A 57,273-nucleotide genomic window follows, 5' to 3' on the forward strand; every position below is an offset into this window, starting at 1 on the left:
GCCTGGAATAAAATGTTAAATTACATTGTGGTTTGGTTTTTGACCTTAATCTAGCGAAAAAAGAGTACATCTAAACGACTAACAATGTTTTACCTTTAACAAAAAAGCTAATTTTGCAAAAGGCTCAAATAATTATCTTATATCTATATTATATCTTTTGTTATATCTTTGCGGTTAGAAATTTAATAATATAAGTATTATAGTTTCGCAAACCTTTGGAATAAGGAGGGAAACTGGATGAATCAACCTGAACGTTGGATAAATGTCCTGCAGACAATCGAGACAGCGATTACAACCGAAATCAAGCTGGGCTGTACTGATGCAGCGGTTTTTGGTGGATTCTCCAGCTTTCTCGTTAAGCACATTGCTGACCTGTTGCGCAACGGTAATTCCATATCAGCGACGGAGCGAACTGAACTCGAACATTTATTACGCCTGGCCCAAACTTATCCAAATCAGCCGCTAAGCGGTCGCCGGCGATTAATTGAGCTGGTGAAAAAATCGATTGAGCGCTTGCTAGGGGCGGAAGATACTTATCGGGTTCAGGTACAGCAGAACATGAAAACGCAACAAACCAAGAAAAAACGACAGCAGGTGTCTACTAGTCAGGAGAAGGTTGAAGGGCCACTGGCACCAGTTCAATACGTTCCCCACGTTGGTCCGCAGAGAGCAAAAATTTTAAGGCGGCTGGGGATTCAAACCGTGACCGACTTGTTGTACCACTTCCCGCGCCGTTACGATGACCGGCGTGAGCTGAAAAAAATCAATGCCCTGACGCCGGGTGAGTCGCAAACGGTTGTGGGCTCAATTCGGGCTGTTCAGGAAAATCGTCCTCGCGCCCAATTGCTGGTGACGAAAGCCCTGATTACCGATGAAACTGGAGGGGTTAACGGGGTTTGGTTTAATCAACCGCATATCAAGAAACAGCTGGCACCCGGGAAGCTGATCATGGTGTCGGGGCGGGTTACGGTCAATCTTTACGGTCGGGAAATTCAGGTGACTGATTTTGAACTGCTAGACCCTGATGAGGAGATCAACGGACAGATACTGCCAGTTTACCCGACGACCGAAAAATTTTCCCAAAAAGCTTGGCGGACGATCCAGCGAGCGGCGCTGGAAAAATACGGACACCTGTTTCCCGATGTCTTACCACCGCCGTTGTGTGAGCGACACGGGTTGATTTCTTTACGGGAAGCGCTGGTCAATATTCATTTTCCAACCGATCAAGAGAGCCTCCTTGCTGCCAGGCGCCGGTTGGTCTTTGAAGAACTGTTTATTATTCAACTGGGGCTGGCTATGCTGCGGCAAGGGCGGAGGTATCAAACGGTTGGTAAGCAACATCTGGCGCGGGATGGAGTGTATGCCCGATTTCTGGAACAACTGCCTTTTGAGCTGACCGGGGCGCAAAAGCGAGTGGTGAATGAGATCATTCAGGACATGGAAAGCCCCCAGCCGATGAGCCGCCTGCTCCAGGGCGATGTTGGTTCAGGTAAAACCATGGTGGCCATGATCGCCCTGGTTAAGTGCGTGGCCAGTGGTCACCAAGGGGCAATTATGGTTCCCACGGAAATTCTGGCGGAACAGCACTACCTTGCGCTGCAGGAAGTGGTAGCGCCAGTTGGGGTGCGCATCGGGCTTTTAACCGGCAGCATCTCCCGTAAAGGCCGGGAACAACTGTTGGAGGATCTTAAGCGCGGGGCAATTGATATAGTTGTTGGGACCCACACCCTGATTCAGGAGAGCGTAGAGTTCAAGTCACTGGGATTGGTAGTAATCGATGAACAACATCGGTTCGGTGTCCGCCAACGCGCGCAGCTTCAGCAAAAGGGGCAGTACCCCGACGTCCTGGTGATGACGGCGACGCCGATACCCCGGACGCTGGCGCTAACTATATACGGCGATCTGGATCTCTCGATCATTGATGAGCTGCCCCCGGGACGGAAAGAGATTCAGACTTTTCATATCACTGACCGTGCTAGGCCGAAGATGTACCGGTTTTTACACGAACAGGTCAAAGCAGGGCGGCAGATATACGTTGTCTGCCCACTGGTTGAGGAATCCGAGGCAGTTGACCTCAAAGCCGCGAGTGATCTGGCTGAAATATTGCAGAGCAAGATTTTTCCCCAGTTTCGAGTGGGTCTGCTGCATGGGCGGTTGAAGCAGGAGGAAAAAGAAACCGTTACGCGGGCTTTCCGCGATGGGGAGATCGATATTCTGGTTGCGACGACCGTCGTGGAAGTAGGTATTAACGTCCCAAATGCGACCGTTATGGTGATTGAGCATGCCGAGAGGTTTGGGCTGGCCCAATTGCACCAACTTCGGGGGCGGGTTGGCAGAGGTATTCACCAAAGCTACTGCTTACTGGTGGGGAACCCGAAAAGCGAGGAGGGCAAAAGACGGCTCCAGGTGATGACCGAAAGCAGCGATGGCTTTGCGATTGCTGAAGAGGATTTACGCCTGCGGGGGCCAGGTGAATTTTTTGGCCCTCGCCAGCACGGTTTGCCGGATTTGAAGATCAGCAATATTTTAAAAGACGTGGATATTTTGCACCTGGCCCGTCAAGAGGCGTGGCAACTGGTGAACGAGGATCCGTTGTTGGTCAGACCTGAATACCAAACCCTGTACACTCTAGTGCGTGGCCGGTTTAAACATCTCGACTTGACGATTTGAATAAAAAATTGCATCAGATCGCGAGTATAATGACCGGTCAAGGAACACACAATAAATCGTAAGGGAGGTGTTGTGCAAAGAATGGTGAGAAAAAGCAGAAATGGAGAACTGGACCCTGGTTCTCAGGTGGAGAAGTTTAAATATGAAGTGGCGCAGGAAATGGGTCTGAGTGCGCGGAGTGCCCGACGACAGGTGAAAAAAGCTAAAAAAGAGGATTAAGATTAAAAGCGCCGCAGGGCGCTTTTGCTGTCGGAAACAATTAATAATACTTTTTGCTGTTTACGTGCTCATATACCAAATTCAGGGTTTCACCAAAACGTTGGAAATGCACGACTTCCCGTTCGCGCAGGAAACGCAGGACATCTGTGGCGAGGGGGTCATCGGAGAGATTAATTAACCATTCGTAGGTTGAACGGGCTTTTTCTTCGGCAGCCATATTCTCGTACAAATCGGTAATGGGATCGCCTTTTGATTGAATGTAGCTGGCCGTCCAGGGGACTCCTTCACCGTTAACGAAATACAGGGCTCGATCGTGATCGGCATAGTAGCCATCCAGACCGGCTTCTTTAATTTTTTCTAGTGATGCGTCTTTTAGCAGGTTGTATACCAGAGCGGCTACAATTTCCATGTGGGCCAGTTCTTCTGTCCCGATATCGGTTAGCACGCCCTTGGCTTGTGGGATGGGCATGGTGTAGCGCTGGGTTAAATAGCGGAGAGAAGCGGCTAATTCGCCGTCCGGTCCACCATACTGGGTAATAATGGCTTTGGCTAAACGCGGATTTGGTCCGGAAACCTTAACCGGACACTCCAGCTTTTTTTCATAAATCCACATGGGGTTTTCCTCCTTTTGCTTGCTAATCAGACTTCCCAGGGCCAGGGATCGTCAATCCATTTCCAGGCGCGGGGACTTGGTGAGTGACCATAGTTGGTGAGCGGGCCGTAACGGGTTTCGTAATCCCGTTTTGCGGCGTTTAATTGGGACACGATAACATTGAAGTCGAGCAAAGCTTGGTGGTCGTCCGGATGGGTGTCGAGGTAAAGGTTAAGATCCAGAGCGGTAAACTCAAGCGCCTGGATTAACTCCAGCAGCTTCATTTGTTCTTGGGACATCCAGGTGTCACTCCTTTCTTCCAGTAGATTAACCATGGTCAATTCTTTTCCCGGTGCTGACGGTAGCCGTTCTTCCCCTTTTTTACATAGGGACGGACGAGTTCTGGAAAAATTGTTCCTCGGCGCAGGCCCTCGATTGGCTCAAATCTGTTGGTATAGACTTGAAAAGGGACGTAAGCCCGGGCTAACTCGTGATCTTTGACGGACATTTGTTTCATATTTTTCAAAAACCCTCCTTTCCATGATTCTTATTTAAAATAAATTTCGAGTTTAGTGTATTGTATTCATTTGGTCACTTAAGGGTTCATTCTTTGCTCTGTTCGAAGTAGTGAAACAATAGAAGAGAAAAAATAAAAAAAGAGCGGCATGAAACCACTCTCGGATTGAATTCATTAGATTTAGGGATGAGATTTAGGGATGACCCCCAAAACAGGTAGCAAGTTCATAACATATCAAAGCTTTTTAAGGCCAATACTAAGAACACCAAAGGAAAGGAGGTGACAACGTAAAAATGGCAAGAAATCGAAACGCTGCTGCTTTCCCAGGAGCTCAACAGGTTCTGGATAAGTTCAAGTATGAAGTTGCGAACGAACTTGGCATCGGTGCTCAATGGGCAAATGGAGACCGAGGAAGCCTCCCATCCAGAGTTAATGGAGCTGTCGGTGGCTACATGACCAAGAAGATGATTGAGTTTGCCGAGGCGCAAATGGCGCAAAACCCGGCATTGACTCAACAATTCTCTGCTTCGGCTGGTCAAGACCACCGACAAGGTGCAACTCTGAGTTCACAGTAACTTCTCAAAAACCTGGCTTAGTCTATCTAAGTCAGGTTTTAAACTTTACTGTAGATAAAGGGCGAAGTTATTAGGATTAACCTGAGGATGTAAAGCCATTGAGATTCCACCAGCGATTGTCTTTGATACTGTCTGGATCATGGAATCGATTTCTTTCGGCGTGACTGTCAGGTTACCGCCAAAGGGTTCGAGGACTTGACGAATAGTATCATCGACAGCTAACGGGCGCAGTCCCTGATACATTTTTAGCTCCCGGAAGAGGGTTTGAATGGCTTCTTCGATAATTACCGCCGCATGAACAACGGTTGGTACCCCGATGGCAATCACCGGCACCCCCATGGTTGCTTGGTTGATCCCCGTGCGCTTATTACCTACCCCTGAACCCGGATGAATTCCCGTATCGGCGAGCTGGATAGTTGTCCCGATCCGGTTAACGCTTTTGGCTGCTAGGGCGTCAATAACAATAATAGCGTTTGGTTGAACTTTCTCGACCACACCCTTAATGATTTCAGCTGTTTCAATCCCGGTTATTCCCAATACGCCCGGTGCCAGAGCGCAAACTGGCCGCATGCCGGGTACTAACGCCTCAGGCGCATATTTGAACAAGTGACGGGTTATAATGCTTTGATCAACTACCTTGGGGCCAAGAGCATCCGGGGTAGCATTCCAGTTGCCGAGTCCGATGATCAGCACAGTCGCGTTATTATCGAGCCGGAGCAGGTTTTTTAACTTGGCACTGAGCAACTGGCTGATTTTTGTCTGTATATCTGGATCACTGTGACTGAGTCCTGGGGCTTCAATGGTAATGTAGTTTCCTCTGGGTTTTCCCATGGCTTGCTCGCCCTCAGGGGTCATAATCACTACCGTAGTGATAGTGGCGAAATCGTATTGTTCCTTGTCTTCGCGGACGCCGGGAATCTCCTGACCCGTCTGACCGCGAAGAAGTTCATGGGCTTCAATTGCTAGATCAAGATTAATGCCGAAATGACGATAGAATTGGTTTAAGACCATGGTTCCACCTTTTTCGAGATTTTTCTTTAGGTCTCTTAATACATTAAGGTTTCCTGATATGTAAAAATTATTCATTAAATAACAAGAAAATCGCCGGCGGCGATTTTCTTGGGAGAGGAGGGTCATCAGAAGAGAGCATAGGGGAGACGTCTTTTTTTAGTCTCCAAATTTATTTTACCCAATAACGGTTCGAGCATATTCGAGTTATTCCTGTTATTTCAGGTAAGGGTTGGTAATTACATCTCGTGATTTTTCGGATTTTATGATATAATGGCAAATAATATCGAGAACCACAGTTTTTTAACATGCCATAAGAGAGATGGTCTTTATTGCGGATAATTACTGGCACAGCGAAAGGTCATCGTTTAAAGTCTTTGAAAGGGCAACAGACTAGACCAACTGCTGACCGGGTTAAGGAAGCAGTGTTTAACGTGCTCAATCCGGTAATCGCCGGCAGCCATTTTCTGGATCTTTTTGCAGGTACGGGTAACGTTGGGATTGAGGCGTTAAGCCGTGGTGCTGAATACGCCATCTTTATCGATGAGAACCCGGCCGCTTGCCAGGTAATTAAGGAAAATCTTGAGAAAACTCGCCTCCTGGACCGAGCTGAGGTATATAGACAAGACGCCCGGCGGGCGATAGAAATTTTGAGCCGACGTGGGAAGCAATTTACTCTGATCTTTGTTGACCCGCCCTACCGACAGGGACTGGTTGAGCCAGTTTTGCGCTTAATCGATCAAAACAATCTCTTAGTCCAGGCAGGGTGGATAATTGTTGAAAGCGGGGCAAACGAACAGCTGCCGGAAACAGTTGGCCGCTTGTCTCTATTTCGTAGAGCAACTTATGGTGATACCAGGATCAGTTATTATCAATTGGGTGGTGTTTCACCACTGGCAAATCAGCGTGGGGAAGATAGGAGGATGATTTAGTGGAAGTGCTGGCGATTATTGATGAGTTGGAGGAGTTGATCGAGACCAGTAAAAGGATTCCGATGACTAATAAGGTGCTGATTGATGCCGACGTATTTTTGGATCAGCTGGATCGGCTTCGTTCAATTTTACCAGAAGAAATTCGACAAGCTAAGTGGCTAGTGAGAGAACGCGAACGCTTTCTTGAAGAGGCCCGGGCTGAGGCCGAACGAGTGAAAGAGGAAGCCAAAGTATACCTGGCCAAAATGGTTGATGACAGCGAAGTGACCAGACAGGCTCAATCAGTAGCTAAGGAAATCGTTACCCACGCGCAGAAAGTAGCCAGGGAAATTCGTCTGGGTGCAGCCGACTATGCTGATGAACTGTTAAGCCGCATCGAAGAGTTACTGGGGAGAAGTCTGGAGTCAGTGCAAAAAGGACGAGAAGAATTGAAAAAAAACAGACCAATAGATGATTAAGTTAAACTTAGAACTCCCTATGGGGGGTTATTTTTTTTGTAGACTTCGGCATGCTCCAGCTCCAACTAGCATCAAACCCATAACCAGTGTAGTAAGTAATAGATTCCATTTCAGCAGACCGCCCAGAGATATGCATCCACGCGTAACTGATGCTGGGGCTAAAACCGGAGTAATCGGATTAAGGACAGACCAGTGGTTTAGGATGAAGTAGAGGAGCAGGCCAGAAAAGAAAGCGTGGAGGAGCCGAGTGAGCACAAAGGCACGCAGGCGAATGTCAGTGTGGCTGATCATGGCCGCGATCTGGGCATGGATCGCCAGACCACTCCAACCTAGAATTGCCCCGGCGATCGCGGCATTAACCAGGGGTGGCGGAGTTTCACTGGCCAGTTTTGTCCCCAGGGTCATTTCAAAGAAGCCAGTAGCCAAAGCGTTGCCCAACTCAGCTGGAATACCAAACTGAATTAATCCCCAGGCGAAGCTCTGGCTGAACAGATGAAGCAGGCCAATTACAGCAAGCAACCGGATCAGGACAGCGAAAACAATAATAAAGCCACCAATGGCCAGAAGGTTGTTGACAGCGGTGCGGATGGCGTCTCCCAGCAACTGGCCGATTGCTCGACCATCGGCTCGACGCGCTTCTAGCATCACCTTTATCGCTGTCTGCAGGGAAAAATTTTCGGACGGTTGACATTGTTTAACCTCAATCTCTCGGGAGCGGTAAAATCGAAGAGCGATCCCCAAAAGAAGGTTGATCCCATAATGCACGATGGCTAGCCATATCCCCAGGGCTGGTTGGTGGAACATGCCTACAGCCACGGCGACAAAGATAAAGAGGGGGCTGGCATTATTGGTGAACGAAACCAGGCGTTCTCCCTCAGCCTGGGTGCAGAGCCTGGCCGTGCGGAGACGGGCCGTCAGCATGGCTCCAACGGGAAAACCTGAGGTATAGCCCATGGCCACTACAAACCCTCCTGAACCAGGCAAGTTGAATACGGGGCGCATCAGGGGTTCCAGCAGTACCCCCAGAAAATGCACGAATCCCAGCCCCACCATTAATTCAGACATGACGAAAAAGGGAAGGAGAGCGGGAAAAACAATGGTCAACCAGGTATTTAACCCGCCAACTGCGGCAGTAAAGACCTCCTGGGGATAAATGATCATCGTCCCCGTAAGGATCAGCACGTTTAAGATCCAGAACCAGAGTACCCAGGTAGAAGACATTTTAATAAACCTCCAGGTGGCCAGGATGACACCAATAGATTCTCTGGCTTAGTTTTACGTTATAAATATATTGGTTAGAATAAAATGGTAGACCAACGAATTTTTGGTTTGCCCTAATATCATCACGGGCAGGAAATAAACGCCGTAACCGCGAAAAATCCTAAAAGTACAAGGCTTTGCTCAGCGAGGTGATGGTTATGGGCCGACGCCCACGGGTAGGTCTGGCACTAGGTGCAGGCAGTGCCCGCGGATTAGCTCATCTAGGCGTTTTGCAGGTATTGGAAGAAGAACAGATCCCTATAGATATGATTGCCGGTTCAAGTATTGGCAGTATGGTGGGAGCTTTTTATGCCATTGGCCATGACCTCAAACTGCTAAGCAAAATGGCTGTCCAGCTCAACGCGAACTCGCTGCTCGATCTTGGTGTGCCCCGTCTGGGGTTTGTGGCGGGAAGAAGAATCAGTGAGTTCCTGTATTTGTTGACTAAGGGCATGACATTTGCTGATTTAAAGGTCCCACTGGGTGTGGTAGCGACTGACCTCGAATTGGGGGAAATGGTAGTCATTCGAGAGGGATCGGTGGCTGAAGCCGTTCGGGCAAGCATCTCTATTCCTGGGGTGTTTCAGCCAGTTGAGCTTAATGGCCGTTTATTGGTGGATGGGGCGGTGACCGAAAGCTTGCCGGCTGGCGTGGTTCGAGAGATGGGAGCTGATATTGTTATCGGTGTGGATGTTTCGTTTGGGACGAAAGAGGTTAGGATCAGGTCGATCTTAGACGTCTTCTGGCAATCGATTGAGATTTTAGAGCGCCAAGTTTTTACCAGCCGGGTAAGTCAGGCAGATGTACTGATACAGCCGGCGGTTTGCCATATCGGGTCGAGTAAGTTTGACCGGGCAGAAGAATGTATTAAACTGGGGATTGAGGCAGCTCGCCAGGTGATACCTCAGATTAAGGAAATGATTGAGACTTGGCGCGATTAACTGTCAGAAATAATCACTGGCGAGTGTCGCAGGTCGGGATGCCCAAGCCGCTGTTCTTGTTTGGGGTAGAGAACAGTGTACAGATCACTGGCTAGAATATCAAGGGAAAGCATTGCCAACTCACGCGAGCCATCTCGCGGTGGCCAGGGGCGGGGAACTTGGGTGATAATCGGCAACGTAGCCCGGGTCTTCATCGCCTGCAGGATGGTCCGTCCATGCTGGTTCAAGCCCAAGACCCGCAGATAGGTGGGGCCGGTAGCGGTAAAAGAACTGGCCAGTTCCTTAGATAACCCGAGCAGGGAGTGGAGTAACAGTCTTTTCAGCCGCGTATAACTGTATCGCTTAGTTTTGATCTTCTGCAACAGGTCCTCGAGGGAAAATGACTGTTGGGCCTGGTTGACCAGGCGGTTTTCTATGCCCTCGCTGGCTTCTACAATGTGGCGTAGTTCTGTGGGTGAACTACGCCTTAAAAAAGCCAAAACAATGGGTGCCAGTGCTTCGTCCAGCACAGGTCCTCTTCCAGCCGCAAACTCAACCTGGAGAATGTTAATCGTTGAAGGGGGAAGAAGTGATTCCAGCTGGCTCCAGACAGCAGGATTAATTTGTCGCCCGTCCCAATGCTGACTGATCAGGTGGCGAATAGCGGTAGCACTGGCAAACTGGCTATCCTTCTGAACGGAGAGCTGATGGAATTCTGCACCCCGCCGCGGGATGGTCAGAGGAATCACCGGGCTATTTTGGCTGATAATCTCTTTCAAGTATTCAATGGCTAGAATGTTGTTGGGTTGGCGTAAAATCTTCTCTAAATCTGTGGGCCGGATGCCGGTTGGTGGATGATGTTCAATAAACTCTTTCAGGGCCAAACTACGCGCCAGGGGAAAAGCAAGTCCCTCAGCAAGGCGTGCTTGAAGCAGTTGTTTAAAAATTCGTGGTTCCTCAACGAGGATTTGAGCAATTGTATGTAGTGGTTCCAGTCGGCCGAGTTCACTGCCGAATGCCAGGTGGGTGATAACACCGGTGGCAGTGAGCAAACGGATCGCTCCGTGGGCAAACCAGTTGGCACTGCGAGTAGCGTAAGCCACTGGTAATTCAAAAACCAGGTCGGCACCTGCCTGCAGGGCCATTTTGGCGCGGGCCCACTTGTTGACCAGGGCCGGCTCACCACGTTGTAAAAAATTACCGCTCAGGACACAAATGACTCCATCCGCGTTAACGAGGTTTCTAGCGGCGTGAAGGTGGTACTGGTGTCCGTTATGTAAGGGATTGTACTCGGCGATGATTCCTATATTCCGCATATTTCTCTCCTTATAACATCCCAGTTAAAATATTAACTGTTCCATTTTGTACCATAATCAGCTATAATATTTGTGTTAAAAGTATTACCATTTCAGGGTAAATAATCAAAAAGGAGGGCATGAAATGAGTTTACTTGAGCAAATGAGAGAGAAAGCTCGCCAAAACAAAAAAGTGATCGTTCTTCCCGAAGGTACTGAAGAACGAACCGTCAAAGCGACCGAGATCATTATCCAAGAAGGCATTGCTGATCCCATCTTGTTAGGGTCCCCTGAGGAAATTAAAGCGGTTGCGGCTAAGGTTGGGGCAGACATCAGTGGTGTGAAGATTATTAACCCAGCGACGGCTCCGGAGTATGAAAGCTATGTCAATACCCTGTACGAAATGCGGAAGAGCAAGGGAATGACCGAAGATAAAGCCAAGCAACTGCTCCTTGATCCGCTGTACTTTGGCGCGATGATGGTTCAGCAAGGGGCAGCCGCAGGTGAAGTAGCTGGTGCCCGCAACACAACTGGTGACGTCCTTCGCCCGGCCCTGCAGATCATCAAAACCGCTCCAGGAATTAGCTCGGTCTGTGGTGCGTTTATTATGATTGTACCTAATTGTGAATTCGGTGACAATGGCATATTTGTCTTTGCAGACTGTGCGGTTACACCGAACCCGACAGCGGAGCAACTGGCAGAGTTTGCCTATCTATCTGCTCAGTTTGCCAAGAATATTGTAGGGATTAAAGAGCCTAAAGTGGGGATGCTGTCTTTCTCAACGAAAGGTAGTGCTGACCATGAGCTGGTTGACAAAGTTGTCAAAGCAACTGAGGTGGCGAAAGAAAGATTCCCCGAGATGGAAGTGGACGGCGAGTTCCAGGCTGACGCCGCACTGGTGCCGAAAGTTGGGGCTTCCAAGGCACCTGGAAGTATGGTCGCTGGTAAGGTTAATGTTCTTATCTTCCCAGATCTGCAAGCGGGGAATATTGGCTACAAATTAGTGCAGCGTCTGGCGAAAGCGGAAGCCATTGGCCCTATTCTCCTGGGTATGGCTAAACCAGTCAATGACCTATCCCGCGGCTGCAGTGTAGATGATATTGTTAACGTGGTGGCGATCACCGCTGCTAGGGCCTAAAAAGATTCAGGAGGTGGGTTCAGGAGAGTAGAAAGTGAGTGAACAGAAAGACTGATAGAAAGCCAACTGAATTGTGGGGAGGGTAATTAATCAATGAGTTTTAATGTACTGGTTGTTAACTGTGGTAGTTCGTCCATTAAATATCAAGTTTTCGATATGACCGACGAGAAAGTTCTCGCCAAGGGATTAATGGATCGGGTTGGCATCCCGGGAACTGTTTTGACTCATAAGCCGGAAGGTAAGGCGGACGTTGTAATCAACAAAGACATGCCAGACCATACTGAGGGGATGAAACTCGTCCTTGAAACCCTGGTTCATCCTGAATACGGGGTAATTAAGGATATGTCTGAGATTAAAGCCGTAGGTCACCGGGTGGTCCACGGGGGTGAAGCTTTCGCGAAATCGGTACTCATCACCGATGAGGTGAAGAAAGTTATCCGGGATTGCTTTGACATCGCACCCCTGCATAACCCGCCGAACTTGATGGGTATTGAGGCATGTCAAGCATTAATGCCGAACGTTCCTCACGTCGCAGTATTCGATACGGCATTCCATCAAACCATGCCGAAAGAAAACTTTATGTATGCTCTGCCTTATGAACTGTACGAGAAATACAGGGTTCGCCGGTATGGTTTCCACGGGACCTCGCACTATTATGTCAGCCAGCGGGCTGCCGCTCTGCTGAATAAACCCATTGAACAGACCAAGATCATTACTCTTCACTTGGGCAATGGCGCAAGTATGGCAGCAATTAACGGCGGCAAGGTCATTGATACCTCGATGGGCTTCACTCCGCTGGAAGGGTTGGTTATGGGGACCCGTTGCGGAGATATCGACCCCGCGATCGTATTTTTCATTATGGAAAAGTTGAACATGGGTCCAGCGGAAATCAATAACTACTTGAACAAAAAATCAGGTGCTCTTGGACTTTCAGGTGTAAGCAATGATTTCCGGGATATCACAGAAGCGGCCCAAGCCGGCAACGAGAGAGCCAAACTGACCCTTGATGTTTACTGTACTCGGGTCAAGTCCTATATCGGTGCCTATACGGCCCTGCTCAATGGTTTAGACGCTATTGTTTTCACGGCTGGTCTGGGCGAGAACGCGATCGATATCCGCGAACAAATCGCCAGCAATCTTGAGTACCTAGGGATCAAAATCGATAAAGAAAAGAATAAGGTCCGGGGAAAAGAGGTCGATGTGGCCACTGATGACTCGAAAGTGCGGATTTTCGTTATCCCGACCAACGAAGAACTGGTTATTGCCCGCGACACCTATGCAATTGCCCGAAATTTAAGCTAATCTAGCGACCATAAAATCGGTATGATATTCCTTTTTTAAGCGAAGAAAACCGACCCAACGAAAAGTGGGTCGGTTTTCTTCGCTGAATCAGAGGAGTTCAAAATGGCCACATTAAAAATGGTGATGAAGACGTGTTTGGAAAATCAAGAAACCGTAAAAGGATGATAAAACAAAATGCTATTAATTGGGTTAACTTGACAAACCTCCGGCCTATTTGTATAATGAATTTGGCAATTATGGGGTGAAAAAAATGAAAATCAATGTGGCCGCCCTAAAGAATAATCCCGGCTATAGCCTTGAACAAACTTTTCAGGAAGAATATCCTGACTTCGATCTGGGCGGGGAACAGGTCCAGTTTAAACAGCCAGTGAAAGTCAAGGTGAAGCTGACCAGTATTGGCAAAGTATTGCTTCTCAAGGGCTCGATTGAGAGCCTACTTGCGTTCAAGTGCAGCTGCTGCCTCAAGCCGATTACGCATGATATTCAGACGATATTTGAGGAAGAGTGTTGTCACGTGGAAGACCTGGATGAGCTGGGCCTAAATCAGGGTGACGAGGGTCTGGAAGACCGATACCTGATTTATGAAGGAGACGTTATTGATCTCCAACCGATAGTGATGGAAAACATTATTTGGTCGTTACCGATGAAGCCGGTGTGCCAGGTTGATTGCCGGGGCTTGTGCCCACAGTGCGGGCGGGATCTGAATTTAGAGCCTTGTCAGTGCCAGGAAATAAAAATCGACCCCAGGTTGGAGGTCCTGCGCAAATTGCTGACTGAGTAGCCTACCAATACCAAATAGCTAGAAAATTCCAGGGAGAGAGCCTGGTCGGTGCCCTATGAAAAGGAGGTGTCAGGCATGGGAGTACCCAAGAGGAAACGGTCAAAAGCACGGAATAATGCGCGTCGGGCGATGATAAAGATTAGCGCTCCGGGGTTGGTTGAGTGTCCGCAGTGTCACGAACTGAGAATGTCCCATTATGTATGTGCATCGTGTGGTTACTACAAAACCAAAGAGGTAATTAAAGCTAAAAAACCAAGTAAATAAAAAGAAATCGAAACAAGAAAGTAAGTGAGGTTATTAACCGAGCTTACTTTCTTTGTGCTTTTATTTGTAATGGAAAAAATTTTGTTTTATGGGTGGTATTGATTCCTTCTGGATGAATATAATATACTAGTACCAGGTAATAAAACCAGCTAATAGGATGATGTGATATGGCTGACCGCCATAAAGCCAAAGAGAAAAGACAAGCTGAACTAACGGCGTGTCTGGAAGACAACCCGTTTCTTACCGACGAAGAATTGGCTAAACTCTTTGGCGTAAGTGTTTCCACTATTCGTCTCGACCGACTGGAGCTTGGTATTCCAGAACTGCGTGAGCGGATGAGGCTTATGGCTGAACGCCAGTTTCCCCCAATCCGTTCTTTAAGCGGTGGGGAACTGGTGGGCGAACTCATTACCCTGGAAATGGGCCGGCAAGCCATCTCTTTAATGGAGATCACAGACCAAATGGTTCTGGCTAAGACCAGGATCGCTCGCGGCCACCACCTGTTTGCGCAGGCTAATTCACTGGCGGTAGCAGTGATTGACGCCGAGGTTGTCTTAACTGGTTACGCGCGGATACGTTTTAAAAGACCGGTCTATATTCATGATAAAGTGGTTGCTAAGGCTGAAGTAGTAAACCGTAAGCACCGGGTTTATCACGTCGAAGTTACTTCACGGGTTGGCTTGCAGGAGGTTTTCCGTGGTAAATTTATCCTATTCACCAAGGAGGTCTAACCATGAAAATTGCTCTCGATGCCATGGGTGGTGACTATGCACCGGCGGAGATCGTTAAGGGAGCTGTCGAAGCTGTGCAGAATTACGAGCTTGAAGTAATCCTGGTTGGGGTGGTGGAAACTATTCAGGCAGAACTGGCTAAATACCCACCTACCGATCGGATTGAGATCTTCCCCGCCAGTCAGGTCATTGGTATGAATGAGCACCCGGCTGCAGCAATTCGGAAAAAGAAAGATGCTTCGATTGTGGTCGCAACCAGGCTGGTCAAAGAAAATGTCGCTCAGGCGGTCGTCTCGGCCGGTAGCACGGGGGCTCAGATGGCGGCAGCTTTGTTCGGACTGGGTCGGCTGGAGGGAGTTGACCGCCCAGCCATCGCGACGGTTGTGCCGACACCCCGGGGGCCAAAAATTATCCTGGATATGGGAGCCAACGTGGATTGTCGGGCCAAACATCTGGTTCAGTTTGCCTTCTTGGGCAGCATTTACGCTGAACAGGTACTAAAGATCACCAGGCCGCAGGTGGCATTACTCAACATTGGAGAGGAAGAAACCAAGGGCAATGAGGCAGTGGTGACAGCCTATCAAATCCTCAAGGGAAGCAGCCTGAACTTTATCGGAAATGTTGAGGGACGAGAGTTGTTCAACACTCCGGCAGATGTAATTGTTTGCGATGGTTTTGTAGGCAATGTTGTGCTGAAATTAACTGAAGGGTTAGCCTCCACATTATTTGGTTTGCTGAAGGAGCAATTTAGCCGGACCTGGTTGACAAAGTTAGGTGCTGCTCTGGTTCTCCCAGGACTGAAAGAACTGAAGCGCCAATTGGATTATACTGAGTACGGAGGTGCTCCGCTGTTGGGGGTGGATGGGGTCAGTATAATTTGTCACGGAAGTTCGCAAGCTAAGGCGATCCGTCATGCTCTACGCGTGGCGCGGGAGTGTGTGGAGAGCAGTTTTGTAAGCGTGCTCAAGGAGCAAACTCCACAAATTATGAATACAGGAGAGGAAACAGCGAATGACCATTAGTTTACGGTCAGTGGGTATAGTTGGAACTGGCTCATATTTGCCTGAACGGATATTAACCAACCAGGATTTGGAGAGAATGGTTGATACCAGTGATGAATGGATTGTTACGCGTAGTGGTATTCGCCAACGGCGGATCGCCGCAGATGACGAGGCTACTTCTGATCTATGTGTGAAAGCGGCGGAGCGAGCGATGCAAGCTGCCGGTGTGACCGCTAGGGAACTTGACCTGATCATTGTAGCGACTGCCACGCCGGATATGTTGTTTCCCTCAACCGCTTGTCTGGTTCAAGAGCGATTAGCGGCCTGTCAGGCGGCGGCCTTTGATCTTGCCGCTGGCTGCAGCGGGTTTGTCTACGCAGTATCGGTAGCGACCCAGTTTATTGCTACTGGGGTGTATAATACCATCCTGGTTGTCGGAGGAGAGACCCTCAGTCGGATCGTCAACTGGCAGGACCGGAATACGTGTGTCCTGTTTGGCGATGGCGCAGGGGCGGTTGTCTTGCGCCCTGTTGAAGCCGGACGGGGAGTGCTTTCCTTGCACCTGGGGGCCGATGGGCAAGGAGGGGGACTCTTAAAACAACCGGCCGGTGGTTCGCGCCTGCCAGCTTCGATTGAAACAGTTCAGGCGAATTTACACTACATTCACATGCAGGGGACAGAGGTCTTTAAGCACGCGGTGCGGGCAATGGGTGATTCAGCGATAGTCTGCTTGAACAAGGCGGGAGTAACGGTGGCGGAAGTAGATTGGTGTATCCCGCATCAGGCCAACCAGCGCATTATTGACGCCACGGTCAAAAGGTTAGGGATTCCGCCAGAGCGGGTTTATGTTAATCTGGACCGCTATGGTAACGTCTCCGCAGCTTCGATCCCGATCGCCCTGGATGAGGTGAACAGCCAGGGGTGGATTAAACCAGATGATTTGGTCTTGCTGGTGGCCTTTGGTGCCGGTTTAACCTGGGGGTCAGTACTGCTGCGTTGGTAAGGTTATATTCTTTTGTGGGTTAGGCGAGGCATAAGGAGGATAAGGTAAAATGTTAAAAACGGTTTTATGCGACCTGGTAGGAATTCAGTACCCGATTTTTCAAGGAGGAATGGCCTGGGCGGCCACCGCGGAACTGGCGGCGGCGGTTTCCCAAGCCGGTGGACTGGGGATTATTGGTGCGGGACACGCTTCCGCGGATGTTGTTCGAAAGGAGATCAGGAAGGTTAAAGCAGTGACGAGTAAACCCTTCGGGGTTAATATAATGTATCTTTCACCCCACCTGGAAGCTGTAGTAGATGCTGTGATCGAGGAACGGGTCCCGGTGGTTACCACCGGGGCGGGAAATCCTGGCAAGCACATTCAACGGTTTAAAGAGGCCGGGATCAAGGTTTTTCCAGTTGTTTCTTCAGTAGCCCTAGCCAAACGGCTGGAAAGAATCGGGGTGGATGGGCTCATTGCGGAGGGCATGGAGTCCGGTGGCCACATTGGCGATATCACCACCATGGCCTTGGTCCCTCAAATTGTGGATGCCGTGCAGATCCCGGTGGTCGCGGCGGGGGGAATCGCTGATGGTCGTGGGGTGGCGGCGGCGCTAGCTTTAGGAGCGGTTGGGGTCCAACTGGGTACCCGCTTTGTCTGCGCGACGGAGTGTATTGCGCACCCTAATTATAAGCAGGCCATTATTAAAGCCAAAGACCGGGATACGGTTGTAACCGGGGCGGCGGGACACTACGTCCGGGCGATCCGCAATAAGCTGTCGAGGGAATACCTGGACCTGGCGGCTGCGGGAGCTTCGCTCGAAGAACTGCTCAAGTTAGGTGAAGGCAAATTGAGACAAGCGGTGATCGACGGAGATGTTGAATACGGCACGGTGGCGGCCGGCCAGGTGGCGGCTCTGGTGACCAAGGTTCAGCCAGCGGCGGAGATTATTGCCGAGCTGGTTAACGGAGCCGAAGAGGTCATGCGGAGACTGGAAGGATATATCGTTAAGAAATAAAATAATGATTTGCCGGAGGTGTCGAATTTACAGCGTGAGTAAAATTGCTTTTGTTTTTCCCGGACAGGGTTCCCAGTACCCCGGAATGGGTAAAGAACTGGCGGAATATTATCCAGTGGTCAGGGAGATATATCAGCAGGCTGATGCGACATTGGGCTACGCCCTATCCCAGCTGTGCTTTGCTGGGCCGGAAGATGAACTGCGCCAGACGGCCAACACCCAACCGGCCATTTTTACTACCAGTTACGCCTGCTGGCGGCTGCTGGATGAGGCGGGTGTTAAACCGGCAGTGATGGCGGGGCATAGCCTTGGTGAATACACAGCCCTTACGGCGGCGCAAGCTCTTGATTTTACGGCAGGGGTGGCCCTGGTGCGCAAGCGTGGGCAGTATATGCAGGAGGCGGTTCCGCCGGGCCAGGGAACGATGGCGGCGATTATGGGTCTGGAACGGGACCGAGTTGCTGATATCTGTGCTCAGGCCAGTTCAGTTGGGGTGGTAACGGTGGCCAACATCAACAGCCCTGGTCAAATCGTCATCGCGGGCACAACGGCCGCTGTTGAAGAGGCCGTCCGCCTGGCGAAATTGGCGGGGGCAAAGAAGGCGGTCACTTTACCGGTAAGCGGACCATTCCACTGCCCGTTAATGCACCCGGCGGCGGAGCGGCTTAAGTCCGATCTGGAACAGGCAGTAATTAGACCACCCCAGATCCCTGTGCTTGTGAATATAAACGCCGATTATGTTCAAACTAGTGATCAAATTCGCCAGGCTCTCGTCTGCCAGATGGAAGGGGCGGTGCAGTGGGAGGCCATTGTCCAGCGAATGGTTGCGGCGGGGGTTGAAGTCTTCGTTGAAGTTGGTCCGGGAAAGGTGTTAAGCGGATTGATCCGTAAGATCAGTCGGCAGGCCAAAGTCCTGAATGTTGAAGACAGGGCGTCCCTGGAAAATACTCTTGCATATTTAGGGGAGTGTGGCTAAAATGATTTTAGAAGCGCGGGTGGCCTTGATAACAGGCGCTTCACAAGGGATTGGGCGGGCAATCGCTCTTGAACTGGCGAAAGCCGGTGCCCGGGTAGTCGTGAACTATTACCCGACCGAACAAGCGGCTGCCGAAGAGGTAGTCGCGGAGATCCACGCTAATCAAGGTGAAGCGATGGCCTTCGGGGCTGATGTTAGTAAGAGTGAAGATGTCGAGACAATGATCAATGAGGTGGTCAAACGATTTGGTAGAATCGATATCCTGGTTAATAATGCGGGGATTACCAGGGATCAACTTTTATTGCGGATGAAAGAGGCTGACTGGGATGCGGTGTTGAACACCAATCTCAAGGGAGTTTTCAATTGCACCCGGGCGGTGGCCAGACCGATGATGAAGCAGCGGAGTGGGGTGATCGTGAATATTTCCTCCGTGGTTGGTCTCAAAGGGAATGCCGGCCAGGCCAACTATGCCGCAGCTAAGGCGGGCGTGATTGGGTTCACTAAATCGGTGGCGCAGGAACTGGGTTCGCGAGGAATCCGGGTCAACGCGGTGGCCCCAGGCTACATCATAACGGCGATGACAGAAAAGTTATCTGATGAAGTCCGGACGGCCATGCTTCAGCAGATCCCGCTGCAACGGTTAGGTCATCCAGAGGATGTCGCGCGGGTGGTCTTATTTTTAGTCTCTGATGCGGCGGGATATATTACTGGGCAGGTCATAAACGTAGACGGTGGCATGGTTATGTAAGAGCAGTGTTGGAAGGAGGTGATGATGTGCAAATCTTTGAAAAAGTTAAGGCGATCATCGTTGAACAATTAGGTGTAGAAGAAGATGAAGTAACGATGGATACATCGTTTGAGGAACTGAATGCGGATTCCCTGGATATAGTAGAGCTAATAATGGCATTAGAGGAAGAGTTTGATCTCGAGATTCCTGATGAAGAGGCAGAGAAGATCAAGACGGTGGGGCAAGCAGTAGAATACATAAAGAATGCATTGGCAGAGTAGAGAAGTGGTCCCGTGGAATTGCCTACGGGACCCTCTTTAGATACCCGGGAAAACAATGGAGGATATAATAGTATGAAATTACCTGCGTTAAATATCGGTAATCTGGTAGCGAGAATTCCGATCATCCAGGGAGGAATGGCTGTTCGTATTTCTACCTCTTCACTGGCGGCGGCAGTGGCTGAAGAAGGTGGAATTGGCTTGATTGCGGCGACCGGCATGGCCGCCGACGAATTGCGGCACGAAATCAGGCGGGCTCGTGAATTGACATCCGGCATTATTGGTATTAATGTCATGTTTGCTATTCGGGATTTTGCTTTGTTAGTTAAGACAGCCATCGAGGAAAAGATTGACCTGGTGGTGACAGGGGCTGGTTTTTCCCGGGATATCTATGATTGGGGTAAACAAACGAAAACACCGATTGTTTCGATTGTTTCCTCGGCAAAGTTGGCTAAGTTGGCTGAGAAACTGGGTGCGGCGGCGGTCGTGGTGGAAGGCAAAGAAGCCGGTGGCCATCTAGGTACTGACCGTTCGATGAAGGAGATTGTGCCAGAGGTTAGGGAAGCAGTCAATATTCCAGTGATCGCTGCCGGTGGTATTATTGATGGGCAAGACATTGTTGAAGCTTTTCGCCTTGGGGCCAATGGAGTACAGATGGGGACTCGTTTTGCGGCAAGCGTAGAGTCCGGCGCTTCACTAGAGTTTAAACAATTATATCTCAACGCTAATGGTACGGTACTGATCAAAAGCCCAGTCGGGTTGCCAGGGCGGGCGATTATGAATAGTTTTGTCGAACGCATCCTGGGTGGTGATCTACCCAAGCCGACTAAATGTGATCATTGCCTAAAGCAATGTTCTTATACTTTCTGTATCTTGAAAGCACTTAATAATGCGCAGAAAGGTAATTTGCTTGAGGGGTTGGTCTTTTCAGGAGAGAACGTTCACCGGATTAAGGAAATTCTGTCGGTCAAAGAGATTTTTGCCCGACTTAAACAAGAGATTAACAGTATTCTTGGAGAATGAGGTGCGATATGACAAATCGAGTGGTAATAACCGGGCTGGGAGTTGTCTCGCCGGTTGGGATCGGCAAAGACCAGTACTGGGAAGCTCTGAGCCAGGGACGTTCCGGGATCGACCGGGTAACAGCCTTTAATGTCGACGACCTGCCGACCAAAATTGCCGGCGAGGTACGCGATTTCGATCCCAGTTTGTATTTGGATAAAAAAGAAGCTAAGCGCATGGACCGCTTTACCCAATTTGCGGTGGTGGCGGCGCAAATGGCGATTAACGACGCCGGGTTGAATATGGCTGATGAGGACCCGTACCAGGTTGGCGTGATCCTGGGGTGCGGCATTGGCGGTATCGCCACAATAGAGGACCAGGCCAGAGTCTTGCGGGAGCGTGGCCCGGGCCGGATTAGTCCGTTCTTTGTGCCAATGATTATCAGCAATATGGCAGCCGGCCAGATCTCAATAAATCTTGGAGCCAAGGGGCCAAACACCACGATTGTGACCGCCTGTGCCTCTTCAACCAACAGTGTGGGTGAGGCCTTTAAATGGCTGCAGCGAGGTGGTGCCCAGGTGATGATCGCGGGCGGGACTGAGGCCTCAGTTACCCCGCTGGCTTTTTCCGGTTTTTGCGCCATGAAGGCGATGTCCACCAATAACGAGCACCCGACAAAGGCCTGCCGGCCGTTTGATCTCAAGCGTGATGGTTTTGTGATGGGGGAAGGAGCGGGCATCCTGATCCTGGAGACTTTAGAGCATGCGCAGAGACGTGGCGCGACTATTCTGGCGGAAGTAGTCGGGTACGGTGCTACGGCTGATGCTCACCATATCACGGCCCCAGCACCGGGTGGCGAAGGCGCGGCGATGGCGATGGCGCTGGCTTTGGCTGATGCTGGGCTTAAACCTGAAGAGGTTGATTATATTAATGCTCACGGTACAGGGACGGATTTAAATGACCGTTTTGAAACAGAAGCAATTAAGCGAGTTTTTGGTGAACATGCTTATAAAGTCGCGATTAGTTCAACCAAATCCATGACCGGTCACCTTCTAGGGGCAGCGGGGGCAGTTGAACTGATTGCTTCTGTCCTGGCCATCCAAAATAGACTGGTACCGCCAACAATCAACTACGAGACTCCGGACCCCGATTGCGATCTGGACTATGTTCCAAACACTGCCCGGGCGATGCCGGTGAAGGTAGCCATTTCAAATTCGTTTGGTTTTGGGGGACATAACGCCACGGTAGCGATCAAAAAATATGAGGCTTAATGAAGATTACATTTAGATAATATCACAAAGCCCGTTAAATCGGGCTTTGTCACTCTGCTAAAGGTGAGAAAACAGTGGACCAAAAACGACTGCTTCAACTCCGTGAATTTCAAAAGACCTGTGGTTTATTAGATGCCCGGCCAACTCTACTGAATATTGCTCTGACCCACCCGTCCTATGCTTATGAGAACGCCCATTTGGGCTGGGAGCATAATCAGCGGCTGGAGTTTCTCGGGGATGCAGTGCTCGGTTTGGTCGTCGGCGCGTATCTTTACCTCACCTATCCACACAAGCCAGAAGGTGATTTAACCAAGATTAGAGCAGCAGTTGTCTGTGAACCAACTCTGGCCAAAGTCGGGCGAGAACTAGGGATCGGGAAATATCTGCTGTTGGGCCGGGGAGAAGAAATGAACGGAGGGCGCGAGCGGCCATCAATTCTGGCTGATGCGGTCGAGGCGGTCATCGGGGCCTTCTATCTATCGGTGGGGTTGGCGCCGGTCCAAGCATTTATTTTAGGTCATCTGGAAAAAGATATTGCTAAAGTAGCGGAGGGCAATTACGGCGACTACAAAACTGCTTTGCAGGAGCTGGTGCAAAAACAAACAGATGAAACGGTAAATTACCGGATTATTGATGAGTATGGCCCCGATCACGACAAACGGTTTGTCGCCGGCGTGGTATTTCGCCAGCAAGTGTTAGGCCAGGGTGTCGGACGAACCAAGAAAGAGGCTGAACAAAAAGCGGCACGGGCAGTTCTGGAACGGGAGGATCTGGTGTTGTGGTTACGTGCCCAGCCGAAGAACAATGAGTAAGCAGTACTACATTATTCCGATTTTTGTGCCCCACCTGGGCTGCCCTCACGCCTGTGTTTTTTGCAACCAGCGCAAGATTACTGGCCAGACCACTTTGCCAACGCCGGCAGAGATAAAACAGACGATTTATTCATACCTGCAGACTATCCCAGTGAAAAGTAACAAGACGATTGAAGTGGCTTTCTACGGAGGGAGTTTTACCGCCCTACCCGTGGAACAGCAGCTTGAATTGTTAGAGCCAGCTACTCAAGTCTGGCGAAGTGGTCAGATCGACGGGATCCGCATTTCGACCCGACCAGACTGCGTGAGCGGGGAACTGCTGGCCTTACTTCATCGCCAAGGAGTACTTACCGTAGAGTTAGGAGCGCAGTCATTAGACCCGTCAGTGCTGCTTGAGTCAAAAAGAGGACATACCCCGGCGGACATCATTCGCGCCAGTCAGTTGGTGCGGCAGGCTGGATGTCGGTTGGGTATTCAGATGATGATCGGATTACCTGGGGATACCCGAGATAAAATGTTAATGACTGTCCGGGGAGTAATCCGGCTGGCCGCCAATTTTGTCCGAATTTACCCTGCTTTGGTATTAAAAGATACGGTTCTTCATAAACTTTACATGACCGGAAACTACCAGCCGCTGTCCTTGAGTGAGGCGGTAAACTGGTCTAAGGATGCGTTGATCTTGTTCAGCCAGATGGGGATCCCGGTCGTTCGGCTAGGACTCCAGCCAACAGAAACCTTGATGGCTGAGGGCGAGGTGGTTGCGGGTCCCTTTCATCCAGCTTTTGGCGAACTGGTGTATTCGGCGTTGGTCGGAGAACAGGCTGCGGAACTGCTTAGACGATGGTTAACTAAGCTTGATCCCAGACCGAGTGGGGTGGTTTTATTCACTCCGCCCCAGCAAGTTTCACCGCTGGTCGGACATTACCGTGGAAATATTAAACGAATTCAAGCAGCTTGGGGACTCCAGGAGATCAAGATTGAACCATTAAAGGAGTTACCGGCTCTAGCGATCGGGGTAGCCGCAGCGGGACAAAAAATTCCGCACATGATTTTAACTAGAGAGGAATTTTTATCCAGTTATCGAATAAAATAATTTTATAAGGGAAGATGTTGTACTACATTCAATTCAAGATAGGGAGGAATCACCTGTGGAAGTACTAAAGGTGTCAGCTCATTCCAACCCAAAGTCTGTAGCTGGGGCGCTTACGGCGGTATTGCGAGAAAAAGGCCGGGCGGAGATCCAGGCCGTGGGAGCCGGCGCAGTTAATCAAGCCATTAAGGCCATAGCCATTACCCGGGGGTTTATCGCCCCGAACGGAATCGATCTGGTTACGATACCGGCGTTCGTGGAGATCGCGATTGACGGTGAAGAACGGACAGCCATTAAATTCATTGTTGAACCCCGTTGATTCGGCCAGTAGACAAATATAATTAATTTCATTTAAACTGCCGTAAACAACAGCAGTTTTTTCTTTGCAGACCCCGTGCCGCTGATGCGGCGCCAACAAGAAATGAAAATATTGCGCTACTGTTTGAGGTCAAGCGATGTGGGACGTGGCTAACGTTATTTAAGGTGGGAATTGAGCATGAGGGATACAATACTGCAATTAATGAGCCAGCGACAAGGAGAATACATTTCTGGTGAGGAACTAAGCCGCCGGCTGGGTGTTAGTCGGACCGCCGTCTGGAAGCATATTCAGGCCTTGCGGGAGGAAGGATATGTGATTGACTCGCAACCACGTTCAGGCTATCGATTGCTTGAAAGGCCGGATTTGTTGTTACCGGGTGAAGTCCAGGCGGGCTTGCAGACGCATGTCTTTGGCCGGCAGTTTCATCACTACGCTGAAGTGGGTTCAACCAATGATGTGGCCAGAGAACTGGCCAATGAGGGGGCGCCGGAAGGAACCGTCGTGGTGGCGGAAAAGCAAACCAGGGGGCGAGGGCGGCTGGGGCGGAACTGGTTTTCTCCGTCAGGTCAGGGAATCTGGTTTTCGGTTATCCTGCGGCCACCTCTGGCACCGTCGGAGGTAACCAAGATCACGCTGGTGGCCGCGGTGGCCGTGGCCAGAGCGCTGCGCGGCCTCACGGGGCTGGACGTTCGCATCAAGTGGCCGAATGACCTGCTGGTAGGTGGGAAAAAGCTGGTCGGGATCCTGACGCAGCTTAACGCCGAAGTGGAGAAGATCAACTACGTGGTGATCGGTATCGGTGTCAACGCTAATGTAGACATGACCGCGTTTCCCCCGGAAGTGCGCACCATCGCCACCTCGATCCGGGTTGAACTGGGTCAACCCTTCTCCAGGGTAAAGATACTGCAACGGATCCTGGAGGAACTGGAAACGGCTTATCAGAGTTTTATCCACGGCGGTTTTCCATCGCTGCTCCAGGAGTGGAAACAACTGTCTTATACCCTGGGCCGGTGGGTCAAAGTCACCCAGCCGACGGAAGAGGTTGAGGGACTGGCGACTGATGTCGATGAGGACGGATGTTTGGTGTTGCGTTTGGCGGACGGCTCGTGCCGCCGGGTCATCGCGGGGGACGTTTCGTTTTAGGTGTTGCGTTTAGAACGAAGGAGAAAAAGGACATGTTTTACGGGCGGGGTTCCATGAATCCCGCCCTTTATGCGATTGCCAGCGAGTGAGTGGCCAATTCCAAACAAGGGGCCGAATTCCTTATTCTCCAATTCTTTAATTCTTTACGGCCCCTCAAAAATCCTTTTTTGAGGTGGTCATGATGCTAAAAATTCAAGATAATCAAATAAACATTTGGGAGAGTATCCTTCCCGAGTCGGTAAAATCATTACCAGATGAGTTGGCCAAAGTGGATAAAATGCTTGACGATCCCCGTTTTATGCAACCGTTTATAGAAAAATTCAATACCAAAAGAGGCAGGCCAACTCTGGCTATTGAAACCTTTTTGCGGTTAATGTATTTGAAACAGCGCTATAAACTGGGTTACGAAAGTCTGATGAAAGAAGTCGGTGACAGTATCACCTGTCGGCTGTTCTGCCGAATCGCCCTCGATGAGGAAATGCCAGATTCCTCAACGCTCATTAAGGCCCGTCAACGGTATGGAGATGAAGTAGTCGAACAACTGAACGAAATTTTAGTACTCAAACTGAAAGAAGACAAAATCCTTAAAACCCGCGAACTGCGGGTGGATACAACCGTAGTTGAATTCGACATCCATCATCCAACGGACGCTGTTCTATTACAGGATGGCGTTAAGGTGATTACCCGAATGGTCAGCAAGGTCTGCAAAGTTGCTTCCCATGCTGCTCAAAACTTTGTTGACCGAACTGGGGAAGTTAAACAAAATATTTTATCCATTGCCAAGTTATTGCGACGCCGGACCCAGGAGTCCTGGGAAGATCTTAATGCAATTACCCAACAAGTAACTGGGATTACAGAAAAAGTTTGTAACGAAGCCCTTGATGTCATTAACCTGAAACGAAAAGTACGGTTTGAGTCGCAGCCGGTACAGGGGACTTATCGGCTCAAGGACCTGGGTTGGCTTCGGTATTTGGGCTTATAACCTAACAAGAGCGGCTCAAATTGCCAAGTAAGGATCAAACAGAGCCGAAACTGATATTAAAACCAAGCGCTGAGTTCATTAGATGAATACAAGTTGTATTAAAAAAGTTACTTTTTTAGGAGAAACTAATTAGTGAGTGCAAAGATTTTTTTGTATAGCCAATTTTCTTGTCTAACATCATGGTACATGTTACCATTAAGACAGGCCGTAGTTCCAAAATATTGACGGGGTTACGGTAGTTTCAAACGGGCCTGCCCACAGGGTCTGAAATCGCTTGGACAACGCTGCACGTTGCCTATATATCCACTAGCCCCGGCTACTACGGTCCGTCGAAGGCTCCCTCAAGGACATTGTAGACAGGTTGCCAGTACATGCCGATGCTTTCCATAGCAACGTGACGGCAATTTCCCGACTCAAGCCAGACCCGCAATTCATCCAAACCTGGCAGCAAAGTGGAAAATGTCCTGATTTCTTTTTTTGATCGGGGGATGAATGGCGGCTTAGTTTTTCTCTTTGGTCGTGCTATAATTTAAGCAGATCGGAGGAGATGTTGAATGCAGACGGTAACACTCAAAATAAAGCTCCTGCCACCCAACAAAGAAAAGCTGGAGAAGATGGCCCGCATGCTGGAAACCTACCGCCAGGCGTGCTCCTGGTTCCTGGAGCAGGCCGAAATCTTGAACACTACCAGCCGGGCACATTTAAACCACCAAACCTACCGGCAGGCAGGTAAGCTGTTCGACCTCAACCGGGGCACACTCCAGTGCGCCATGCTTAAAGCCCTGTCCGCTAGGCGCTCCTACCTTTCCCGCAAGCAGAGAGGCAAGAAAGCCAGTCTGCCCAAATTTGAGAAAACAGTCCCGGTAATGGTGCGGCAGGACTGCTACTCCCTTCACCAGCTCCCTTCTGGAACGTGGGTTATCAAATTTCCTGTCTCCTCCGGCCGGAGCCAGATAGCCGTACCCCTTGCTGCCTCTGCATACCACGCCAGAAGACTCCAGGACCTGGCAGGAGGTTCCTGCCGTCAGGGGTCAATGGAGATATGGCGAGGTAAAGATGGCAAGTGGTACGTTAGTATATCCATTGTTTATCAAACTGGTTTCAACGAGCCAGGCAGTATAATTGGGGTCGATTTTGGTATCGTCAAACTAGCTGTTCTGTCCAATAATGTATTCTTTGACGGCCGCCAGGTAAGATGGCGCAAAGAACGCTGGGCAGAGCGACGCAAAGCACTTCAGCGTGCAGGTTGGCTTTCCCGTGTCAAAAAAGAAGCCGGTCGTGAACGCCGTTGGATGCGGTATATCAACCACTGTATATCAAAGCGTATTATTGAAATAGCAAAGGCTGAAGGGAAAGCTATTGCTTTAGAAAACCTTCTGGGCATCCGTGAGCGTGTCAAGGGCTCCAAGAAGTTCAACCGGATGATGTCCGGGTGGAACTTCCGGGAGCTGGCCTCGTTCATTGAGTACAAGGCCGCTCTTGCTGAAGTGCCTGTAATCTATGTCGACCCCAAAGAGACTTCCAAAACCTGTCCGCGGTGCGGGAATGTTTCCCACTACAACCGTAAAACTCAGGGTTGGTTCAGGTGTACCAAATGCGGCTACCAGTCCGATGCGGACAGGGTTGGGGCTTTGAACATTGCCGCCAGAGCGCTCGATGCTCTCGGGGCATGACCCTGGGAGAAAGGGGAGCGTGACACCCCTTAAGGCCAAGGTGATGATCCGGATCATCCGGGGAATGCTGGCTAACCTGCGGCGAAAGCCGTCATCCCGCGATGGAATGCCCCTCAATTCATTGAGGGGAGGATGTCACTTAGAACATGTGTTTGGAGTTGATAGCATGCGCGCCATCCTGCTCTGCGACCTGAACGCTTTTTTGCCTCTGGGCACCAGTCTCTGGAGCCGGACCTGAAAGGGAAACCGGTGATCATCACCGGTGACCCGGACAAACGCCGGGGAATTGTCATTGCGGCTTCATATGAAGCGAAGAAATTCGGCGTGAAAACGGGATGCTGGTTTCCGAGGCGAAGGGAATCTGTCCCCAGGGGATATTCCGCGTCTCCGATTACCCCAAATATATCCGGTATTCCACCCGGGTCCTGGCGATTTTCCGTGAATTCATCCCGCTGGTTGAACCGTTTTCCATCGATGAAGCGTTTCTGGATGTAACGGGCTGCGAGAAACTATTCGGCCCGCCGGTGGAGATCGCCAGGAAAATCAAACAGCGCATCCGCGTGCCGCTCCTGGAGCTGTCCGAGTACGTGGCTGCCCGGGCCCGGGAACACGGCTACAAGGGAAGGACGCTGGCAATAACCATGCGCGACTCCAACCTGACCTTTCTGCACCGGGTCAAAACCCTGCCACATTATACCGACCTGGCGGCAGACATATACAAGGCCGCGGTCTTTTTGTGGCGAAAGCACTGCTCAACCGGTTGGCGGGTGCGGCTGGTCGGGGTAGGCTTAGGGCACTTGAAAAGAGGTGCGCCCGAACAGTTGCAGTTTTTTATTGACCGGGAGAAGGTCCACCAGGCAGAAGAAGTCTGCGATCGGCTCAGGAACCGCTGGGGAAAAATGCGATTTTCAGGGGAGTTTCGCTAACCGGGGCCGGTGTGGTAAATGGGCAGTAACAGGCTCTGGGAAAGTCATCGCTTGATTCTGCCCGAGATGCGCGAAAAAGCCCTCCACACCTGCGGCGAGTGCCGGTTTTTCGTCGAGATCCAGGGCCGCGAAGAAACCCGGTTCGGGTGCGTGGTTAGCATATCCCGGTATGGGGATTTAAAACGAAGAGTGCCGCGGCGCCTTCACGCCGCAGAAATTCTGAGGCAAGTTGGGAAAGAAGGTTTGCAAAGGATCATCAGATGTCATGATCCAGAGGCGCAGTCCTGCGCTTTGTTTCAGAAAAGATTATGACTTCCAGGATTTTTGGGGTAAAATGTCCCGCATCAATCAGCTTCAGGTTTTCGTCGATCGAGAAAAACTACGGCCGAATGGAAGAAAAGTCTGCACCCAGATCAACACGACAGCGAAAGGGATTCTAGCTTATTCAAAGCCCGTATTTTTTCATTTTCCGCCAGAGGGTGCTCCGGTCAATTCCTAAGGCAGCGGCGGTTTTACCCTTGTGCCCGCCGTTTAGCATGAGTGCCTGGCGAATTACCTCTGCCTCGCTGGAACGGTTAATTACGAGGGGGAGAATAGCGGAATTTGAGGGAGCGGAGGGTTGCTTTTGCCAGATCTCTTTTGGGAGATGTTCAGGACCGATCGTATGTCCTTGACAGACCACAAAAGCGTATTCAATGATGTTTTCCAGTTCCCGGATGTTGCCAGGGAAATGATATTCCATTAAGCAGCGCAGAGCCGCTGGGGATATACCGGTGATGTTTCTTCCCCGGCGCAGGTTGAAGCGCCGGATAAAGTGGTCGATTAAAAGGGGGATGTCCTCCCGCCGCTCAGCCAGCGACGGCAGTTCAATCTTAACCACGTTCAGCCGGTAATACAGGTCCTCGCGAAAACTGTTTTGGCGGACCAACTGGAGCAGATCCCTGTTCGTCGCTGCAATTACCCGCACGTTCATTTTGACTGTTTTGGTTGCTCCCAGAGGGGTATACTCTCGCTCTTGGATCGTCCGCAGCAGCTTAACTTGAAAAGCCGGGGAGATTTCTCCGACTTCATCCAGAAAGATGGTTCCCCCTTCAGCGAGGGTAAAACGCCCTGGTTTGTCTTTATCAGCGCCAGTGAAAGCGCCTTTAGCGTATCCAAACAGCTCGGACTCAAGCAAAGTATCCGGCAGCGCACCGCAGTTTACGGCCACGTAAGGGAAGGATTTTCGTGGACTCAGGTTGTGGATCGCCCTGGCGATTAGTTCTTTGCCTGAGCCACTGGGTCCTTGAATCAATACATTGCTATCACTTTCAGCTATTAGAGGAAGCAGGTTAAAAATCTGGATCATTTCGTGGTTTTTACTGACGATGTCCTCAAAAGTATATTTCTGCAATAATTGCTTGCGTAGTTCCTCGATAGTTGAAAGATCTCTAAAGGTTTCTACTCCACCAACTACCATGCCGTTTTCATCCCTTAAAACCGCGGTGCTGATGCTGATTGGCACGATATTGCCAGCTCGATCGATTATATTTACATGTTGATCAATGATTTCTCGGCCGGTGGCCAGTGTTTCTTTGAGCGCACAGTTTGCCTGACAGATATTGGCGTGAAAAACCTCGAAGCACATCTTACCAACTGCTTCTTCGCGTGACATACCAGTAATTCTTTCTGCCGCCCGGTTAAACGAGGTAATGCGCCAATCCAGATCGACCGTGAAAATTCCGTCCGCGATGCTGTCTAATATTGTCTCCAGGTGTGAAGGCTGATTGTTTAACGTCATTGCTTCTTCTCCTTTATATAATATAATGCAATATGCAATATTATTGTAGCATCCTATGTTGCGATATGCAATTATTATTGGGTTTAGGGGAAGCAACTGTAGTCTCGGGCTGTGGAAAAGCACCTTTAGTAAGGGTATTTATCGTGAGGTTGACGCATGATGAGGGTATTGATATTCTATGAATAGCATGAGGGGCGACTTGGTTTGCATTAAAAACTTGCTTAAGATTTTAAGTGTTCAGGAGGAATGGGGTTAGGTCGAACAAATGGCTTTATTAAAGCGGTTAGAGATTCAAGGGTTTAAATCATTCGCCGATAAGCTGGACCTGGAGTTTGGTCCTGGGGTGACCGTGGTTGTTGGGCCGAATGGTTGTGGCAAGAGCAATATTACTGATGCCATCCGTTGGGTGCTGGGGGAGCAAAATGCCCGCAGCCTAAGAGGCGAGCGTATGGAGGATATTATTTTTTCCGGCAGTGATAGGAGGCGCCCAGTTGGGATGGCCGAGGTGTCGCTCACGATTGATAACGCGACTGGTTTTTTACCCGTGGAGTTCAGTGAGGTCCGGGTCACCCGACGGCTGTACCGGTCGGGGGAAAGTGAATTCCTGATCAATAAGACCCCCTGTCGCCTGCGAGACATCCAGGAACTGTTTATGGATACTGGTCTGGGCCGGGGAGCGCTGGCGATAATTGGCCAGGGAAAGATCGAAGAAGTCTTAAATTCTAAGCCGGAAGATAAGAGGCTGATGCTCGAAGAGGTCGCCGGGATTACCAAATACCGATTCCGGAAAAAAGAAGCGATGCGCAAGTTGGAGGAGACGGAAAGGAGTCTGCTACGCATTGGCGATATCATTCGAGAATTAGAAAATCAGCTTGAACCGCTTCGGATTCAGGCTGAGCAAGCCAGAAGGTACAAACAATGCCGTGAGCGCATCAAAGAACTGGAAATTAATTTATGGACCCATGATCTGGAGAAACTACAGCGTGACTGGGAAATGGTCGAGGCCCAACTTGTGGCCTGGAGGAAGGAAGCGGCTGAACAGGAAAAACTGGTGACAGGTTTGGAATCCAGTGTATCTGAATACCGTCGGGATCTGCAAGCACAGGATCAGCAGATCAGCGAACAGCAACAAAAAGTTCACCAGTTGAGTCAGCAGCGGGAAAGATGCGAGGCCTCGATCCGTCTGGCCGAGGAACGCTGGCAGAATATTACTGACCAGGCCTATGCACTGACGGAAGAGATAGAGGAACTCACAAACCGGTTGGCTCAGCTAAAGGAAGAATACGGGCTGGAAGAAGGAAAGGTTGCTCGATTGAAGGAGGAGTTGGCGAAATGGGAGAGGGAACTCACCTGTTTGGAGGTAGATTTGAGACAAGCTGAAGCGGAAGTGGTGGCCGGTGAGGCTTCTCTAGAGGATGGAAAAAGTGAGTTGATTGAAATATTAAACGCTTTAGGCAGCTGTCGTCACGAATTGAAGCAGGTGGCGTTCAATCGGGAGAATCGCGTCCGAAAACTGGCGGAATTACAAAAAGCCAGAGATAACTTTTTCTTCCAGAAACAGGAATGGGAAAAACGTATTGCCCAGGAAGAAGCCAGATTAAACCAGGGACAAACACAAGTAGCGGCATTAGAGCGACAGCGAACAGCCCTTGAGGGGCGTAAGGCCGAAGTTACCAAACGGGGCCAGGCAGAACAACAGGTAATGCGCAAACTAAAAGAACAACTGCAGTCGACCAGGTCAAGACTGCGTGTTTTACAAGAAATGGAGCAGGATTTTGAGGGTTATAACCGCTCTGTCCGGGAGGTTCTGCGTTCACAAAAAAGAGGTGAACCACTGACCCAAGGAGTATGTGGTGCGGTAGCGGAACTGATTAAAGTCCCAGCGGGACTGGAAAAAGCCATCGAGGTTGCCCTGGGAGGAGCGCTGCAGTACCTGGTAACGGAAAACGATCAGGTGGCGAACCGGGTGATACAGTTACTCAAGGCTAGAAACTGGGGCCGTGCCACCTTTCTGCCGCTCAATACACTAACGGTCAAACCATCTATTATTAACTTAAAACAGACCGGCGCAGGGTTTCTGGGCCGGGCTGCTGACCTGGTCGCGTTTGAGTCACGCTACCAAATAGTAGCCGAATTTTTGCTGGGGCGGGTTCTGGTCGTGGAGAACCTGGAGCAGGCTCTTGAACTGGCTCGTCAGACTAAATTCACCTGGAAAGTTGTCACAACGGCCGGGGAAGTGGTACACCCAGGTGGTTCAATCACTGGCGGAAGCCAGCCGCTGCGTGATTCAACCTTGCTTGGACGAAAGCAGGAACTGGCCGAACTCAAGAAGCTGGTTGACAACCTTGAGCTGGAAGTTCTGGCAGGCCAGGAACGGGAGAAAAAAACGGAACACGAGTTAAATGAACTGGATGAACAGTTGAACCGTATTCAGGAGCGGATTCACACCTGGCAGATCGAACTGGCTGAACGGCAGAGAGACGTGCTCTACCAGCGGGAAGAGCTGCGTAAACTTATGCAACGCGGCGATGTTTTAACCTATGAGGAATACGATATTAAGGAGCAGGTGCAGAAAGATGACCAGCATCAGAAGGAATTAAGCCAGAAAATCACAGAATTGGAATATCAACAGGTACAACTGGAGCACCAGATCGCATCGACTCAGCAGTATTTAAAGGACAAACGTCGGTTAGTTCAGGAACTTCAGGCGCGGATTATGGCGGCTAAGGTAGACATGACGGCATTAGACAGAGAATTGCAGGGTTTGCTCAGGAGTTTGGAGCGGTACTGGCAGACACAAAAAGAATATGAACAGGATCATCTGGTTAAACAGCGGCGTTTGCTTGAGTTGAAACAAAAACAGGTCAGCCTGCAAGAAGTGATCACTCAAGAACAGGTTCGCTTAGCCCAGATCATGGAGGCAGAACAGAACGCCCGGGAGAAGTTAAGGTTTTTCCACACCCAGCGGACTGAACTGGCCAGTCAACTTGCTCAGGCGGAAGAAGAATGGCGGGATGGGCAGAAGCACCTGACTGATTTGCGCAGTCAGATTCATCAGGCCGAACTAAAAGCCGGTCGCTTAGAAATGGAGATCCAGAGCAATTTGCAGCGGATAATGGAAAATTATGGATTAACCTTTGAACAGGCTCTGGCCAATCAGACGGAGCTGGTGAACCGTCGAGAAACGGTTGAAGAGATCGCGACCAGACGAGATGAGTTGGCAGCGATGGGTGAGGTATATCTGGGGGCGATCGAAGAATATCAGCGCCTCAATGAGCGTTTGGATTTCTTGAGGAATCAGCGCGTGGATCTGGAAGAGGCCAAGCAGGCTCTTTATCAAGTGATTAGCGAAATGGATAGTTTAATGATTAAGAAATTTACTGAAACCTTTAATGAGGTTAATGCTCACTTTAACGATGTTTTTCAGGAGTTGTTTGGGGGTGGTCGAGCTGAACTACGGTTGGCTGAACATCAGAATATTTTGGAGAGCGGGGTGGAAATAATTGCTCAGCCACTGGGGAAGAAACTGCAGCAATTGTCCCTTTTATCGGGCGGCGAGCGGGCGCTGACCGCAATTGCCCTTTTGTTTGCTATTTTGCGTACCCGGCCAAGCCCGTTTTGCGTCCTGGATGAAATCGAGGCAGCACTTGATGAGATTAATGGAGAGCGGTTTGCTCAGTTCCTCACCGAGTACGCTCACCAAACGCAGTTCTTGGTGATTTCCCACCGCAAGCGAACGATAGAAGCGGGGGATGTGCTCTACGGGGTGACCATGGGGGACAATGGAGTGTCCAAACTGGTTTCCGTCAGATTGGCGGACGTTTTAGAGAAGGTCAGTTAAGCATTAAACCAGGTGTATCCAAACATTTGGAACACCTTTTTATTTTTTTTATTTTCTCTATTTTCGCCTCAAAGTATTTCCCTCCACTATTTGGCGGATACTAAGGAAGATTGGATTTCAGTTAACCCGGGAATGATGTTTCTAATGATGTTTCTATAGAGGGAGTGGCAGAGTATGGGAAGCCGTCTTTATGTGAGTGTCTTGTGGCACATGCACCAGCCTTGTTACAAGGACTTGCGCCAGGGCCGCTATATTCTGCCGTGGGTTCGGCTCCACGGAATAAAAAGTTATTATGATATGGGCAAAATTGTGGCCGAAGTTCAAGGGGCGAAGGCTAACTTTAATTTTGTGCCCTCACTTTTGGTGCAGCTGCTCGATTACGCTGGTGGTGAAGGCCGTGACCTTTATTTGGAGTACACGGAAAAAGACCCGAGCGAGATGACCTATGGGGAAAAACTTTTCTTGCTCCAAAATTTTTTCCACGCTAATTTTGATAATCTGATCAGACCGTATCCGCGCTATCTCCAACTTTGGGAGAAACGAGACGGCTATGACTCCTGGGAGCATAAATTAGCCCGTTTTAACCACCAAGATATCATGGATTTACAGGTGTGGTTTAATTTGGCCTGGTTTGGCTATTTACCTAAGACCCGGGACCCGGAACTAAAAGAGCTAATTCTTAAAGGGGAAAACTACACGGCCGGAGACAAAGAAGTGATAATTAATAAGCAGCGACAGATCATCAGGGAATTGATTCCCCTGTATCAGCAACTCCAGGCTGAAGGGGTGGTTGAACTATCCACCACACCGTTCTATCACCCCATTTTGCCCCTGCTGTGTGATACCTGTGTGGCCAGAGAATCCCAATCTGATGTTCCTTTGCCAGCTCAACGGTTTGCTTTTCCAGAGGATGCTGACCGGCAGATTAGGGAGGCCATTGAATTCCATCAAGAGATTTTTGGAACGCGACCGGCCGGTATGTGGCCCTCTGAGGGCGCAGTTAGTCGAGCGGCTCTTGAACTCATGGCTACTAATGGAATTAGTTGGACGGCTTCTGATGAAGAAATCCTGGGGAGGACTTTGTATCAACAGGGGTTTTGTGATTGGGACAGCCGAGAATGGCTGTATCAGCCCTATCAACTGGAACTATCGGATGGCAGCTTGAATATCTTTTTCCGTGACCATCACATATCGGATCTGATTGGCTTTGTATACCACCGTTGGCATACCAATGATGCCATTGGAGACCTAATACACCGTTTGCGGCAACTCAAAGGGCACTTGCCGGATGGCCGTTCCCACCTGGTCTCGATTATTCTGGACGGGGAGAACGCCTGGGAACATTATCATAATAATGGGTATGATTTTCTCACCGGGATTTATCGGGCCCTGGTTGATCATCCAGAACTTGAACTGGTTACTTTTTCTGAATATTTAGCCAGATTTGGTACGCACCAGACACTGCGCACGATCTTCCCCGGCTCCTGGATCGGGGCAAATTTCGCGACCTGGATCGGGCAAAAACCCAAAAATCGAGCTTGGGAATATCTGGCCCGAGCACGGAACGATCTGGTTAGACTCAGCCGACAGCAACCTGCGTCAACTGAAGATCAGGAACTGGCCTGGCGGTCGATGTTGATGGCGGAGGGGAGCGACTGGTTTTGGTGGTTTGGCGATACCCATTCCAGTGCGCTGGATGCTGAATTTGATGAACTTTTTCGTCGTCATCTAATCAATGTCTACCGCAGTTTTAATTGGGAACCGCCAGCCTTTCTCGAACGGCCGGTGGCGGAAACCGGTGCCATCGATCTGGTCAATGAGCCGGTAGGCTATATTTGGCCGGTAATCGATGGACGGGAAACCAGTAGCGATGAGTGGCTGGCGGCCGGTTCATTAGACCTGACCAAAGGTAGCGTGACTATGCAGCGGGCCAACTATTTATTTGAAAGGCTGTGGTTTGGATTTAATGATACGTACCTGTTTATCCGCCTGGATGGGGCGGGTTGTCAGTGGCTGAAGGGGGCTGAACCAGATTTGCGTGAATCTTACGGAGAAGAGCCGCGCATTATTTTTCAAGTGGTCCACGATAACAGTTATCTAATTGAGGTTTGTGCTCAGCCAGGTAAGCTTGAGCAGTCAGCGAGGATGAAGGTGGAACTGCGGCGGCAAACTGATGGAGCAGCCGAACATGTGACTACAATCAAGCAGTTTGGCTTAGAGCAAGTCTTAGAATTGGCTATTCCACTGTCTGACCTTGGTCTGGTTGGGCCAAGGAGATTTGCGTTAGCGGTTATTATCGCCAATGAGCGGGGCGAACTTGAAAAATGGCCGGCCGGCGCCCCTCTCTGGATTAACTTGCCTGGCCTGAATACAACCAGCGAGTCAAGATTTTCAGCAGGAGGACGACCCCAGTATGAATAAGGTACAACTTCTGTTCGGCATTCACTGCCACCAACCCATTGGTAATTTTGATTTTATTTTTGAGAACGTCTATCAGCATTCCTATCGACCGTTTCTGGAGGTACTGTGTAAGCACCCAGCGGTTAAGGTTACACTCCATTATAGCGGGGGCTTGCTTGAATGGATCGAAAGAAATCATCCCGACTGGTTTGATCTCGTTCGGGGATTAACGCTGGCCGGACAAGTGGAACTGCTCGGGGGGGGATTCTACGAGCCGATTCTGGCGGCGATTCCCGAACACGACCGCGTGGAACAGGTGAAGTGGCTGTCTGAGTATCTTAATGATAAATTCGGCCAGCGGCCCCGGGGAATGTGGCTGGCCGAGCGGGTGTGGGATTCCGCGATCGTTAAATCAATCAGACGGGCCGGCATCCAATACGTTCTGGTTGACGACTATCACCTGATCAGCGCAGGGCTCAGCCAGCCGGAACTGCATGGTTATTATCTAACCGAGGAAGAGGGACATACGTTAGCCGTTTTCCCCATTGATGCTAACCTGCGTTACCTGACCCCGTTTCAGCCGCCGGAAAAAACTATTGACTATTTACGAGAAATCGCCCAATCAGGTGAGTCTGCTTGCGCTATTGTGGTAGATGATGGAGAAAAATATGGCAGCTGGCCGCACACTTTTGCCTGGGTTTATGAGCAGGGATGGCTCGAACAGTTTTTCTCACTGCTGGAGCATAATCAGAACTGGGTGGTTACGGCTACCTTTTCTGAGGTAATGGCACAGCAGCGGCCGCTGGGCAGGATCTATCTTCCCACGGCGTCTTACTTTGAAATGGGCCAGTGGTCTTTACCCGCTAACCGTGCCAGACAATTTAGCGAGGTTCACCGGGAACTGGAAAACAACTGCCAGCTAGAGCGGTTTCGTCCCTTTATCAGAGGGGGTATTTGGAAGAATTTTCTTGTTAAATATCCGGAAAGCAACAATATGCATAAGAAAATGCTGTATTTGAGTGAACGCCTAAAAAGCCTGCCGGCTGGTATGGCCAGAGCAGAGGCCGAACGGGAACTCTACCGGGGTCAGACCAATGATGCTTATTGGCACGGAGTCTTTGGCGGGCTCTACTTACCTCATCTCCGGCATGCCATCTACCGGCACTTGATCGCCTGCGAGCAAGTACTGGACGCGAGGGAAGGGAAGACCACATTAAGTATGGAAATGCTGGACATTGATAAAGACGGGGCAGCAGAAATTGTCATCGCCGGCCCCGCCTACACCTGTATTCTGACACCAATCAGCGGCGGACAGATGTATGAGTTCAGTGTCAAGGAACTGAAAACCAATATCCTCAACACACTGTCGCGCCGGTTTGAGCACTACCACGCCCAGCCTCTGGACATGTCTGCCCCGGCCGAGGAGGACGGGATTCCCAGCATCCACCACCACGAAGGCCAGGGAGAGGCCGAATGGCGTCGCGAGTTGTACTACGATCGCTATGAGCGCCGTTCATTTATTGACCATTTCTTTGCTGACCAGGTCAGTCTGGCGGAATATGCCACCGGTCAATATGTCGAGAGCGGAGATTTTGTGGCTGGTGAGTACACTGTGCAGATGGCGTCAGGAAAAGAAGGCGGGGTTATCTTACAGCGTCAGGGCCGGCTAAAGCATGCTGGGTGGGAACAGCCCATTATGGTTTCTAAGACTTTTACCTTTACTCCCCAAAAGTGCCAGCTGCGGGCTGAATATCTGGTGGAGAACTGCAGTGAAACACCGGTCAACGTTACATTCGGGATCGAGTTTAATTTATCCATGCCGGCTTGCGGCTCAGAGTGGGGGCAATATCAGCTAAATGGTGAGCCCCCCGAGCCAAGTTCGCTGGCCAGTTGGGGCGAGGATGAAGGAGTGAAACAGGTCAGTCTGGTGGACCGGATTATGGGTGGTCAGGTTACTCTGTCCTGGGACCAGCCAGCCTGGTTATGGCGTTGGCCGGTTGAGACCGTCTCGCAGTCAGAGCAGGGCTGGGAAAAGACGTACCAATCTTCAATGGTTATGCCCCGGTGGAAGCTGGAACTTAAACCAGGGGAATCTTGGCGGGTTAATCTGAACTGGGTAGTTGAAAACCTGGCTGATGAATGGCACTAGTCCCCAGCACCGGTAAGATTTACTTTTTATTCACCATTCGACTATGATACAATATCACTTAAGGTTGAGGTTTTATTTCCTTAACCTTTTCATTTAATGCAGGTCTTTATCAGGTTAACGAACTAATGGCTATTAGTTAGAGAGGAGAATGAATAATGGGCATATTCAACTGGTTGAAAGAGGGGCTGACCAAGACCAGACAGAGCCTAGTGGGTAAAGTTGAGGACATCTTGAGTCTCCATAAAAAAATCGATGAAGAACTTTTTGAGGAATTGGAAGAAGTGCTGTTGCAAGCTGATGTGGGGGTCAACACTTCCCTGCGGCTGATCGAACAGATGCGGGCTGAGGTTAAGACGAGGAAAATCAGTGATTCTGCCCAGTTAAGAGACATTCTCAAGGAGCAGTTGCACGAAATCCTGAGTGTGGCTAACGTCTCAATAGGCTTACCGGCCCAGGGAGTTGGTGTCATTATGGTGGTTGGGGTCAACGGGGTGGGTAAGACCACGACCATCGGTAAATTAGCTTACCGCTTTCGTCAGGAGGGGAAAAAGGTTTTACTGGCGGCGGGTGATACTTTCCGCGCGGCGGCGATTGACCAGCTAGAGATTTGGGGACAGCGCGTGGGGGTGGAAGTAATCAAACACCGTGAAGGAGCCGACCCGGCTGCCGTGGTGTTTGATGCGCTCCAGGCGGCGCGAGCACGTAAGGCTGATCTATTGATTATTGATACCGCTGGACGGCTGCACACGAAAGTTAATCTGATGGAAGAGTTGAAAAAAGTGCGGCGGGTTATTGAACGGGAATACCCCGGGGCACCTCACGAAGTGTTGCTGGTTCTGGATGCAACTACCGGCCAGAACGCTGTTTCCCAGGCCCGGCTGTTCACCCAGGCCACCGGCGTGACGGGTATTGTGCTAACCAAACTCGATGGTACGGCGAAGGGCGGGATCGTTGTCGCCATTGCGTCTGAACTGCAAATCCCGGTGAAGTTCATCGGCATCGGGGAAAAGCTTGATGACTTAAAAGAGTTCTCAGCGTCAGAGTTTGTGGATGCCCTCTTTGCTGAGGCGTAGCATTTTGTCACTTTCTTTGCGGTAAACAGCGGCTGGTTGCAGTCGATCTTTTAAATGTCCTGGGTGTGTCGTGAGGCATGGGTGGTTGGCGGAAAATATGCTTATGTTTCTACAAAATTTATGGTGAAGGGATGAGTGGATCATGGGTGTTCCATACGCAATCATTGGGGGGACCGGGGTCTATGACCCCCAAATTTTAAGTAATATCAGGGAAGAAGTTATCCCGACTCGCTATGGAGAAATCACGGTCAAAATTGGCACGTATGCGGGAAATGAGGTGGCTTTTCTGCCTCGCCATGGGGAGAAGCATTCCGTTCCCCCGCACCTGATTAATTATCGGGCGAACATCTGGGGATTAAAAGAGCTAGGTGTCAAAAAAATCATCGCGACGGCGGCTGTCGGTTCATTAAATGAACAGATGCGGCCCGGAGATTTCGTGCTGGTGGATCAGTTCCTTGATTTTACGCACGGGAGGATTCAGACTTTCTTTGAAGGGGGTGAGCACGGAGTTGTCCACGTGGATCTGACCTTTCCCTACTGTCAAGAGTTGCGGGAAGTACTGGCCCAAGCGGCCCAGGAAATTGGCCTGACCGCCCACTTTGGCGGAACCTACATCTGTACTCAGGGGCCCCGGTTTGAAACCGCTGGAGAGATCAGGATGTTTCAGAAATTGGGGGGCGACTTGGTGGGGATGACGACTGTTCCCGAGGTTGTTTTAGCTAGAGAAGCGGGAATTTGTTACGCGACCGTGGCGATGGTCACCAACTTTGCGGCCGGTATTTCACCGACTAGACTAACTCATCAGGAAGTTCTGGACGTGATGAAGCAGAACGGAGAAAATCTGCGCCGATTAATTATGCAGGCGGTGGCTAAACTAACCGAGGAGCGCTACTGTGACTGCGGACAAATTCTAGAGGAGGTTAAGCCATGAAGGCCCTGGAATGGACAGGAGACTGCTTAAAACTGCTGGACCAAACCAAGCTGCCTCTGAAAACGGAGTTTGTTTCCTGTCAGGATTATATCACCGTTGCTGAGGCCATCCGAACAATGCAAGTACGAGGAGCGCCGGCCATTGGGGTGGCAGCGGCTTTCGGACTGGTCCTGGCTGCCAAACAGTATACCGGCCAGAACCAGTCCGAACTGGTGGCTCTGGTAGAACAAGCGGCCGATACCTTGCGTCGGACCCGCCCGACGGCGGTTAATCTGTTCTGGGCGATTGAACGGATGCTGGCTAGGCTGGAAACGGAAAAACAAGCCCCGGTAGACGAGATTAAAGCTGGCCTGGAGGCGGAAGCCAAAGCCATTTTGGCAGAGGATATCGCCATGAACCGGCGAATCGGCGAGCTTGGCAGTCAGTTGGTGCCGGTTCAGGCCAGAATTCTGACCCACTGCAATGCGGGTGCGCTGGCTACTGGAGGATATGGGACTGCTCTGGGAGTAATCCGCTCGGCGCATCAGGTGGGTAAGGTGGCTGAAGTCTACGCCGATGAAACTCGACCGTTGCTGCAGGGGGCTCGCTTGACTGTCTGGGAGCTGTTGCAGGACCAAATCCCGGTGACTCTGATCGCGGACAATATGGCGGGCTATTTGATGCAGCAAGGCAAGGTTGACCTGGTAATTGTCGGAGCTGACCGCATCGCGGCCAATGGAGACGTGGCGAATAAGATTGGGACCTACAGTCTTGCTGTTCTCGCCCATGCTCACGGGATCCCCTTCTATGTGGCTGCCCCAGCCTCAACGCTTGATTTGTCCTTGTCCACCGGGGCAAATATTCCAATTGAAGAGCGCCATCCGGAAGAGGTGCGCCACGTGTTCGGCCAGCGGATCGCCCCGGTTGACGTAAAGGTGTACAATCCAGCCTTTGACGTAACCCCGAACCGTTTAATTACTGCGATCATCACTGACCGCGGCATCGCGCGTCCACCTTATGAACAGAGTCTGGCCGAGCTGGTCGCCGTCGAACGGGGTGGGCAAAGTGGGTAATGATCAACTGGTGAAGGCCAAAGAGCTGGTTGGGAAAACCGCACGGCAGATGGCAGAGGCTGGCCTGGTGGTTGGGACCTGGGGCAATGTTAGCGTGCGGGTTCCGGACACGGATTGGGTGGTAATTACCCCGAGCGGCATGAGCTACGCCACCCTTAAACCGGAAGATATGGTCGTGGTTGATTTAACCGGGCGGATAGTGGAGGGTTGCCGCCAACCCTCCATTGAAACTCCTTTACATGTAGCCATCTACTTAAACCGGCCAGATGTTGGTGGAGTAGTCCATACCCACAGTGTTTTTGCCACAGCTTGTGCGGTGGTGCGACAGCCAATTCCAGTAATCACCGAGGAACTGGCCCAGGTCGTGGGCGGCCCGGTCGTGGTCGCCGAGTATGCCTTGCCCGGTAGTGGTGAGTTAGCGCACGCGGCTGTCACCGCCCTTGACCAGCGGGGAGCGGTTTTGCTGGCCAACCACGGTTTGGTTGGGGTCGGGCGCAGGGTTGATGAGGCTCTGACGGTGTGCCAGGTGGTGGAGAAGGCAGCTCAGATCTTGTTGTTGGCGCAGGGGTTAGGGAGGCCCTGTGTGCTGGCTGAGGCTGATGTTGTCCGTCTCCATGACTATTTTCAGCACCGCTACGGACAGAGGTGAAGCCATTAACAGGTAAGAAGGGAAATAGATGATGAAGCTATTGATCAAAGGTTGTGCGATTATACCTATGACCGGCAAGGGCAACATAATACACAGGGGAGATCTGGCAATCGAGGGTAACCGGATTCTAGCGCTGGGCCCGGCAGGGGAGCTGGACCATAATGGTCAATTACCAGCAAATTGGCGCCCGGACCGGACCTTTGACGGCACCGGCAAGGTGGCTCTGCCTGGTTTAGTCAATACTCATACCCATGCAGCGATGACCTATTTTCGCGGTTATGCTGATGACCTGGAACTGATGCCCTGGCTGCAGGAAAAAATCTGGCCAGCGGAAGAACGGTTAACGGCTGAGGATATTTACTGGGGGGCACTGCTGGCCATAGTGGAGATGTTAAAATCTGGTACTACCTGTTTTGCGGACATGTACATGTTTATGGAGCAAGTGGCCCAGGCGGCAGAGGTTTCAGGCATTCGGGCTTCTCTAGCGCGGGGAATGATTGGACTTGGTCCTGATGCTGACCGGAAGCTGGACGAGGCCAGTGAGTTTGTGCAGGCGTGGGAAGGAAAAGTCGAAGGGAGGATTACCACTAAACTGGGACCGCATGCTCCCCACACCTGTCCGCCAGCCTTCCTGGAGAAGGTAATGGCGCGGGCCGATGAATTGGGAGTAGGTCTGCATATTCATCTGGCCGAAACCCGGACTGAGGTGGAAGATGTCCGGGCTACCTATGGTGAGACGCCAGTAAAACTGATGGAGAAAATTGGTCTGTTTAACCGCCCAGTTCTGGCTGCCCACTGTGTTCACCTGACTGATGAAGAAATAGAGATTCTGGTCCGAAATGCGGTGGGGATTGCCCATAACCCGGAGAGCAATATGAAACTGGCCAGTGGGGTAGCACCCATCGCCAAACTGCTCCGCGCCGGGGCGATTGTCGGGCTGGGTACGGATTCTGCTGCCAGCAACAATAATCTGGACCTTCTACAGGAGATGCGGTCCGCCTCCTTTTTGCAGAAGGTGACAACTCAGGATCCCACAACGCTTCCTGCTTACCAGGTGCTGGAGATGGCCACCTGTGGAGGGGCCCGGGCCCTTGGTCTGGAAAGAGATATCGGGTGTCTCGTTCCCGGATACAAGGCAGATTTGATTCTGGTGGACCTGGAAAAACCCCACCTCTATCCCTGCTATGACCTGACGGCCCAGTTGGTTTACTCAGCTCTGGCTTCTGATGTACATACGGTAATTGTTGATGGCAAAATCGTGGTTGAGAATGGCAAGGTATTATCCTTGGATGAACGGGAGATTATGCGAGAAGTCGCACGGCGAGCACCGCGGTTAGTTAATAGAAGGAACTGAAAGCAATGGTGGCAAAATCAGGAAAGACGGTCTAGGCCATGCAGGATTTTTTTTGCGAACGTAGAAATAAGCAGTATTCAATGGACCTGAATGCAGGGAAAGGAGTGTTTAAGTTGTATGACCATCTGAAGGAGAAAATCCGTAATATCCCTGATTTTCCGATCCCAGGCATTATGTTTAAGGATATTACCACCTTGCTCAAAGACGGTCAGGCTTTCAGTGAGGTGATCGAGGGCTTGGTGAACCGTTATCAGGACAAGGGGATTGATGTGGTAGTCGCTATCGAATCCAGAGGATACATATTCGGTGCTCCGCTGGCTGCGGCTCTAAAAGTGGGATTTGTGCCGGTACGTAAACTTGGCAAGCTGCCGGCTGAAACGATTAAGACTGAATATCAAACCGAATACAGCAAAGAGATTATTGAAATGCACCGCGATGCCATCCAGCCAGGCCAGAAGGTACTGGTTATTGATGACTTGGTGGCTACCGGTGGGTCGGCGGCAGCAGTGAAAGAGTTAGTGGAACAATTGGGTGGACAGGTGGTCGAGTTTGCTTTTGTGGTGGAATTGACCTTTTTAAACGGCCGGGAAAAACTGGCGGGTTATCCTGTCTTTTCCATGATTAATTTCTAGTTGGCAAAAAGTTAATTATCTGTCGAGGGATGTTCTGGAATACGGAGGTGTAAACGTGGAGAAACGTGCAGTAATCGGTGTTTTTGGTGGATCTGGTTTTTATCACCTGGCCGGTACGGAAGAAATCAAGGTAGATACCCCATTTGGCGCGCCCAGTGACAAAATTACCCTGGCGAAGATCGGCAATAAGCGGGTGGCGTTTTTACCCCGACATGGTAAAGAACACCAGTTGCCTCCACACATGATCAACTATCGGGCCAACCTGTGGGCAATGAAAGAACTGGGTGTAACCAGGGTGATCGGACCGTGTGCGGCTGGCAGTTTGCAGGCCCATGTGAAGCCGGGTGATTTTGTAATCTGTGACCAGTTTGTGGACCGAACAAGGGGACGCAAGGACACTTTTTATGATGGGCCAATCACCACCCATATATCAACTGCCGATCCCTACTGCCCAGAAATGCGGGCTTTAGCCATTGAAAAAGCCAGAAAGCTTGGGATAACAGTTCATGATAAGGGGACGGTTGTGGTTATTCAAGGACCGCGTTTTTCCACCCGGGCAGAGAGCAAGTGGTTTGCCAATCAGGGATGGGAAGTAATTAATATGACTCAATATCCCGAGTGTGTTTTGGCGCGGGAACTTGGCATGTGTTATGTCAATATTTCTCTGATTACTGATTACGACGTTGGATTGGAAGGGCACCCCGACATTTTACCCGTTACCCATGAACAGGTGATCGAAGTGTTTAAGAAAAATAATGATAAACTGCGGGACCTGTTGTACGAGTTAATTGAGGCCATCCCAGATGAACCTGCTTGTGGTTGCTACAAACACTTACTCGCCGGACGGCTCGGCTAGAGCTGGGCAAAAATAATGAGAAGATAATAGCTAGGACAATTCAGGCAGAGCGAAAGATTTTGGCCTTTCCCGGTTCGCTGAACTGGGAAGGGTTTTTGTTTGCCTGGCAGAATATCTTGAACCCTAACGATAATGAAATTGGGGTCGGTTACGCAGCGGGCGGAAACCTGCGCTATTATTGGGCGCAAATGTTTATCAAACGGTAGAGTAGGAGCAAGGCGATACGCCTTGCTCCTGGCTTGTAACCATTACTATGGCCGTCATTGCAGATAATATGTCTAGGCATTTCCATTTTGGATTGTATCTCGTCTGACAATAAGAGCCTTTACTTTCCCTACCGGCAGTGGCTTTTTCTCCAGGCGATTTCACAAATGCAGTCTAACCGTACGGCTCTCGGGTCGCGGACGTCGCCGAGGACCACATAGTCGTGTTTAACCTTCTCTAATATTCCGTTCACCCGGGCTCCGTTCTTGAGCAGAAGTGAAACCGGGTCGCCAATTCGGCGCTTGAGAAAATGTTTAAAGTCTTTTTTGTGATGAGACAAAATATCTCCTCCTTTTATCAATTTTGTCAAAACGGTTAATTTTTCTAGTGCAGTATATGTTTGGTAAAATGAGAATGTTACTGGTAACTAAGGAATCAAGTAGGAAACACAGACAATAATGGAACTAGGGAATAGGATTGGCTAGCGAAGAACGGATAACAGGGTAAAGGATATAAGAGTTGAAGCCAGGGTTAGCCATCGCCTGTGCTTGAGGCCAGTGGGTAGAATAGTCGTCAGGACTGTGTACCAGACTGTACCGGTGGCTATACTCAGACTTAAGGAAAAGACGATAGCCGGGATGAGCGGAATTAATAGGGTGAGGGTGGTGCCGGTAACCAATAGAATGCCCGCGCCAAGGCCAATCAGAGTCAACTTGAGGAAACTGGTTTGTAAAGCGCCAAAGGTAGTTCCCAGAACGAATCCGAACAATAAACTGTTCAACGCAATTTTTATTATTGAAGGAAGCAGAGTTTCCGGTACCAGATAAACACTTAAATACAGCCCCTCAACGAAGTAGAAAACGAACAGCGCCATGACTAGAGCTAAACTGGCAGAAAACAGACGTTTCGCGGGTCCAGGCTTAACCTTAAACTGGGTAATAGTGTCCAGCAGTAGAGTGCCTGCTGCTCCACCCAACATTCCGAACATGACTGTGGGCAGATTATGAAAGGCAATTCCGGCGGGTAGCCAATCTAGTAGTGTAATTCCAATCAATAAACCACCAGTTGCCCCATAAGCCAGACTAAGGATAGACGGGTTAAAGATCTTGAGGGAAAAAGAAATCAGGGCGACCAGGAGAAGAATGGCTCCGCCCGTAAACGCCAAAAAGATATCCAAGCAGTATTCACTTCCTTTGCCGCTAGTCTTTACTGATATTTTTTGCAGACAATCTCTATTCATGCAAATTAAACCACCCCGCGAAAGTAAACAATTCCTGTTGACAGTAGATGATAACTTCGTTACAATATTACCTGTTAAGTAAAAATCCTTAACACCTTGGAGTGAGGAACGTGCTGGAAAAAGTTAGTCGCATGGCCTTGTTACAGGATTTTTACGGACAACTGTTAACCGATAAGCAGCGGCAGGTTATGGAATTATACTATGATCACGACCTGTCGCTAGGTGAGATCGCGGAAGAGTATGGAACCAGTCGACAGGCAGTGTATGATTTGATCCGGCGGGCTGAAAAGACGCTGGAGGAATATGAAGCTAAGTTGGGACTGATTGCCAAGTTTATGACTGACCGGCAGCAGTTGAGCCGGGTAGCGGAGTTGCTGGAGGAATTTCAGGTCAACCATGAATTCACAAAGATCGAAGAGATCCAGCGGATCGTGAAAGATATTTTAGCAAGCTGAAACGGGCCACCTGACCAGGAGAAGGAGGTTGAGACAAATGATTTTTGAGGGGTTAGCGGAGAAGCTGCAGGAAACCTTCAAGAGATTGAGGGGAAAAGGGAAATTGTCCGAAGCCGATGTGACCGAAGCAATGCGGGAAATCCGTCTGGCTCTATTAGAAGCGGATGTTAATTTTAAGGTGGTTAAGGATTTTGTCGCCCGGGTCAGGGAAAGAGCTGTGGGGCAGGAGGTCTTGCAGAGTCTAACTCCCGGCCAACAAGTGATTAAAATCGTTTACGAAGAAATGACGAATTTAATGGGGGGCACGCAGAGCCGGCTTAACTTAGCAGCCAAGCCGCCAACCGTGGTAATGCTGGTGGGTTTACAGGGGGCGGGTAAGACCACGACTGTGGGTAAGTTGGCCAACCTACTACGCCGCCAGGGACGCCGGCCTTTGCTGGTGGCGGCTGATATTTATCGACCGGCGGCGATCAAGCAATTACAGGTTTTGGGCGAACAGCTCGATTTGCCCGTGTATACCATGGGCGATAAGCAGAACCCGGTGATGATCGCGAGAGGTGCCTTGGAATATGCCCAAACCCATGGCCGGGATATTGTCTTAATCGACACCGCTGGTCGGCTACACATAAATGAAGAACTCATGGCTGAATTGCAAGAAATCAAGGTCGCAGTGTGTCCGCACGAGATTTTGCTGGTGGTCGACGCTATGACGGGTCAAGACGCAGTTAATGTAGCGCAAGTCTTTAATGAGCAGTTGGGCTTGGACGGGGTAATCTTAACCAAGCTTGATGGTGATACGCGTGGTGGCGCGGCTTTGTCGGTTAAAGCGGTTACTGGTTGTCCGATTAAATTCGCCGGTATAGGTGAAAAACTGGACGCTCTGGAGCCTTTCTATCCCGACCGCATGGCCTCGCGAATTCTAGGGATGGGCGATGTTTTAAGTCTGATTGAGAAAGCCCAGGAAAATTTTGATCTGGCGCGAGCCAAAGAATTAGAGAGAAAAATTCGCAAACAGGAATTTTCGCTGGAAGATTTTCTGGAGCAGTTGCAGCAGGTAAAATCTATGGGTCCTTTAGATCAGATTCTGGGAATGCTCCCCGGCTTCGGCGGGATGAAAAAATTTAAGGCTTGGCAGCGGGAGATTGATCCTAAAGAGTTTGTGCACCTGGAAGCGATGATCAAATCAATGACGCCGGAGGAACGAAGAAACCCGGCGATAATTAACGGAAGTAGACGGAAAAGGATTGCCCGCGGAAGCGGCACACGCGTGCAGGACGTTAACCGTCTACTTAAACAGTTTGAAGAAACCAAAAAACTGATGAAACAGGTGTCGGAAATGAATACCGGCAAAGGGCCGAAGGGATTCAAATTTCCCTTTATGTAATTGATTTATTCTTAGCCTTGAATAAAAAGATGTTGAGGGATTAAGATAAGGAGGTGAGAAACTGTGGCAACGAAGATCAGACTTAAAAGAATGGGCGCGAAGAAGGAACCGTTCTACCGTTTGGTGGTGGCTGATTCTCGTTCACCGCGTGACGGTCGTTTCATTGAGGAAATTGGGTACTACAATCCGACCAAACAGCCCGCGATCATTAATATTGATGAGGAAAAGGCCATCAAGTGGCTGAACAACGGGGCACAACCATCAGACACGGTCAAGTCCCTTTTGCGCCAGGCTGGTATCCTCCAGCGTTTGGAAGAATCCAAAAAGGGAAACTAGTGGCTAAGTTCTGAGGGGGTAGTGTTGGAAATGAAGGATTTAGTCGAGATTCTAGCGAAGGCCCTCGTCGACTATCCAGACAAAGTTGAGGTCAAACAGGTTGAAGGTGAAAAATCTGTTATCCTTGAACTTAAAGTGGCCGCAGACGATATGGGTAAGGTAATTGGCAAGCAGGGTAAGATCGCGAAAGCGATCCGCACTGTGGTTAAAGCAGCTGCTGCTAAAGAAGGTAAGCGCGTAGTTGTTGAAATCTTGAAATAGGTATCAAGATGGAAAAGGTTGTTGTTAAGCGACAGATTCCGGTAAAGGCTATCGTCACAGAAGGTCTTAAACGGAAGCTGGCGGCAGATGTTCAGGAAGCTATTAAGAAGCTCGACCTGGAACTTCAGCAGTTGGAATTTTCCCTCAAGAAGGTTCAGCTGGAATTAAAAGCTGATCCCCAACGACTCATGGCGGCTCAGCAGCAAATTACCACCGAGATCAAGAAACGGCAGGACACGAGAAATCAACTTCTCGCTAAACTCAAGGAAATCGGCCGTTTAAACGTTGGGGAGGAAGTTGTTCAAGGGTTGGTAGAAGGTCTGATTGAGGTCCAGGTGGGCGACCGGTGGGACAAAGTGATGCACATGGAAATTGTGCTGAAGGATAACGTGGTGGTGGAAATCAGGTCTCCTTTACGGGAAAGTTAGCGGGTGAAACACATTGAAACAAGGACAATTGATCACAATTGGCAAAATTACGACCACTCACGGGCATTTGGGAGAGGTAAGGGTGCTCCCCCTGACTGATTTTCCCGAACGGTTTAGCCAGCTTAATAAGGTGATGATCAACTTGAACGGGCAACTCCGAGAAATGCATGTCGCCGGGGCGCGGCTTCACCGCAAATTTGTCATCTTAAGGTTCCGTGAAGTTAAGGACATGAATGCCGCTATTGAACTGCGCAACGCATTGATCCAAATTGACCAATCTGAACTCGTTTCCTTACCTGAAGGTCATTACTATATTTTTCAATTGCTGGGGCTTAAGGTCTTTTCCGCTGAGGGAGACTATATCGGAGAATTGGTCGATGTCATCAAGACGGGAAGCAATGACGTTTACAGCGTCCGTAATCCTGCGGGTCTGGAACTGCTCGTCCCAGCGCTTAAATCGGTGGTCCGGGAAATCGATCTAAAAAACCAGCGTCTGGTTATTGCGCCCCCGGCTGGTCTATGGGATTAATTAGGTTAGTGGTGAGGAGAGTTTAGGTTGAGAGTTGATATCCTGACGATCTTTCCTGAAATGTTTCAGGGCCCGTTTGGAGCAAGCATTATTAAGCGGGCCCAGGACAAAGGTCTTCTGAAAGTGAATCTGATTAACATCCGCAACTTCTCCCAGGACCGGCACGGTACGGTTGACGACTATCCCTTTGGTGGCGGGAGCGGAATGGTGATGAAGCCGGAACCGATCTTCGCGGCTGTAGAAAGTGTGCTCGATCCCCAACGGCCTCGGCCCCACATAGTTTTAATGTCTCCTCAGGGCATTCTATTTAATCAGGCTAAAGCCGCCGGGTTGGCTAAATTGACTCACCTGATTATTATCTGCGGCCACTATGAGGGAATTGATGAACGGGTTCGTGAGGAGTTGGTAGACGAAGATATTTCCATCGGGGATTATGTCTTAACCGGTGGAGAATTGCCAGCGATGGTCGTGGTAGATGCGGTCGCCCGGCTGATCCCCGGGGTGCTGGGGAAAGTGGAGTCGGCCTGGCAGGATTCTTTTTCTGATGGGCTGTTAGAGTACCCTCAATATACTAGGCCGAGAGAGTTCCGTGGCCTGTCGGTGCCGGACGTATTGCTTTCTGGCAACCACGAGCAGATCCGCCGTTGGCGGCGTGAACAGTCTTTAAGACGAACCTGGCTTCGGAGACCGGATCTCCTGGCACGGGCTCTGCTTACTCCGGAAGACCAGCAGATACTGGAGCGAATCAAACAGGGTTCTCCTGGTCAGGAAGGAATAAATCGGCACAACCGGCCGGATGCGTGGTGACAAGAGACATGGAGCGCTCAAGGGTATTTATCAGTTTGGTTCACTACCCGGTCTATAACAAAAAAATGGAAGTGATCGCGACTTCCATCACCAATCTTGATCTCCACGATATCTCGCGGGTAACGGCAACGTACGGACTAGAACGCTATTATGTTATTCACCCTCATCAGGTCCAACGAGAATTAGCCCAGGAGATCGTGACTTACTGGCAGGTGGGCTTTGGTGCGCAATACAATCCCGACCGGCGTCAGGCTTTTGGTTTTTTGCGCCTTGTTTCTTCGATTGAGGAGGCGATAACCGATATCGCGACAGAATATCAGCAGCCGGTTCAGGTGATCGTTACTGATGCCCGAACTTACCCGAACTCGATTAGTTATATAGAAATGCGGCAGCGCATTGAGAATATTCCCGGGTGCTATCTCCTGGTTTTCGGCACTGGCTGGGGGTTAACCAGGGAATTTATGGCGCAAGCCGATTATATTTTAGAGCCCATCTATGGTCGGGCTGAATACAACCACCTGTCTGTGCGCAGCGCGGTGGCCATTATTGTTGACCGTCTGTGTGGTAGCAATTGGTGGCAGTCTTGAGTTTTGATCTGGCGTATGCTATAATATCAACCGTGTTACATGTATAGTTTCTGGGAAACAAGGACGGTCCGCTATCCCAAGTATTGGATATGAACGTCATGACGGAAGGAGGTACATAGAAGAGTGGATCTGATTAAAGCCATAGAACAAGAACAAATGCGGAATGACCTCCCAGCTTTTCGACCAGGCGATACCGTACGGGTACACGCGAGAGTTATTGAAGGTAACCGGGAGCGGATCCAGGTGTTCGAAGGGATCGTGATTCGGCGACGGGGTACCGGCTTGGGTGAGACATTTACTGTTCGACGGGTTTCATACGGCGTTGGCGTAGAAAGAACTTTTCCCCTGCACTCACCCCGTTTGGAAAAGATCGAGGTGGTCAGACAGGGTCGTGTTCGTCGGTCGAGACTGTATTATCTTCGTGAACGAGTTGGTAAGGCGGCTCGGATTAAGGAAAAAAGATAGAGGCATAGATAATAAGGGACTGGTATTCATTCAGTCCCTTAACAACATTTAACCCTGTTAACCCTGTGTACCATGGTGTTGTTGCGTGGTTTTCATGATGATGGTAGGTGAAAAATAGTATGGAGGTTCAGTGGTACCCAGGCCACATGGTTAAGGCCAAGCAACTGATTCAGGAGAACCTGAAGTTGGTTGATCTGGTCATTGAATTGGTGGACGCGCGTATTCCTGCCAGCAGCCGTAACCCCGATCTGGAGCGTCTGGTGGGAAACAAACCGCGGATGCTGATCATGAACAAAGAAGATCTGGCTGATCCCATAAAGACAGGTGCCTGGTGTAACTACTTTAAGCGGCAGGGGTTACCGACGGTAGTGGTCAACTCTCTGATTGGCTCCGGCCTGCGTCAGGTCAGTACGACGGCTAATCACCTGGCTGAGGAGAAAATGCGGGCCTTAATGGCCAAGGGACGTCGGCCAAGAGCAGTCCGTGTCATGGTGGTGGGTATACCTAATGTCGGAAAATCGGCTTTTATCAATGCCCTGACGGGTAGATCGGTAACCCAAACAGGGGACAAACCGGGTGTTACCCGGGGAAAACAGTGGATTCGTTTAAGTGACGACCTTGAACTTCTAGATACACCGGGGATCCTCTGGCCCAAATTTGATGACCCGGAGGTTGGCTTTAAACTGGCGGTGACCGGGGCGGTTAGTGACCTGGTCTACGATGTTGAAGAGGTTGGTTTGCAGCTGATTGACCTGCTCAGCCGGATTGCTCCCCAGGCCATCCTGGAACGGTATCGCCTGGCTGAGGTGAAAGAAGATCCACGAGAGACTTTGCTAGAGATCGGACGCCGACGTGGCTTTTTACAGACGGGCGGCGTGGTGGACTCAGTCAAATCAGCCTATCTGATCTTGCAGGAGTTTCGAGAAGGGAAGATGGGCCGAATCACGCTTGATGATGTCCCGAAAATTGAGCCGGCCATATATAACCCAGAGGAGTATTAACCCTCTGGGTTTAATGTTATATTTAATTCTTTTGTTATTTCCCTTTAACTTTGCAGGACAAAGGAAAGTTGTGCCGAAAATAGAAATCGAGACTTCCATCTGTATGAAAGTACCAGATGGTGGGATGAAAGCAATACTTAAAAGTGGTGAGCGTATTGCTGATTAACGAATTAACGGTAGCTGAACTCAGAAAAATGTTTGTGGACAACAAAGCGGAAATAAATTCAGAAATAATAGAGCTACTGAAAACTGACCCGCGTAAACAGGTCCGGGAGTTGCTTGCCGGCTTCCAGCGCCAGCAGGCTCGTCGTCAACAGGAGAACAGCCGTCTGCGTAAGTTGTTTATCTATGAGCGTCAGCTTTGGAACAATAACTGTCAGCTGGTGGCCGGGGTGGATGAAGTTGGGCGCGGTCCGTTAGCTGGACCAGTGATGGCCGCGGCTGTTGTCTTACCTGGCGAAGTGCAACTGCCTGGTTTAAATGATTCCAAACAGCTAACACCAAGGCAACGAGAGGAACTGGAAGTGCGGATCAAGGCGGTAGCAATCAGCTGGAGTTTAGGCTTAGCTTCTCCGCAGGAAATCGATCAAATGAATATCAGGGTAGCTAGCCTGCTGGCCATGCGTCGGGCGGTCGAAAACCTGGATGTGGCTCCAGAACATCTCCTGGTTGATGCGGTTCAGATACCCGGGGTTTTTCAAGCGCAAACGGCCATTATCAAAGGGGACCGCCTTTCAGCGTCCATCGCGGCGGCCTCGATTATTGCCAAGGTTGAACGAGACCGGTTGATGGATTTCTACGATGTGCTTTTTCCTGGTTATGGCTTTGCTAAACATAAGGGTTACCCGACACCGGAGCATTTTCGGGCTCTGGCCAGTTTGGGACCTTGTTCCATTCACCGACGCACATTTGCCCCGGTGCGAGATTTGCTTATGGAGGATCACTATGCTGCCAGTCTCTTTTACTCAGGCTCCCCTGATTCTACAGCCGTCAACTGTTCATAGTTTGATTTTTGCTCCCGGTCGAGTTATTAATGCTCGGGTGATTGAATCTGGCGCTGCTGGTCGGGTCAGCCTCAGCCTGGAGGGCCAAATAGTTCAGGCTTTTTCGCTGATTGACTTTGAGCCGGGAAACGAGATCTGCCTGCAGGTACTGGGCAGTAGTGATGGGCAAGTCTATCTCAAACTAATTTCTGAGGCTCTTAAGCCAGTTACGGATCATGACCTTAGTCAACTGCTCCAATCGCTGGGAGTACCGGTTACCGATAAAACCATGCAAATAGTCAACCAATTGCGGTGGCTTCAGTTGCCGATAACTCTCCCGAACATCATTACCCTGCAACGCATGAATGATTTTTGGCAATCTCCAACCAGGCTGAGTTCTTTACTTGAACGAATTATTACCAGTCTGAATGAGATATGCGCTTCACCGCCGGCTTACTCACCGAATACCGGGGTGATCGAACCCCTGATAACGGATGAACCAGCGGGACCAACCAGATTAATCTTTTTGAAAAATTTGTTAGAAAGGCTCCGAGCAGAAATGATGGTCAATCTGGACCTCCCGGCGACGGTCGGGGCTGAGCAACTGCACCGCCAGGTTGTTTCTATGCCAGCGCTCCAGGCGCTTCTGCAAATGATTGGTCAGGAGTTAAAGGAAAGCGGAGTCACCTTACGATTACATCCTAATCTGGTCGCCAAATTAACTGATGATCTGAAATTGGCGGTAGACGCCTTAACCGCCCAACAGGTTATATCCAGTGCGGCTAAGACTTATGTTGAAGTACCCGATTGTTTTTACTGGCAATTGCCATTTTTTATCCCCAGTCAGTTTGTTTCGGTCGCCCTGACAATATATCGTGATGAACGCCATCAAGATGAAAACCATACCCCTCAGGTCCAGGTAATTTTAAACTTGGAAACCCCGTTACTCGGTCGTCAAGTATTTGATTTAAAGTTTTCGGAAAAAAATATCTGGGTAAATATCACGGTGGAAAATGAAGTTTGTCGGGACCTGATTATGGTATTTTGGCCAGAATTGGAGCTGACTCTGGGCCGCCTGGGCTATCGGGTGGCATTGCAACGCTGTACGTTGGGCCCGGTTCCCGATTGGAGACCCAGTCTGACGGGTTGGGTACAGGTTAAGGATTGGCGACGTTTGGATGTAACGATCTGAAGGTGACAACAATGCCAAAACAGTTTTCTGATGAAAGGAAAATAGCGGTTGCCTTACGCTACGAGCCTGACTCAGAAATTGCTCCCCGGGTGGTAGCCACGGGCCAGGGTGAGGTAGCGGAGCGGATCCTCTCCCTGGCCAGGCAGAATAATGTGCCAGTTCACTATAATCCTGATTTGGCAGCCAGACTGGCGGTGCTGGACCTTAATGCGGTCATCCCGGTAGAGCTGTACCAGGTGGTTGCAGAAGTTCTGGCGTTTGTCTACCGGCTGAATTCACGCGCTGCACTCAAGGCGATGGGAAGGGTGAGTGGTGGTGAGCAAACGCTTGGTCGGGCAGATGGGTGAAGAGGCGGCTTTATCATATTTGCTGAAAAATGGCTATCGCCTCTTAGCCCGGAACTTTCGTTGCCGGTTAGGAGAAATCGATCTGATTACAGCCGATGGGGAGCATATTGTTTTTGTTGAGGTGCGTGCCCGTACTTCGAACTTATTCGGGTCACCGCTGGAAAGCGTGACCGACCGGAAGCAGGTGCGAGTTCGGCGAGTGGCGGAGTATTTTATTCTTCGCCGGGGTTTGGCCTATCACCAGGTCAGATTCGATGTGGTCTCTGTTCAGTTGAATGCGGACGGGCAAGTTAAACACATCCAGCATATAAAGGGAGCGTTTTAGATAGAAAATTATCTATTTACGATCAGTAAACTGGAACTGTAAACACCCTCCAAATCAGGAGGGTGTTTTAACAGTTTCGAGATGATTTAAATAAACTATTTTTCGGCTTTGATGCACCAAACCCCATTTTCTACCCCGTTATCCACAATCGAAAAGCCCGCACCTTTCAGGTATTTAGCCACATTTTCTCGAGCGACTTCCGTATCCCCCATAATCAGGAGTGATTTTTCGCCTTTCTCGACGGCCGCTTTAGTTCTAATAACCGGAATTGGGCAACTTAACCCCCGAACATCGATTTCCATGTAGACCAACCTCCTTATTCTTCCCGGCACTGCCAGCCGATAATCATCGCGATAATTATCCCGCAGACAACGGCAATCTGACCATAGACGGTTGGGCCGGCTGGACTGCTGGCCAGCATAAAGTTATGAGCCATACCAGCACCGATGATCATGCCCAAAACAGTTGTCCCAGCGTCAAGATCTCCTTCACCGGACAGGATCAACTGACGCAGGGGGCAGCCCCCCAGCAGGACCGCAGTTAGCCCGACCAGGAGTAACCCCAGGAAATTCCAGAGGTGCCAGGAGTGGGCGATGGGCTGATTGGTAAATCCGAGGTGGAATTGACCCCAATACAGATTTAACCCCAGGGCAACTAAAAAGATTAGGGCATATCCCATTAGTAAGGATGTATCCCTGATCAAGAAAAAGTCTCTGAATCCACCACTTAAACACAAGCGGGTGCGCTGAGCCAGGGCACCGCCAATCAACCCGGCCACAAGCCCGAGTAAAATTGGAACGTGCTTGGACCCCGGCCCTTCGGTGCTAAAGAATATTGGCCCACCGGCTTTAGGGTTAAACATGGGCGCCATAACCAAAAAAATCAAGAGTAAGAGCATAATACCGGGCAGAATCGAACCGCCGATTTTAGACAGGCTTACGGTAGCCCGCCCAAGATTGAAACCTCGTTTGAGGAATTCAATACCGATCAGAATTCCTACCACGAATCCAGCCAGACCGATCAGGCCATTTAAATCACCACCGGCAATCCGCAAAACTGCGCGCAGTGGGCACCCGAGGAACATCATTGCCCCAAACATCATCAGCATTCCCAAGAGGAAGCGGATTGTCGGTGCGGATCCCCCTCTCGA

At 50.2% G+C, this 57,273-nt stretch carries 61 protein-coding genes and 3 pseudogenes (1 of these 64 only partly in view); 52 read left to right on the forward strand and 12 right to left on the reverse strand.

Annotation, left to right across the window (positions count from 1 at the left end; all coding sequences use genetic code 11):
- Positions 1 to 237 precede the first annotated feature (237 nt).
- Both recG and HPY81_00010 read left to right on the forward strand, forming a co-directional pair.
- Positions 238 to 2,670 (forward strand): ATP-dependent DNA helicase RecG, encoded by a 2,433-nt coding sequence (gene recG, locus HPY81_00005; protein NPV25844.1) that lies wholly within the window; start codon positions 238 to 240, stop codon positions 2,668 to 2,670.
- Between the two features lie 72 nt (positions 2,671 to 2,742).
- Positions 2,743 to 2,889 (forward strand): hypothetical protein, encoded by a 147-nt coding sequence (locus HPY81_00010; GenBank protein NPV25845.1) that lies wholly within the window; start codon positions 2,743 to 2,745, stop codon positions 2,887 to 2,889.
- 40 nt (positions 2,890 to 2,929) lie between these two features.
- On the opposite strand, the gene HPY81_00015 is transcribed toward HPY81_00010, so the two are convergent.
- The 3 genes from HPY81_00015 to HPY81_00025 are packed head-to-tail and all read right to left on the reverse strand — an operon-like array spanning position 2,930 to position 3,998.
- Complete coding sequence (locus HPY81_00015) at positions 2,930 to 3,502, reverse strand: manganese catalase family protein (protein ID NPV25846.1); 573 nt, start codon at positions 3,500 to 3,502, stop codon at positions 2,930 to 2,932.
- 26 nt (positions 3,503 to 3,528) lie between these two features.
- Complete coding sequence (locus tag HPY81_00020; GenBank protein NPV25847.1) at positions 3,529 to 3,780, reverse strand: spore coat protein CotJB; 252 nt, start codon at positions 3,778 to 3,780, stop codon at positions 3,529 to 3,531.
- Positions 3,781 to 3,818: 38 nt separating this feature from the next.
- A complete protein-coding gene (locus tag HPY81_00025) occupies positions 3,819 to 3,998 on the reverse strand; it encodes a spore coat associated protein CotJA (GenBank protein ID NPV25848.1) in 180 nt (59 codons plus the stop codon).
- A gap of 293 nt (positions 3,999 to 4,291) precedes the next feature.
- On the opposite strand from HPY81_00025, the gene HPY81_00030 reads away from it, so the two are divergent.
- Complete coding sequence (locus HPY81_00030; GenBank protein ID NPV25849.1) at positions 4,292 to 4,573, forward strand: alpha/beta-type small acid-soluble spore protein; 282 nt, start codon at positions 4,292 to 4,294, stop codon at positions 4,571 to 4,573.
- A 45-nt stretch (positions 4,574 to 4,618) separates the two neighbouring features.
- Here HPY81_00030 and HPY81_00035 read toward each other — a convergent pair whose 3' ends face one another.
- Positions 4,619 to 5,584: a GPR endopeptidase gene (locus HPY81_00035; protein NPV25850.1), complete on the reverse strand. Its 966-nt coding sequence runs from the start codon at positions 5,582 to 5,584 to the stop codon at positions 4,619 to 4,621.
- 329 nt (positions 5,585 to 5,913) lie between these two features.
- Here HPY81_00035 and rsmD point away from each other — a divergent pair, with 329 nt between their 5' ends.
- Positions 5,914 to 6,513 (forward strand): 16S rRNA (guanine(966)-N(2))-methyltransferase RsmD, encoded by a 600-nt coding sequence (gene rsmD / locus HPY81_00040; protein ID NPV25851.1) that lies wholly within the window; start codon positions 5,914 to 5,916, stop codon positions 6,511 to 6,513.
- Positions 6,513 to 6,971, forward strand: a complete 459-nt coding sequence (locus HPY81_00045) for an ATPase (protein ID NPV25852.1) — start codon at positions 6,513 to 6,515, stop codon at positions 6,969 to 6,971. Before rsmD ends, HPY81_00045 begins: the two co-directional genes overlap by 1 nt.
- A gap of 27 nt (positions 6,972 to 6,998) precedes the next feature.
- Here HPY81_00045 and HPY81_00050 read toward each other — a convergent pair whose 3' ends face one another.
- Entirely contained in the window at positions 6,999 to 8,192 is a 1,194-nt protein-coding gene (locus HPY81_00050; GenBank protein NPV25853.1) for a sporulation integral membrane protein YlbJ, read from the reverse strand.
- Positions 8,193 to 8,383: 191 nt separating this feature from the next.
- On the opposite strand from HPY81_00050, the gene HPY81_00055 reads away from it, so the two are divergent.
- Positions 8,384 to 9,172 (forward strand): patatin family protein, encoded by a 789-nt coding sequence (locus tag HPY81_00055; protein NPV25854.1) that lies wholly within the window; start codon positions 8,384 to 8,386, stop codon positions 9,170 to 9,172.
- On the opposite strand, the gene HPY81_00060 is transcribed toward HPY81_00055, so the two are convergent.
- Positions 9,169 to 10,467 (reverse strand): nucleotidyltransferase, encoded by a 1,299-nt coding sequence (locus tag HPY81_00060; GenBank protein NPV25855.1) that lies wholly within the window; start codon positions 10,465 to 10,467, stop codon positions 9,169 to 9,171. The two genes, HPY81_00055 and HPY81_00060, sit on opposite strands and share 4 nt — an antisense overlap.
- 124 nt (positions 10,468 to 10,591) lie before the next feature.
- On the opposite strand from HPY81_00060, the gene pta reads away from it, so the two are divergent.
- From pta to HPY81_00150, 18 genes and pseudogenes are all read left to right on the forward strand, one after another.
- The gene (pta, locus tag HPY81_00065; GenBank protein ID NPV25856.1) at positions 10,592 to 11,584 is read left to right on the forward strand and encodes a phosphate acetyltransferase; all 993 of its coding nucleotides are present in this window, start codon (positions 10,592 to 10,594) and stop codon (positions 11,582 to 11,584) included.
- 93 nt (positions 11,585 to 11,677) lie between these two features.
- Entirely contained in the window at positions 11,678 to 12,886 is a 1,209-nt protein-coding gene (locus HPY81_00070) for an acetate kinase (GenBank protein NPV25857.1), read from the forward strand.
- A gap of 250 nt (positions 12,887 to 13,136) precedes the next feature.
- Positions 13,137 to 13,667, forward strand: coding sequence for a DUF177 domain-containing protein (locus HPY81_00075; protein ID NPV25858.1), 531 nt, complete (start codon positions 13,137 to 13,139; stop codon positions 13,665 to 13,667).
- A gap of 75 nt (positions 13,668 to 13,742) precedes the next feature.
- On the forward strand, positions 13,743 to 13,931 hold the full coding sequence (rpmF, locus tag HPY81_00080) for a 50S ribosomal protein L32 (protein NPV25859.1): 189 nt from the start codon (positions 13,743 to 13,745) through the stop codon (positions 13,929 to 13,931).
- Positions 13,932 to 14,098: 167 nt separating this feature from the next.
- Complete coding sequence (gene fapR / locus HPY81_00085) at positions 14,099 to 14,662, forward strand: transcription factor FapR (protein NPV25860.1); 564 nt, start codon at positions 14,099 to 14,101, stop codon at positions 14,660 to 14,662.
- Positions 14,663 to 14,664: 2 nt separating this feature from the next.
- A complete protein-coding gene (gene plsX / locus HPY81_00090; GenBank protein NPV25861.1) occupies positions 14,665 to 15,684 on the forward strand; it encodes a phosphate acyltransferase PlsX in 1,020 nt (339 codons plus the stop codon).
- The gene (locus HPY81_00095; GenBank protein NPV25862.1) at positions 15,674 to 16,666 is read left to right on the forward strand and encodes a ketoacyl-ACP synthase III; all 993 of its coding nucleotides are present in this window, start codon (positions 15,674 to 15,676) and stop codon (positions 16,664 to 16,666) included. Before plsX ends, HPY81_00095 begins: the two co-directional genes overlap by 11 nt.
- 49 nt (positions 16,667 to 16,715) lie before the next feature.
- Positions 16,716 to 17,663 (forward strand): enoyl-[acyl-carrier-protein] reductase FabK, encoded by a 948-nt coding sequence (fabK, locus tag HPY81_00100; protein ID NPV25863.1) that lies wholly within the window; start codon positions 16,716 to 16,718, stop codon positions 17,661 to 17,663.
- A gap of 34 nt (positions 17,664 to 17,697) precedes the next feature.
- A complete protein-coding gene (gene fabD / locus HPY81_00105) occupies positions 17,698 to 18,639 on the forward strand; it encodes an ACP S-malonyltransferase (protein NPV25864.1) in 942 nt (313 codons plus the stop codon).
- A gap of 1 nt (position 18,640) precedes the next feature.
- Complete coding sequence (gene fabG / locus HPY81_00110) at positions 18,641 to 19,387, forward strand: 3-oxoacyl-[acyl-carrier-protein] reductase (GenBank protein NPV25865.1); 747 nt, start codon at positions 18,641 to 18,643, stop codon at positions 19,385 to 19,387.
- Positions 19,388 to 19,413: 26 nt separating this feature from the next.
- The gene (gene acpP, locus HPY81_00115; GenBank protein NPV25866.1) at positions 19,414 to 19,647 is read left to right on the forward strand and encodes an acyl carrier protein; all 234 of its coding nucleotides are present in this window, start codon (positions 19,414 to 19,416) and stop codon (positions 19,645 to 19,647) included.
- 72 nt (positions 19,648 to 19,719) lie between these two features.
- Complete coding sequence (locus HPY81_00120; protein ID NPV25867.1) at positions 19,720 to 20,667, forward strand: nitronate monooxygenase; 948 nt, start codon at positions 19,720 to 19,722, stop codon at positions 20,665 to 20,667.
- Between the two features lie 8 nt (positions 20,668 to 20,675).
- Positions 20,676 to 21,917: a beta-ketoacyl-ACP synthase II gene (gene fabF, locus HPY81_00125; GenBank protein ID NPV25868.1), complete on the forward strand. Its 1,242-nt coding sequence runs from the start codon at positions 20,676 to 20,678 to the stop codon at positions 21,915 to 21,917.
- Positions 21,918 to 21,955: 38 nt separating this feature from the next.
- Complete coding sequence (locus HPY81_00130) at positions 21,956 to 22,729, forward strand: ribonuclease III (GenBank protein NPV25869.1); 774 nt, start codon at positions 21,956 to 21,958, stop codon at positions 22,727 to 22,729.
- On the forward strand, positions 22,722 to 23,822 hold the full coding sequence (locus tag HPY81_00135) for a radical SAM protein (protein ID NPV25870.1): 1,101 nt from the start codon (positions 22,722 to 22,724) through the stop codon (positions 23,820 to 23,822). The genes HPY81_00130 and HPY81_00135 overlap by 8 nt, the downstream gene beginning before the upstream one ends.
- Positions 23,823 to 23,877: 55 nt before the next feature.
- Entirely contained in the window at positions 23,878 to 24,138 is a 261-nt protein-coding gene (locus HPY81_00140) for a stage V sporulation protein S (GenBank protein NPV25871.1), read from the forward strand.
- 177 nt (positions 24,139 to 24,315) lie between these two features.
- Positions 24,316 to 25,281: a biotin--[acetyl-CoA-carboxylase] ligase gene (locus HPY81_00145; protein ID NPV25872.1), complete on the forward strand. Its 966-nt coding sequence runs from the start codon at positions 24,316 to 24,318 to the stop codon at positions 25,279 to 25,281.
- Positions 25,282 to 25,462: 181 nt separating this feature from the next.
- Positions 25,463 to 26,173, forward strand: a pseudogene (locus HPY81_00150) (transposase).
- A 415-nt stretch (positions 26,174 to 26,588) separates the two neighbouring features.
- Here HPY81_00150 and HPY81_00155 read toward each other — a convergent pair.
- Positions 26,589 to 26,741: pseudogene (locus HPY81_00155) on the reverse strand (IS110 family transposase).
- Positions 26,742 to 26,817: 76 nt separating this feature from the next.
- On the opposite strand from HPY81_00155, the gene tnpB reads away from it, so the two are divergent.
- From tnpB to HPY81_00170, 3 genes and pseudogenes are all read left to right on the forward strand, one after another.
- Positions 26,818 to 27,936, forward strand: coding sequence for an IS200/IS605 family element transposase accessory protein TnpB (tnpB, locus tag HPY81_00160; GenBank protein ID NPV25873.1), 1,119 nt, complete (start codon positions 26,818 to 26,820; stop codon positions 27,934 to 27,936).
- Positions 27,937 to 28,102: 166 nt separating this feature from the next.
- A pseudogene (locus HPY81_00165) lies at positions 28,103 to 28,891 on the forward strand (hypothetical protein).
- The gene (locus tag HPY81_00170; GenBank protein NPV25874.1) at positions 28,881 to 29,174 is read left to right on the forward strand and encodes a hypothetical protein; all 294 of its coding nucleotides are present in this window, start codon (positions 28,881 to 28,883) and stop codon (positions 29,172 to 29,174) included. Before HPY81_00165 ends, HPY81_00170 begins: the two are co-directional and overlap by 11 nt.
- A 133-nt stretch (positions 29,175 to 29,307) precedes the next feature.
- Here the strand turns inward: HPY81_00170 and HPY81_00175 are convergent, their stop codons facing one another.
- On the reverse strand, positions 29,308 to 30,642 hold the full coding sequence (locus HPY81_00175; protein NPV25875.1) for a sigma 54-interacting transcriptional regulator: 1,335 nt from the start codon (positions 30,640 to 30,642) through the stop codon (positions 29,308 to 29,310).
- A gap of 265 nt (positions 30,643 to 30,907) precedes the next feature.
- Between HPY81_00175 and smc the strand changes: the two genes are divergently transcribed.
- From smc to HPY81_00230, 11 genes are all read left to right on the forward strand, one after another.
- Positions 30,908 to 34,483 (forward strand): chromosome segregation protein SMC, encoded by a 3,576-nt coding sequence (gene smc, locus HPY81_00180; protein ID NPV25876.1) that lies wholly within the window; start codon positions 30,908 to 30,910, stop codon positions 34,481 to 34,483.
- 174 nt (positions 34,484 to 34,657) lie between these two features.
- The gene (locus HPY81_00185) at positions 34,658 to 36,904 is read left to right on the forward strand and encodes a glycoside hydrolase (protein ID NPV25877.1); all 2,247 of its coding nucleotides are present in this window, start codon (positions 34,658 to 34,660) and stop codon (positions 36,902 to 36,904) included.
- Positions 36,897 to 39,032 carry a DUF1926 domain-containing protein gene (locus tag HPY81_00190; GenBank protein NPV25878.1) on the forward strand — a complete coding sequence of 712 codons (2,136 nt, stop codon included), beginning with the start codon at positions 36,897 to 36,899 and terminating at the stop codon, positions 39,030 to 39,032. Before HPY81_00185 ends, HPY81_00190 begins: the two co-directional genes overlap by 8 nt.
- Positions 39,033 to 39,187: 155 nt before the next feature.
- Entirely contained in the window at positions 39,188 to 40,105 is a 918-nt protein-coding gene (ftsY, locus tag HPY81_00195) for a signal recognition particle-docking protein FtsY (protein ID NPV25879.1), read from the forward strand.
- Between the two features lie 142 nt (positions 40,106 to 40,247).
- The gene (gene mtnP / locus HPY81_00200) at positions 40,248 to 41,036 is read left to right on the forward strand and encodes an S-methyl-5'-thioadenosine phosphorylase (protein ID NPV25880.1); all 789 of its coding nucleotides are present in this window, start codon (positions 40,248 to 40,250) and stop codon (positions 41,034 to 41,036) included.
- Positions 41,033 to 42,088, forward strand: coding sequence for an S-methyl-5-thioribose-1-phosphate isomerase (mtnA, locus tag HPY81_00205; GenBank protein ID NPV25881.1), 1,056 nt, complete (start codon positions 41,033 to 41,035; stop codon positions 42,086 to 42,088). Before mtnP ends, mtnA begins: the two co-directional genes overlap by 4 nt.
- Positions 42,033 to 42,737: a class II aldolase/adducin family protein gene (locus HPY81_00210; GenBank protein ID NPV25882.1), complete on the forward strand. Its 705-nt coding sequence runs from the start codon at positions 42,033 to 42,035 to the stop codon at positions 42,735 to 42,737. The genes mtnA and HPY81_00210 overlap by 56 nt, the downstream gene beginning before the upstream one ends.
- A gap of 31 nt (positions 42,738 to 42,768) precedes the next feature.
- Positions 42,769 to 44,091 carry an amidohydrolase gene (locus tag HPY81_00215; protein NPV25883.1) on the forward strand — a complete coding sequence of 441 codons (1,323 nt, stop codon included), beginning with the start codon at positions 42,769 to 42,771 and terminating at the stop codon, positions 44,089 to 44,091.
- 80 nt (positions 44,092 to 44,171) lie between these two features.
- Positions 44,172 to 44,723 carry an adenine phosphoribosyltransferase gene (locus HPY81_00220; protein NPV25884.1) on the forward strand — a complete coding sequence of 184 codons (552 nt, stop codon included), beginning with the start codon at positions 44,172 to 44,174 and terminating at the stop codon, positions 44,721 to 44,723.
- Positions 44,724 to 44,778: 55 nt separating this feature from the next.
- Positions 44,779 to 45,579, forward strand: coding sequence for an S-methyl-5'-thioadenosine phosphorylase (locus tag HPY81_00225; protein ID NPV25885.1), 801 nt, complete (start codon positions 44,779 to 44,781; stop codon positions 45,577 to 45,579).
- Positions 45,543 to 45,785, forward strand: coding sequence for a hypothetical protein (locus tag HPY81_00230; protein NPV25886.1), 243 nt, complete (start codon positions 45,543 to 45,545; stop codon positions 45,783 to 45,785). Before HPY81_00225 ends, HPY81_00230 begins: the two co-directional genes overlap by 37 nt.
- Before the next feature lie 128 nt (positions 45,786 to 45,913).
- On the opposite strand, the gene HPY81_00235 is transcribed toward HPY81_00230, so the two are convergent.
- The gene (locus HPY81_00235; GenBank protein NPV25887.1) at positions 45,914 to 46,123 is read right to left on the reverse strand and encodes a hypothetical protein; all 210 of its coding nucleotides are present in this window, start codon (positions 46,121 to 46,123) and stop codon (positions 45,914 to 45,916) included.
- Between the two features lie 141 nt (positions 46,124 to 46,264).
- Positions 46,265 to 47,023: a hypothetical protein gene (locus tag HPY81_00240; protein NPV25888.1), complete on the reverse strand. Its 759-nt coding sequence runs from the start codon at positions 47,021 to 47,023 to the stop codon at positions 46,265 to 46,267.
- 113 nt (positions 47,024 to 47,136) lie between these two features.
- On the opposite strand from HPY81_00240, the gene HPY81_00245 reads away from it, so the two are divergent.
- The 14 genes from HPY81_00245 (at position 47,137) to HPY81_00310 (ending at position 56,123) form a co-directional block, all read left to right on the forward strand.
- Entirely contained in the window at positions 47,137 to 47,478 is a 342-nt protein-coding gene (locus HPY81_00245) for a putative DNA-binding protein (GenBank protein NPV25889.1), read from the forward strand.
- A gap of 37 nt (positions 47,479 to 47,515) precedes the next feature.
- Positions 47,516 to 48,862 (forward strand): signal recognition particle protein, encoded by a 1,347-nt coding sequence (gene ffh / locus HPY81_00250; GenBank protein NPV25890.1) that lies wholly within the window; start codon positions 47,516 to 47,518, stop codon positions 48,860 to 48,862.
- A gap of 63 nt (positions 48,863 to 48,925) precedes the next feature.
- Positions 48,926 to 49,198, forward strand: a complete 273-nt coding sequence (rpsP, locus tag HPY81_00255) for a 30S ribosomal protein S16 (GenBank protein ID NPV25891.1) — start codon at positions 48,926 to 48,928, stop codon at positions 49,196 to 49,198.
- A gap of 30 nt (positions 49,199 to 49,228) precedes the next feature.
- A complete protein-coding gene (locus HPY81_00260; protein NPV25892.1) occupies positions 49,229 to 49,459 on the forward strand; it encodes a KH domain-containing protein in 231 nt (76 codons plus the stop codon).
- 8 nt (positions 49,460 to 49,467) lie between these two features.
- Positions 49,468 to 49,887: a 16S rRNA processing protein RimM gene (locus HPY81_00265; protein NPV25893.1), complete on the forward strand. Its 420-nt coding sequence runs from the start codon at positions 49,468 to 49,470 to the stop codon at positions 49,885 to 49,887.
- Positions 49,888 to 49,900: 13 nt separating this feature from the next.
- Positions 49,901 to 50,416 carry a 16S rRNA processing protein RimM gene (gene rimM, locus HPY81_00270; protein ID NPV25894.1) on the forward strand — a complete coding sequence of 172 codons (516 nt, stop codon included), beginning with the start codon at positions 49,901 to 49,903 and terminating at the stop codon, positions 50,414 to 50,416.
- 27 nt (positions 50,417 to 50,443) lie between these two features.
- A complete protein-coding gene (trmD, locus tag HPY81_00275) occupies positions 50,444 to 51,223 on the forward strand; it encodes a tRNA (guanosine(37)-N1)-methyltransferase TrmD (GenBank protein ID NPV25895.1) in 780 nt (259 codons plus the stop codon).
- An 8-nt stretch (positions 51,224 to 51,231) separates the two neighbouring features.
- Positions 51,232 to 51,810 (forward strand): RNA methyltransferase, encoded by a 579-nt coding sequence (locus HPY81_00280; protein NPV25896.1) that lies wholly within the window; start codon positions 51,232 to 51,234, stop codon positions 51,808 to 51,810.
- Between the two features lie 123 nt (positions 51,811 to 51,933).
- A complete protein-coding gene (gene rplS, locus HPY81_00285; GenBank protein ID NPV25897.1) occupies positions 51,934 to 52,275 on the forward strand; it encodes a 50S ribosomal protein L19 in 342 nt (113 codons plus the stop codon).
- 119 nt (positions 52,276 to 52,394) lie between these two features.
- Positions 52,395 to 53,276, forward strand: coding sequence for a ribosome biogenesis GTPase YlqF (gene ylqF, locus HPY81_00290; protein NPV25898.1), 882 nt, complete (start codon positions 52,395 to 52,397; stop codon positions 53,274 to 53,276).
- 158 nt (positions 53,277 to 53,434) lie between these two features.
- Positions 53,435 to 54,280 (forward strand): ribonuclease HII, encoded by an 846-nt coding sequence (locus HPY81_00295; protein NPV25899.1) that lies wholly within the window; start codon positions 53,435 to 53,437, stop codon positions 54,278 to 54,280.
- Complete coding sequence (locus HPY81_00300) at positions 54,222 to 55,451, forward strand: hypothetical protein (GenBank protein ID NPV25900.1); 1,230 nt, start codon at positions 54,222 to 54,224, stop codon at positions 55,449 to 55,451. The genes HPY81_00295 and HPY81_00300 overlap by 59 nt, the downstream gene beginning before the upstream one ends.
- An 11-nt stretch (positions 55,452 to 55,462) precedes the next feature.
- Positions 55,463 to 55,798, forward strand: coding sequence for a hypothetical protein (locus HPY81_00305; GenBank protein NPV25901.1), 336 nt, complete (start codon positions 55,463 to 55,465; stop codon positions 55,796 to 55,798).
- A complete protein-coding gene (locus tag HPY81_00310; GenBank protein NPV25902.1) occupies positions 55,767 to 56,123 on the forward strand; it encodes a YraN family protein in 357 nt (118 codons plus the stop codon). Before HPY81_00305 ends, HPY81_00310 begins: the two co-directional genes overlap by 32 nt.
- Positions 56,124 to 56,218: 95 nt before the next feature.
- Here the strand turns inward: HPY81_00310 and HPY81_00315 are convergent, their stop codons facing one another.
- Positions 56,219 to 56,425, reverse strand: coding sequence for a hypothetical protein (locus HPY81_00315; GenBank protein NPV25903.1), 207 nt, complete (start codon positions 56,423 to 56,425; stop codon positions 56,219 to 56,221).
- Between the two features lie 14 nt (positions 56,426 to 56,439).
- Positions 56,440 to 57,273: the 3' portion of a YedE-related selenium metabolism membrane protein gene (locus HPY81_00320; protein ID NPV25904.1), read on the reverse strand. It continues 237 nt past the right edge of the window; the window shows 834 of its 1,071 coding nt (coding positions 238–1,071); its start codon lies beyond the right edge, outside the window; its stop codon occupies positions 56,440 to 56,442.

This window comes from Bacillota bacterium (assembly GCA_013178045.1).
GTDB lineage: Bacteria > Bacillota > Ch66 > Ch66 > Ch66 > Ch66.

Coding starts and splice junctions, on each gene's coding strand:
- HPY81_00035 (NPV25850.1), bottom strand. CDS start 5,584: ATGGTCTTAAACCAATTCTATCGTCATTTCGGCATTAATCTTGATCTA.
- HPY81_00220 (NPV25884.1), top strand. CDS start 44,172: ATGGACCTGAATGCAGGGAAAGGAGTGTTTAAGTTGTATGACCATCTG.
- HPY81_00095 (NPV25862.1), top strand. CDS start 15,674: ATGACCATTAGTTTACGGTCAGTGGGTATAGTTGGAACTGGCTCATAT.
- fabG (NPV25865.1), top strand. CDS start 18,641: ATGATTTTAGAAGCGCGGGTGGCCTTGATAACAGGCGCTTCACAAGGG.
- fapR (NPV25860.1), top strand. CDS start 14,099: ATGGCTGACCGCCATAAAGCCAAAGAGAAAAGACAAGCTGAACTAACG.
- fabK (NPV25863.1), top strand. CDS start 16,716: ATGTTAAAAACGGTTTTATGCGACCTGGTAGGAATTCAGTACCCGATT.
- HPY81_00120 (NPV25867.1), top strand. CDS start 19,720: ATGAAATTACCTGCGTTAAATATCGGTAATCTGGTAGCGAGAATTCCG.
- rpmF (NPV25859.1), top strand. CDS start 13,743: ATGGGAGTACCCAAGAGGAAACGGTCAAAAGCACGGAATAATGCGCGT.
- HPY81_00145 (NPV25872.1), top strand. CDS start 24,316: ATGAGGGATACAATACTGCAATTAATGAGCCAGCGACAAGGAGAATAC.
- HPY81_00175 (NPV25875.1), bottom strand. CDS start 30,642: ATGACGTTAAACAATCAGCCTTCACACCTGGAGACAATATTAGACAGC.
- HPY81_00260 (NPV25892.1), top strand. CDS start 49,229: ATGAAGGATTTAGTCGAGATTCTAGCGAAGGCCCTCGTCGACTATCCA.
- fabF (NPV25868.1), top strand. CDS start 20,676: ATGACAAATCGAGTGGTAATAACCGGGCTGGGAGTTGTCTCGCCGGTT.
- HPY81_00070 (NPV25857.1), top strand. CDS start 11,678: ATGAGTTTTAATGTACTGGTTGTTAACTGTGGTAGTTCGTCCATTAAA.
- HPY81_00050 (NPV25853.1), bottom strand. CDS start 8,192: ATGTCTTCTACCTGGGTACTCTGGTTCTGGATCTTAAACGTGCTGATC.
- HPY81_00265 (NPV25893.1), top strand. CDS start 49,468: ATGGAAAAGGTTGTTGTTAAGCGACAGATTCCGGTAAAGGCTATCGTC.
- HPY81_00210 (NPV25882.1), top strand. CDS start 42,033: ATGAACAGAGTCTGGCCGAGCTGGTCGCCGTCGAACGGGGTGGGCAAA.
- HPY81_00240 (NPV25888.1), bottom strand. CDS start 47,023: ATGAATAGAGATTGTCTGCAAAAAATATCAGTAAAGACTAGCGGCAAA.
- HPY81_00075 (NPV25858.1), top strand. CDS start 13,137: ATGAAAATCAATGTGGCCGCCCTAAAGAATAATCCCGGCTATAGCCTT.
- tnpB (NPV25873.1), top strand. CDS start 26,818: ATGCAGACGGTAACACTCAAAATAAAGCTCCTGCCACCCAACAAAGAA.
- HPY81_00190 (NPV25878.1), top strand. CDS start 36,897: ATGAATAAGGTACAACTTCTGTTCGGCATTCACTGCCACCAACCCATT.
- HPY81_00025 (NPV25848.1), bottom strand. CDS start 3,998: ATGAAACAAATGTCCGTCAAAGATCACGAGTTAGCCCGGGCTTACGTC.
- HPY81_00280 (NPV25896.1), top strand. CDS start 51,232: ATGGAGCGCTCAAGGGTATTTATCAGTTTGGTTCACTACCCGGTCTAT.
- HPY81_00215 (NPV25883.1), top strand. CDS start 42,769: ATGAAGCTATTGATCAAAGGTTGTGCGATTATACCTATGACCGGCAAG.
- HPY81_00055 (NPV25854.1), top strand. CDS start 8,384: ATGGTTATGGGCCGACGCCCACGGGTAGGTCTGGCACTAGGTGCAGGC.
- pta (NPV25856.1), top strand. CDS start 10,592: ATGAGTTTACTTGAGCAAATGAGAGAGAAAGCTCGCCAAAACAAAAAA.
- HPY81_00135 (NPV25870.1), top strand. CDS start 22,722: ATGAGTAAGCAGTACTACATTATTCCGATTTTTGTGCCCCACCTGGGC.
- ffh (NPV25890.1), top strand. CDS start 47,516: ATGATTTTTGAGGGGTTAGCGGAGAAGCTGCAGGAAACCTTCAAGAGA.
- HPY81_00305 (NPV25901.1), top strand. CDS start 55,463: ATGCCAAAACAGTTTTCTGATGAAAGGAAAATAGCGGTTGCCTTACGC.
- HPY81_00170 (NPV25874.1), top strand. CDS start 28,881: ATGGGCAGTAACAGGCTCTGGGAAAGTCATCGCTTGATTCTGCCCGAG.
- mtnP (NPV25880.1), top strand. CDS start 40,248: ATGGGTGTTCCATACGCAATCATTGGGGGGACCGGGGTCTATGACCCC.
- plsX (NPV25861.1), top strand. CDS start 14,665: ATGAAAATTGCTCTCGATGCCATGGGTGGTGACTATGCACCGGCGGAG.
- HPY81_00060 (NPV25855.1), bottom strand. CDS start 10,467: ATGCGGAATATAGGAATCATCGCCGAGTACAATCCCTTACATAACGGA.
- HPY81_00315 (NPV25903.1), bottom strand. CDS start 56,425: ATGGAAATCGATGTTCGGGGGTTAAGTTGCCCAATTCCGGTTATTAGA.
- HPY81_00030 (NPV25849.1), top strand. CDS start 4,292: ATGGCAAGAAATCGAAACGCTGCTGCTTTCCCAGGAGCTCAACAGGTT.
- HPY81_00020 (NPV25847.1), bottom strand. CDS start 3,780: ATGTCCCAAGAACAAATGAAGCTGCTGGAGTTAATCCAGGCGCTTGAG.
- smc (NPV25876.1), top strand. CDS start 30,908: ATGGCTTTATTAAAGCGGTTAGAGATTCAAGGGTTTAAATCATTCGCC.
- ftsY (NPV25879.1), top strand. CDS start 39,188: ATGGGCATATTCAACTGGTTGAAAGAGGGGCTGACCAAGACCAGACAG.
- HPY81_00300 (NPV25900.1), top strand. CDS start 54,222: ATGCTGCCAGTCTCTTTTACTCAGGCTCCCCTGATTCTACAGCCGTCA.
- recG (NPV25844.1), top strand. CDS start 238: ATGAATCAACCTGAACGTTGGATAAATGTCCTGCAGACAATCGAGACA.
- HPY81_00185 (NPV25877.1), top strand. CDS start 34,658: ATGGGAAGCCGTCTTTATGTGAGTGTCTTGTGGCACATGCACCAGCCT.
- mtnA (NPV25881.1), top strand. CDS start 41,033: ATGAAGGCCCTGGAATGGACAGGAGACTGCTTAAAACTGCTGGACCAA.
- HPY81_00015 (NPV25846.1), bottom strand. CDS start 3,502: ATGTGGATTTATGAAAAAAAGCTGGAGTGTCCGGTTAAGGTTTCCGGA.
- ylqF (NPV25898.1), top strand. CDS start 52,395: ATGGAGGTTCAGTGGTACCCAGGCCACATGGTTAAGGCCAAGCAACTG.